This is a genomic window from Flavimobilis sp. BM9, from assembly GCF_058313055.1.
The window spans coordinates 114,578-171,192 of the sequence record NZ_JBZEMO010000006.1 but is presented as its reverse complement, the minus strand read 5'-3'; the positions used below and the strand labels follow the sequence as shown (position 1 = coordinate 171,192).

Genomic DNA, 56,615 nt, shown 5'->3' with positions numbered 1-56,615 from the left:
CGAGCCGGATCCTGATACCTCCTGCATCTTCCGTGATTTGTGCGTTCCCCACAATCCAGGGCCGTATGCTCGACCCATGAGCCGTGCTACCCCCGCGCAGGACCGCGTCGATCCAGCGACGGCTGCCACCCCGGCCGCACCTGAGGTCGAGGACGACGAGCACCTCCGGCGCGTCCGTGCGGGCACAGGTCTCCTCACGAAGGCCGCGCTCAAGCAGCTCGACGCCGAGCTGTCCTGGTACCGCGACCTCCCTGCCGAGGACAAGTCGTGGATCGTCCTCGTCGTGCAGTCCGCGATCGCCTCGTTCGTCGCTTGGTACGAGGAGCCGACGGGCGCACCGAGCGGCGTCTCCGAGATCTTCTCCGCAGCCCCGCCGGAGCTCACGCAGTCGATCTCCCTGCAGCACACGCTCCAGCTCGTCCGCGTGATCGTCGACGTCGTCGAGGCGTACTCGGACGAGCTCGCGGTCCCGGGTGCCGAGCGCGACCTGCGAGAGGCCGTCCTGCGGTACTCGCGCGAGGTCGCGTTCTCCGCCGCCGAGGTGTACGCACGTGCGGCCGAGATGCGCGGCGCGTGGGACGCGCGCCTCGAGGCCCTCGTCGTCGACGCGCTCATGCGGGGCGAGTCCGACGACGCGGTGCGCTCGCGCGTCGCCGCGCTCGGCTGGTCCGGGTCCGCGCACGTCCTGGTCATGGTCGGCACGACGACGGAGCAGCTCGACGAGGTGCGCGCGGCCGAGCTGCGCCGCGCGACGCGTCGCGTCGTCGACGACTCCCTCGTCGGCATCCAGGCGAACCGCATCGTCCTCGTCCTCGGCGGCGGGCCGGACCTCGTCGAGGCTGCACGCTCGCTCGTCCCGCGCTTCGGCCCTGGTCCGGTCGTGCTCGGGCCCGTCGTCGGCGGCATCGGCGAGGCCGGCCGTTCCGCGACGGCGGCGCTCGCCGGGCTCGCGGCCGCGGCCGCATGGCCGCAGGCCCCTCGGCCGGTCCAGGCGGACGACCTGCTTCCCGAGCGCGTCCTCATCGGCGACCTGAGCGCGCGCCGCACGCTCGTCGAGCAGGCCTACACGCCGCTCGCAGGCAGCGCGGGCGCGACGCTCGAGACGCTGTCGGCATACCTCGGCACAGGTCGGTCTCTCGAGGCTGCGGCCCGCAGCCTCTACGTCCACCCGAACACGGTCAGGTACCGCCTGCGCAAGGTCGCGGAGCTGACCGGGTGGGACCCGCTCGACGCGCGCGAGTCCTTCGTCCTGCAGGTCGCGCTCGCCCTGGGCGAGCTCGTCCGGGCGGACGCCACCCACGCATGAGCCGTTGTAGGTTCCTCACAAGTTCGTTTCCCGAGCTTCGTGCGCGTCGTGACGCCCGGGGCCGTCTCGTGGAAGGCAAGGTTGACGGGTGATCGCAGTACTGTGCCCAGGACAGGGCTCCCAGACCCCCGGCATGCTCGCCCCCTGGCTCGAGCTGCCCGGTGTCGGTGACCGTCTCGCCGAGCTCTCGGAGGCGGCGAAGGTCGACCTCCTCGCGCACGGAACGGTGAGCGACGCCGACACCATCCGGGACACGGCCGTCGCACAGCCGCTCATCGTCGCGAGCTCGCTCCTCGCGTTCCGCGAGGTCCTCGCAGACCGCTCCGCAGCCGACGTCGTCGACGTCACCGCGGGGCACTCCGTGGGCGAGCTGACTGCCGCGGCGGTCGCGGGCGTGCTCGACGACGCCGGCGCCGTCGGGCTAGTCGCGCACCGCGCCCGCGCGATGGCCGCCGCGGCCGCTGCGGTCCCGACCGGCATGAGCGCCGTCGTCGGCGGCGACCCGGACGACGTGCTCGCTGCGATCGCGGCCGCGGGCCTCTTCCCCGCCAACGTCAACGGTGGCGGCCAGGTCGTCGCCGCGGGCTGCCCGGACGGTCTCGCCCGCCTCACCGCGAACCCGCCGGCACGCGCTCGGGTCATCCCGCTCCAGGTCGCGGGCGCGTTCCACACGACGTTCATGCAGAGCGCCCTCGACGCGTTCGCGCCCGTCGCGGCCGCCTGGCCCGCACGCGACCCGCAGCTCACGCTGCTGACCAACGCAGACGGCACCGCATACGGCTCGCGCGGAGCGGGAGCGTACGGTCACGGCACGGGGACGGACGTCCTCGAACACCTCGTCGCACAGATCGTCGCGCCCGTGCGGTGGGACCTCTGCCAAGAGACGCTGGGGGCGCTCGGCGCCACCGCCGTGCTCGAGCTCGCACCCGGCGGCGTCCTGACCGGCCTCGCGAAGCGCTCGCTCAAGGGGGTCGAACTGCTCGCGATCAAGACGCCCGACGACCTCGACGCGGCGCGCGACCTCGTCACGCGGCACTCCGCCACCCCTGCCACCACCACCGAGGAGACCACGGCGTGACTCAGCTCAAGCAGGCGACCGGACCGCAGTTCTCGCGCATCCTCGCGATCGGCGGGGTACGCGGCGACGCCGTCGTCACGAACGACGACATCGCCGGCCCGATCGACTCGTCCGACGAGTGGATCCGCCAGCGCACCGGCATCGTCACGCGCCGCCGCGCGACCGGCGACGTCGACGTGCTCGACCTCGCGACCGCCGCCGCCGAGGACGCCCTCGCGCACGCAGGCCTCACCGGCGCCGACATCGACGCCGTGATCCTGTCGACCGTCACCTACTTCGCGCAGACGCCCGCAGGCGCCGCGATCGTCGCCGACCGCATCGGTGCCACCCCGGCCGCCGCCTACGACATCTCGGCCGCGTGCGCCGGATACTCGTACGGGATCGGTCAGGCCGACGCGCTCGTCCGCTCCGGCGCGGCCCGCCACGTGCTCGTGATCGGCGCCGAGAAGATGAGCGACTTCATCGACCCGACCGACCGTTCCATCTCGTTCCTGCTCGGCGACGGCGCAGGCGCAGCGATCGTCGGCCCGTCCGACTTCCCCGGCATCGGACCGACGGTGTGGGGCTCCGACGGCTCGAAGGCCGCGACGATCGGCCAGACGCTGAGCTGGCAGGAGTTCGCCGCCACCGAGGACGCGCCGTGGCCGACGCTCCGCCAGGACGGCCCGTCCGTCTTCAAGTGGGCCGCCTTCCAGATGGCACCGGTCGCGCTGCGCGCGATCGAGGCCGCTGGCCTCACCCCCGCAGACATCGACGTGTTCGTCCCGCACCAGGCCAACATGCGGATCATCGACCAGATGATCAAGCAGCTCGGCCTCCGCGAGGACGTCGTCGTCGGCCGGGACATCGAGGACACGGGCAACACGTCCGCCGCCTCGATCCCGCTCGCGACCGAACGGCTCATCCGGGAGGGCACCGCCAAGACCGGTCACGTGCTGCTCCAGATCGGCTTCGGTGCCGGCCTCGTCTACGCGGCCCAGGTCGTCATCGTCCCCTGACTCTCAGTCCACCCAGCTTCACCCACACCCAACCAAGGAGAACACCCATGGCTCACACCGAGAACGAGGTCCTCGCCGGGCTCGCCGAGATCGTCGCCGAGGAGACGGGTCTGCCGGCAGACACCGTCACCGCCGAGAAGTCCTTCACCGACGACCTCGACATCGACTCCCTGTCGATGATGACGATCGTCACGCACGCCGAGGACAAGTTCGGCGTCACCATCCCCGACGACGAGGTCAAGAACCTCACGACCGTGGGCGACGCCGTCTCGTTCATCACGAACGCACAGGCCTGAGCCTCCCGGTCCCACCGGACACCGTGCCGGTCGGCGCGTGCGCTCGCGCCCGCCGACCGGCGCCGCCGCACCGCGGCCCCTCCCCACCCGACAGGAGTCACCATGACCACCGTTCCCGACGTCGTCGTCACCGGCCTCGGTGCCACCACGCCTCTCGGCGGTGACGTGGCCTCCACGTGGCAGGCCGCCCTCGCTGGCCAGTCCGGCGCTCGGACCTTCGAGAACGACTGGGCCGAGAAGTACGGCATGCCCGTCAACTTCGCTGCGACGATCAAGGTCGCGCCCGAGGAGGTCCTCGCGCGCCCCGAGCTCAAGCGGATGGACCCGTCCACGCAGTACGCGATCATCGCGTCGCGCGAGGCGTGGGCTGACGCTGGCATCACCGACATCGACCACGACCGTCTCGGCACGGTCGTGTCGTCGGGCATCGGTGGCATCTGGACCACGCTCGACGCGTGGGACACGCTCCGCGAGAAGGGCGCACGCCGCGTCCTGCCGATGACCGTGCCCATGCTCATGCCGAACTCGCCGACGGCGTTCGTGTCTCTCGAGCTCGGCGCCCGTGCCGGTGCGCACGCGCTCGTGTCGGCGTGCGCGTCCGGCGCCGAGGCCATCGCGTACGGCGTCGAGATGATCCGCTCGGGTCGTGCTGACGTCGTCGTCGCAGGCGGCACCGAAGCGACGATCCACCCCATGCCCATCTCGGCGTTCGCCGCGTCGCGGACGCTGTCGCTGCGCAACGACGACCCCGCAGGCGCGTCGCGCCCGTACGACGTCGCGCGGGACGGCTTCGTCATCGGCGAGGGCGCGGCCGTCGTCGTGCTCGAGTCCGCGGCTCACGCTGCGGCCCGCGGCGCCCGCGTCTACGGGCGCATCGCCGGACTCGGCCTCACGGCCGACGGCTACCACATCACGTCCCCCGAGCCCTCGGGTGCGGGACAGATCCGCGCGATGCAGGCCGCGCTCGAGGACTCGGGCGTCTCCGCCCAGGACGTCGTGCACGTCAACGCCCACGCGACGTCGACCGTCGTCGGCGACCTGATCGAGGCGCGCTCCGTGCGCGGCGTGCTCGGGGCGGACGCGGACCACGTGGCGCTGTCCGCGACGAAGTCCATGACCGGGCACCTCCTCGGCGGCGCCGGCGCTCTCGAGACGGTCTTCACCGTCCTCGCCCTGCACGAGCGCACCGCTCCCCCGACGATCAACGTCTCGAACCCCGACCCCGAGCTCGTCCTCGACCTGGTGCGCGACACCCCGCGCGACCTGCCGTCTGGCGACGTCGCGGCGATCAACAACTCGTTCGGCTTCGGTGGGCACAACGTCGCGCTGGTCGTGACGTCAGCCTGAGCCAAGCGGTACGACGAAGGGCGCCTCCCGTCGGGGAGGCGCCCTTCGTCGTGCTCTGGGAAGCGGTGCGGAGCCGGGTCAGCCGACGCGGTGGAGCCAACGCACGGGGGCGCCAGCGCCGGCGAACCGGAACGGCTCGAGCTCGTCGTCCCACGACTGCCCGAGCGCGAGGTCGAGCTCCTGCTTCATGCGCTCGGCGTCGCCGGCGTGCGCGAGGGCGGCACGGACACGGTCCTCCGGCACGACGATGTTGCCGTGGACGTCCGTCGCCGCATGGAAGATGCCGAGCTCAGGCGTGTGGCTCCAGCGAGACCCGTCGACGCCGCGGCTCGCTTCCTCGGTGACCTCGTAGCGCAGGTGCGTCCAGCCGCGCAGCGCGGACGCGAGCTTGGCACCGGTACCTGACGGCGCCTGCCACGAGTGCTCGGCGCGGAGCATGCCAGGGGCAGCGGGCTGCTCAGTCCAGTCCATCGACACGCGCGTGCCGAGGACGTTGGACGCCGCCCACTCCATGTGCGGCACCAGCGCGCGGGGCGCCGAGTGCACGAAAAGTACACCGCGGGTGATCGAACCAGCCATGTTGTTCCTCCCAGAGTCGAGGTTCGTCTTCCCCAACGGCCTCTGACCTGCAGGAACGGGTGTTCGCGCGGCGTGCAGCTTCCATCATGCCCCATGACGGCGGCAAAGGCGAGGCCCGGCGCCCGCCGAAGCGGCGCGCCGGGCCTGCCTGCCGTGCGTCAGAGCTGCTCGCGCAGGGCGCGCATCGCCTTCTTCCGCACCGAACGCTCGAGGCGGTCGATGTACAGGTGGCCGTCCAGGTGGTCGACCTCGTGCTGGAGGCACCGGGCCATCAGCTCGGTCCCCTCGACGACGACCGGGTTGCCGTCCAGGTCGATGCCCTCGACCTTGGCGTACCAGGCGCGCTTGGTCGGGTACCAGAGCCCCGGCACGGACAGGCAGCCTTCGTCGCCGTCCTGGTACTCGTCCTCGGAGAGGTCCACGATCACCGGGTTGAGGATGTAGCCGATCTCGTCGTCGATGTTCCACGAGAAGGCCCGCAGGCTGACGCCGATCTGGTTCGCGGCCAGGCCGGCACGCCCCTCGTCGTCGACCGTCTCCACGAGGTCCTCGACCAAGCTGCGCACACGGTCGTCGATCGTCGTGATCGGGTCGCACGGCGTGCGGAGCACAGGGTCGGGAAGGATGCGGATCTCTCTCATGGCCATGAAGGCGATTGTTTCATGGATCGACCTGTGGTTTGCGGAGACGCGAGCCCGCTGCGACCGGACGAACCCCGACCAGGTCAGCCGCGCAGGAGGAGCCGCACGAGCAGCACACCCCCGCCGGCCGTCGCCCAGCTGACGAGGCTGCCGATGAGGAACTCCTCCGCCTTGGTCCCGTGGGCGCGGTCGGCGGAGATCTCCGGGAACCGGACGATCCCCTTGGCTGCGAGCACCGCGGCGATCACCGGAAAGGCGCCGGCAAGGCCCAGCGCGAGGACGAGCAGCCGCTCGAGCGGCCCGATCAGGCGGCCGCCCCGCAGAAGCGGCCCGGCGGCGTCGAGGGACGGCGCCCGCACGACCGCTGCGACGTCACGGCCACGGATGCTCAGCCGCCACCCGCCCTGTCCGCGCTCCGGGCGCGTCTGCGCTGCGCGCCCGGCAACGCCGTCGACGTCCTCTCGACGCGCCCGGGCGAGGGCCGCGCGCGTCACGACGTTGGCGGTCCGGGTCAGCGCGAGCACGACGGCGAGCACGCCGAGCGCGACCTCGACAGAGACGGCACCCGTCCCGGAGCCGAGCGACGTGCGCGCCCAGGCTCGCACGAACGGCCCGGTGAGCTCGCGCGTCGGCGCGAGGGCCCCGACGACGAGCACGACGGCGAGGACGAGCGCCGGCCACAGCCGGCGCGACTCCCCCGGCCCCTGCACGGGCATCGTGAGCGACCACGCTCCCGCGACCGCCGCAGCGCCGAGGGCCACCAGCAGCGGCACGCCGGCACCCAGGACGAGCGCTGCCGCGACGACGAGCACGGCCGCGCCGACCCACCACGCGCCGCGGCGGAGCGCCTGGACGGCCGGGACCTTGCGCACCAGGTCCGCGACGGCGACGAGCACGAGCACGGTCACGGCGATCATCGAGCAACCTCCTGCAGCAGGCGGAGCGACGCCGCGACCGCGGCACCGCCGGAGCGGCGGAGCGACTGCGAGACCGCGGGCTGCGTCACCCCGTGGGCGGCGGCGATCTCCGCCTGGGTCTGCCCGAGAGCGCTCGCCCCGGCGTACGCGCGTTGAGCAGGGGTCATGGCATCGAGCATGCGGTCCCGCAGCACGAGCTGCGAGGTGAGCAGCGCGTCAGCCTCGGGGTCCGGGGTGGACGAGACGTACCAGGTCCGGGTGTAGGGCGCGTCTGCGTCGGCACGTTCGTGGGCCTCGTCGATCGCAGCACGTGCGGCCCACCAGGCGGAGCCGTCCTGGATCGGCACTCCCGTGGCGCCCGGGGCGACGTCGCGGATCTCTCCACGCCCGATCCCCACGCGGACGTCGAGCCCGTCCGGGAGGAGGAGGCGGACCACACCGGCGGTCCACACGGCGTCGGCGAGCCGCGTCGCGACGGCCTGGAACTCGTCCCCGACGGTGGCCCAGAGCGGGACGTCGAGCGGGACGCGCTCCCCGGCTCGTGCGAAGGCCCGCTCGACGTCCTGCTGCGCGGCGGCGCGGTCGGCGAGGTCGCGAGAGCGGACGATGTCGACGATCAGGGCATATCGATCGCTTATCATCATGCCACTATAAGTGAATCGCTTATATCTGGCTAGATATAAGTTCTCACTGGCTCGGGATGTCACGCCTCCGCAACCCGACCAGCCCGGCACCGAACAGGACCGCAGCCACCCCCACGAGCAGCGCCACACCCCCGAGCTCCGGCGCACCACCCGGGAGGCTCGGCACGTGCTCGAAGGGAGACACCTTCAGCGCCCACGTCGGCAGCCCCAGCAGCCCGCCATACACGGACGCGACGAACGCGTACGCATACCAGGCCCACATCGCCGGAAGAAGCCGCGGAACCCACCCGAAGAGACAGGTCACCGCACCGACGAGCACGGCGATCGCCGGCACCTGCGCACACCCCGCCAGCAGGTGCCCGCCCAGCCCGACCGAGCCCGACCCGGTCATGGTCGCGCCGACCCACAGCCCCGTCGCCGAGAGCACGAGGAGCCCGACACCCGCGAGCGCGACGACAGCCAGGCGCGCGAGCATCCACCTGCTGCGGGCCACCGACGTCGCGAGCACGAGCTCGAGGTGTCCGTCCACCTCGTCGGCACGCGCTCCGGAAGCCATCGCGACGCAGCAGCCCGCCACGACGAGCGCGAAGAACTTCACCATGAGCGCGACGAAGGCCTCCGTGGCGCCGTCGGCTCCCCCGAGCGCCCGGGCGAGCGCCGGCATCTGCGCCGTCGCCTCCGCGACCGAGTCCACGAACGTCCCGGACGCAATCGCGAATGCCGCGACGCCGCAGGCCCACGCCGCGATCATCGCCCGCTGCAGTCGCCACGCGAGCCCGAAGGGCCCCGCGAGCCGCCGCGAGGCGCGCGGGCTCCCCGGTCGCGCCCGCAGCAGGCCCGCCCCCAGGTCTCTCCCGCGTCCGAGCGCGCCAGCGACGAGCAGCAGCACGAGCGTCAGAGCGAGCGACAGCAGCAGGGGCCACCACCGGAGATCGACGAACGCACGCACCTGCTGCGCCCAGCCGAGCGGCGACAACCACGACAGCGGGCCTCCGTGCGGGCGCTGGAGATCACCCGCCGCACGCAGGACGAACGCGAGACCCAGCGCCGCGATCGCCAGGCCGGTCGCGGCGCGACCGTGCTCGACCACCTGCGCCGCCACTGCTGCGACCGCGCCGAACACGACACCCGTGGCCGCGCCCGCGAGGCCCACGGCGAACGCGCCGCCCGCCGGCAAGCCGCTGATCACCAGACCCGCTCCGGTACCGAGGGCGATGACGGCGTTCACGGCGACCACGAGGACGAATGCCGCGACGAACGGCGCGTGACGCCCGACAGTGCCGGCGCGGACCAGCTCGGCGCGCCCGGTCTCCTCGTCGGTGCGGGTGTGCCGCACGACCGTCTGGATGCTCATGATCGCGAGCGCGACGAACATCATGAGCGCCAGCTCCCCGGCGACCATCGCACCGTGGGTGTAGTCGGCGGTGCCGTAGCCAGGGCCGGTGAGGATGACCGCTGCGGGGCTGCTCATGAGCGCCGCCCGGGCCTGCCTGTCCGCGACCGTGGGATAGACGCCCTGGAGGGCGACCGACATGGCCGTCCAGAGCCCGCACACCGCGCAGGTCCACACCGCCAGGCGAGCCCGGTCACGGTGCACGGCCAGACGCAGCACGGTACCGACCCCCGCGAGCGCGGGCCCCGCTCGCGGCGCCATCCTGACGGCGGCCGTCGTCGTCATCGGCGTGCCCGCAGGTCGCGGTCGATGCCCTCGTCTGGCTGGAGCTCGTCACCGTAGTGGCGCAGGAACAGCTCCTCGAGCGAGGGAGGCGCCACGGTGAGCGACTGCGGCTCGACCAGCGCGAGCCTCGAGAGCAGCGGTGCGAGCCCCGCGCCGTCGACCTGGAGCGTCGAACGGAAGGAGTCCCGGTGCCGCTCCGTCACGACGTCGTGGACGCCGTCGAGCGCCGCAAGCCCGGCAGGTTCGACGACGGTGACGGCCGTGACGGTCGAACGGGTCAGGTGCCGCAGCTCCGCGAGCGTGCCGGACTCGGCGGTCCGCCCCGCGCGCACGATCGTCACGGTGTCGCATAGCTTCTCGACCTCGGCGAGGATGTGGCTCGACAGCAGGACGGACGCACCACGCTGCGTCGCCTCCCGCACGCAGGTCGCGAACTGCGCCTCCATCAGCGGGTCGAGCCCTGAGGTGGGCTCGTCGAGCACGAACAGCTCCGCATCGACCGCGAGCGCCGCGACGAGAGCAACCTTCTGCCGGTTGCCCTTCGAGTACGTCCGCACCTTGCGCGACGGGTCGAGGTCGAAGCGCTCGAGCATCTCCTCGCGCCGAGGCGCCCGGTCGTACCCCCGGAGCCGGACGAGCAGGTCGATCACCTCGCCACCCGTCAGGCTCGGCCACAGGTTGACGTCCCCCGGGACGTAGGCCACCCGGTGGTGCAGCGCGACCGCGTCCCGCCACGGGTCCGCGCCGAGCACCTCGATGCTCCCGCCGTCCGCGCGGAGCAGACCCATGACGATCCGCAGCGTCGTCGACTTTCCCGCGCCGTTCGGGCCGAGGAACCCCGTCACCGCGCCCTTGCGCACGGTCAGGTCGAGGGCGTCGAGGGCGGTCGTCCGTCCGAAGGACTTGGTCAGGCGGCGGATCGCGACGACGTCGTCGTCTCCGTCGCGAGGTGCACTCTCCATGGGAACCCCGCTCGCCGGTGCGGTCGCGTCGCGACCGCCTCACTGTCGAGGCTAGGGGCCAGACGCCGAGGGTGTCACCCTCTCGCTCCAGGGCCCGGCGGCTCTAGCATCTCCTCATGAGCGCATCGTGCGAGCCGTCGTGACGACGGCGCACGTCGCGGACGCCCGAACCGGCTCGGGCGAGGCTCGTCCCGCTCGCCACGGCGGGCGGATCCGTGGTCTCGACGGGCTGCGCGCGCTCGCCGTCCTCGCGGTCATCGCCTACCACCTGTGGCCTGACGTCGTCGTGGGAGGCTTCCTCGGCGTCGACGTCTTCTTCGTCGTCAGCGGGTTCCTCATCACCACCCTGCTGGTGCGGCAGATGAGCAGCACCGGCCACCTCGACCTTCCCGACTTCTGGAAGCGCCGCGCCCGCCGGCTGCTGCCCGCTCTCGTCACCGTCCTCGTCGTCGCCACCGTCGCCGCGCGGCTCGTCGAGAAGGACCTCCTCGTCGGCGTGCGCCGGCAGTGGCTCGGCGCGCTCACGTTCTCGACGAACTGGCTCGAGATCGGTGCGGGCACGAGCTACTTCGATGCGACCGCCCCCGAGCTGTTCCAACCGTTCTGGTCGCTCGCGATCGAGGAGCAGTTCTACCTGCTGTGGCCCCTCGCCCTCCTCGGACTGGTGCTGCTCGCGGCGCGCCTGCACCACCGTGCGGGGGCGCGCGCCATGGCGCTCCTCGTCGCGGCCGGGGCGGTCGCGAGCGCTGTCGCCATGGCAGCGGCCTACACGCCGGGGGACGATCCGACGCGTGTCTACTACGGCACAGGCACACACCTCTTCGGGCTGCTCGTCGGCGCCTCCGCGGCGATCGCGGTGACCGGGAACCTCCGCATCCCGTCCCAGGGGTCCTGGGCGCGCACGCTCCCGTTCGCGGGGCTCGGCGTGCTCGTGGTCCTCGGCGCCACGATGGCGGCCGACGCCGCGTGGGCCTACCGCGGCGGCATCGCCGTCGGCTCCCTCGCGGCCCTGGCGCTCGTCCTCGCGTGCGCGCACGAACGCCCTCCCAGCCTCCTGCGTGCGCTCGAGCTGCGGCCCGTCGGATGGGTCGGTGAGCGCTCGTACGGCCTGTACCTGTGGCACTGGCCCGTCATCCTCGTCGTGCGCGAGGCCTTCGGTGACGCTCCCGGCAGCGCGCTGTGGTGGCGCGTCCCGCTCGTCGCTCTCGTCGTCACGTTCGCGCTCGCCGCCGCGAGCCACCGGTTCATCGAGACGCCCGTGCGGCGTGACGGCTTCCGCGCCGTGGCGCGGCACGTGCTCGCCGCCGTGCGCGGTCCACGTCCGCTCGCTCGCGTCGCGGCGGTCGTCGTCGCGACGCTCATCCTCGCTGCGGTGGTCTCGGTCGCGACCGCACCGCGGGTCTCGTCGACGCAGGCCGCGATCGAGGCCGCGCTGCAGGAGATCGCCGACCGCGAGGCCGCGCCCGCGGACGACCCGACCGACGCACCGTCGGCCGGCCCCACGCAGGAGCCCTCGGCCGATCCCTCTCACGAGCCGACACAGGGAACGGGCAGCACGCCCACGAAGAAGCCCAGCACGAAGATCGACGGCGCCGACGTCATCGCGTTCGGCGACTCCGTCCTCTCAGCCGCCGCGCCGACCCTCTACGACGAGTTCCCCCAGATCTCGATCGACGCCAAGCCGATCCGCCAGTGGGCCGACGCCCCGGCGCGCGTCCGCGCGGCCAAGAAGAAAGGACGGCTGCGCCCGGTGGTGCTGCTCAACTTCGGGACCAACGGCGGCCTCGAGGACGACACCGCGCTCGCGGCGCTCGACGAGACGCTCGACCTCATCGGGCCAGACCGGCAGGTGATCATCTACACGATCGTCGGCGTCAGCTACTGGGTGGACGACGCGAACGCCGCGCTCGTCGAGCGGGTCGCGGGCCGTCCCAACGTCCACGTCGTCGACTGGCACGAGCACGTCACCGAGCACCCGGGGCTGTTGCACGCCGACCGCACGCACCCGAACATGACAGGTGTCGTGGCCTACGCCGACCTGTTGCGCAAGCAGCTCAAGGCCCTCGTGGCGTAGCTCCGGACGCCGCGCCGCGCGCACTGCAGAGCGACCGGGACGCGGTCGAGCGACCGGCCCCGTGCGCGCGGCCGACGTGGAACGACGAAGGCCCGGAATCCTGAGGATTCCGGGCCTTCTGACGCTCCCGCGACTGGACTCGAACCAGTGACCGTCCGATTAACAGTCGGATGCTCTGCCAACTGAGCTACGCGGGATCGCGCTTGTTCGCCGTGACGAACGAGAAGAACTCTACCAGGATCGGAAGGGTGCTTCGAACCACTCAGAGGGGCAGGCCGACCGCCTCGCGGACCCTCGTCTCGGCGGCTGTGACCAGGGCGGCCGTCGCCGGGTCGTCGAGCCGGACGTAGCCGTCGCCGAGCACCTCGGAGAAGAGACCGTCGGTCTCGTCACGCCGCACCACGACGCGCACGGCCCCGCCCTGAGGCAGCTTGATGGTCTCCGCGTGGACGACCGACGACTGCACGCGCTCCCGGAACGTCCGGGCGAACGCCTGAGGCTTGTCGTCCGTCAGGGTGATGACCGTGTCCGGTGCACCGTCGACCCAGGTGATCGTCAGCTGCGCGCTCTGCGCGTCGAGCGCCCCGTGATCGACGTCGCACCACCGGCGCACGACGACGTCCTCACCGAAGGCGAGCACGAGCCGGTGCGGCGTCGCGACGGCCCAGCCCTCGCCCGGCTCCCCCGCGCCGCGCGCGACCTGCGCGCCGGCGAGTGCACGCTCGTGCGCGTGCTGACGTGCCAGCCTGTCGTGCTCGGCACGGTGGCCGCGGCTCAGAAGTCCCATGGCCCCACGCTAGCGCGCCGCGCCGTGCGGGACGGACCTGCCCCACCCGGTAGATTGTCCCGCGGACCCGCAGGGTCCTAGGGGCGTTAGCTCAGTCGGTCAGAGCAGCGGACTCATAATCCGTCGGTCCTGGGTTCAAGCCCCAGACGCCCCACGTGATGCTCACTGTCGTCGACCCGGCGCACACGGATGCGCTCGTCGCCTTCCTCCGCGAGATGGACCTGACGCTCAGCGGCCTCGACGCCCCGGACGTACGGCTGTGGGTCGAGCACGAGGGCGACGACGTCGTCGGTGCTACCGGTTACGAGCTCTCGCTCGACGGGCGTCACGCGCTGATCCGCAGCGTCGCCGTCCGACCAGACCGGCGCACGGCCGGGCGTGGGAGCCGCCTCGCCCGCTTCGCCCTCGAGCAGGCCGCCGCGGAGGGCGCGACGACCGCGTGGCTGTTCAGCCGCCGTTCGGGGCCGTTCTGGCAGTCGCTCGGCTTCGAGCCGGCCGACCGCGACCGGCTCGCGGAACTCCTCGCAGACACGTGCCAGGTACGTCTCTTCCGCCAGACCGGACAGCTCGACCGCGAGGTCGCCTGGTCGCGCCCCCTGCCCTAGGAGGTCAGTCGCCCTGGTCGAGCGAGCGCAGCTCGCGGCGCTGCGCCTCGATGCCGAGCAGCTCCGCGAAGATCGCCTGGTACCCGTCGGGGTCGGCCTGCGCGTCCGTACGCTGGAGCGCTGAGCGCAGGTCGGCGATGCGCCGCGTGTACTGCATCTCGACGAGCGACCGGACGACGCCGCGCACGTAGTCCTCGACAGCCGATTCCCGGTCCTCCGGGAGCGGTGCGACCGCGAGCTCGTTGACGATCCCGGCCACCGGAGCGGAGGCCTCCTCGAGGACGCGGGCGACCCAGTGGGCCGGATCCTTCGTCGTCTGCACACCGCCGGCAGCACGGATCGCCTCGTGCACCGCGCGCCAGGCAGGTACGGAGAACGCGTCGGCGCCGAGCTCGTCGAACTCGGGCGGGACGGAGCCTGGGTGCTGCAGCACCGCCTCGAGGACCTCGCGCTCAAGACGGGCGACGGGGTCGGTGCGGTCGGGACGCGAGAAGGCGCCCGGGGCGCGCTCGGCCGGGTAGGCCTCACGCGACGGTGCGGCGTGGCGGCCCGGCTCGCCGTCGGGCCGTGCCTGCCTCTCCCCCGGGCCCTGCGCGACGCGCTGGCCCGCCTGCTGCGCCGAGCCGACGGCACGACGCACGGTCTCGCCGTCCATGCCGAGCCATCCGGCGAGCATCCGGGTGTACTCCGGCTTGAGCGCGGAGTCGCGGATGCTCGCGACGGCGGGCGCCGCGGCGCGCAGCGCGCCGACACGGCCCTCAGCGGTACTGAGGTCGAACGTCGCGAGCGTCGTGCGGATGACGAACTCGAACAGCGGCTGCCGCGCGTCGACGAGGGCACGCACCGCCTCGGGGCCGCGTGCGAGCCGCAGCTCGCACGGGTCCATGCCGCTCTTCTCGACCGCGACGAACGTCTGCGCGTAGAAACGCTGGTCCTCCGCGAACGCGCGCATCGCGGCCTTCTGCCCGGCGGCGTCGCCGTCGAACGTGAAGATGATCTCGCCGCCCGTCGAGCCACCACCCGCCAGCTGGACGCCCGACCCGGCCGACGTGTCGCCGACGAGGCGGCGCACGACCCGCACGTGGTCGCTGCCGAACGCCGTGCCGCACGTCGCGACGGCGGTGCCGACGCCAGACAGGTGCGCCGCCATGACGTCCGTGTACCCCTCGACGACGACGACCCGCTTCGTCTTCGCGATCTCGCGCTTTGCGAGGTCGAGGCCGTACAGCACCTGCGACTTCTTGTAGACGGCAGTCTCGGGGGTGTTGAGGTACTTGGGGCCCTGGTCGTCGTCGAACAGGCGCCGCGCGCCGAACCCGATGACTTCGCCCGTCACGTCGCGGATCGGCCAGATGAGACGCCCGCGGAACCTGTCGTAGACGCCGCGGTTGCCCTGGGACACGAGGCCCGCTGCGAGCAGCTCAGCTTCCGAGAAGCCCTTGGCACGCAGGTGCGTGAGCAGCGCGCTCCAGCCCTGCGGTGCGTAGCCGACGCCGAACGTCTCGGCCGCGGCGCGGTCGAAGCTGCGCTGCGCGAGGAACTCGCGCGCGACCGTCGCGCCCGGCGAGAAGAGCTGCTCCGCGTAGAACTGCGCGGCGGTACGGTTCGCCTCGATGATGCGCTGGCGCTTACCCGGCTCCTCCGAGCGGCGCGGCCCGCCGCCCTCCTCGTAGCGCAGCTGGATGCCGACGCGCTGCGCGAGGTGCTCGACCGCCTCCGTGAACCCGAGACCGTCGATCTTCTGGACGAACGAGATGACGTCGCCGCCCTCGTTGCACCCGAAGCAGTGCCAGCGGCCCACCTGCGGCCGCACGTGGAAGGAGGGGGTGCGCTCGTCGTGGAAGGGGCAGAGACCCTTCATCGAGCCGACGCCCGCCGTCTTGAGCGTGACGTACGAGCCCACGATCTCGTCGATGCGTGCCCGCTCGCGGACCGCGTCCACGTCCTCGCGCTTGATGAGACCTGCCACGCCCCGAGTCTAGGGCGTCGGGGCGGCCGTCAGAGCCGCCGCGCAGGCTGTCAGAAGGCCGGGCCCACGAGCCGCGCGTACCACTTGCTCGCACTCACGTCCGTGAGCGAGGAGACCTGGTCGACGACGACGCGCAGCCGGGCCGCGTCGTCGTCCGCCGCGCGCCAGTCGGCGGCGAACGACGGCTCGAGAGCCGTCGGTGCACGCTCGAGCAGCACCTCGACGAGCGAGGTGAGGAGCTGCCGCTGCGCCTGGTAGAGCGGCTCCGACTCGCGCGGCGCCATGACGTACGCGACCGCGACGCCCTTGAGCACGAGGATCTCCGCGACCGTGTCGTCGGGCACGACGAGGCTCGCCCCGTACCGGGTGAGCGGCCCGTCGCCGTACTCCGCGCGCGTCGCGCGGTGAGCGGCCTTGCAGAACCGGCCGATGAGCTGGCTCGTCGCGTTCTTGAGCTGGGCGAGCGAGCGGCGCGACCCGTCGAAGTCATGCAGCCACAGGTCCGCGGCGTCGAGGCGGGAGATCGCAGCGTCGAGCTCGTCCTCGGTGAACCTGGTGCCGTACCAGGTGGTGAGCGCGTCGATGACGCGCGACCGCTCGTCGTCGTCGCGCGTGAGCGACAGGTCGACCTTGCCGCCGACGATCGCGTCCTCGACGTCGTGCACCGAGTACGAGATGTCGTCGGCCAGGTCCATGACCTGCGCCTCGAGGCACTTCGTGCCCTCGGGCGCGCCCTCGCGCAGCCACTCGAACACGGGCAGGTCGTCGGGGTAGACGCCGAACTTGTGGCTCAGCCGGCCCTGCGGCCCCTCCCAGAGGCGCCACGGATACTTCACCGACGCGTCGAGGCTCGCACGCGTGAGGTTGAGGCCGACCGCCTCGCCGTCGTCCGTGAAGACCTTCGGCTCGAGGCGTGTGAGCAGCCGGAGCGTCTGGGCGTTGCCCTCGAAACCGCCGATGTCCTTCGCGACGGCGGCGAGCGCACGCTCGCCGTTGTGCCCGAACGGGGGGTGGCCGAGGTCGTGCGCGAGGCATGCGGTGTCGACGACGTCGGGGTCGCAGCCGAGCTGTTTCCCGAGCTCGCGGCCGACCTGCGCGACCTCGAGGGTGTGCGTCAGCCGGGTGCGGATGAAGTCGTCGCTCGACGGCCCGAGCACCTGCGTCTTGGCGCCGAGGCGACGGAGCGCAGCAGAGTGCACGAGACGAGCGCGGTCACGCTCGAACGGGGTGCGCGCCTTGCTCTTGGGCGGCTCGGGCACCCAGCGCTCCATGTCGGCAGGCGCGTAACCAGGCTGCGGGGCGGGATCTGACACGGCGTAAGCCTAGTCCAGCCGCCCGCGCAGCCCGTGGCTGCTCATCGCAGCCTCCACACCCCGACCGCCGGCCCGTCGCCCGGGACGACGACGCACGTCGCGCCGTCGCGCTCCGTGACCGTGAGGTCCGCGCTGCCGTAGAGCGTCGCGGCCGTGCCTGCGGGCACGGCGAGGCGCAGCTCGGCACCTGCCCACGGGGCGCGCGCGACGACGACGAGGAGCGCCTCGTCGGTCGTCTCGCGGACATAGCCCACGGCGTCGTCCTCCGTGAGGACCCAGCGCAGCGAACCTTCGCGCAGCGCACGGTGCTCGGCGCGCAGGCGCGCCAAGGTGCGGTAGCGCTCATGGATGACGTCGTCCCGACGGTCTGGGCTGTCCCACGGCATCGGGACGCGCGAGTGCTCGCCTGTCGTGCCCGTGAGCCCGAGCTCGTCGCCCGCGAACATCGCGGGGACGCCGAGGTACGTGAACAGGAGACCGGCGGCGACCTCCTGCATCTCGCGAGAGCCGACGACCGTGCGGATGCGCGGGGTGTCGTGCGAGCCGAGCATGTTCCACTGGTTCAGCAGGACCTGCCACGGGACGGCGGCGTCGAAGTCGCGCATCTCGGCGACCATCTGAGCACCGGTGCGGCGCGGCATCGCGAGCCCTTCGACACCCATGTACCGGATGCCGTTGTCCGGCGCGGCGAGCCACGTCCACACCGGGTTCGAGAACGCCGTGTAGTTCATGTTGCCGTGCCACGTCTCGCCGGACAGGTCGCCCCGCGCGTCGTGGAAGTGCTCGCTGATGAGCGCGGCGTCGGGGTTCACCTCGGCGAGCGTCGCGCGCAGGCGACGGCCGACGTCCTCGTTGTGGTCCTCGTCGGCGTACCGACCGGTCATGTTGGCGACGTCGACGCGCCACCCGTCGAGCGACCAGGGTGCTTCGAGCCATCTGCCGATGACCGAGCGAGGTCCGTCGATCAGGCGCGGGCCGAGCTCCGGCGACGCGAAGTTGAGCTTCGGCAGGTTGCTGTGCCCGAGCCAGCTCGCGTAGCCGGGTCCCCCGTCGATCCAGTAGTAGAAGTCGCGCTCGGCGCAGCTCTCGTCGGTGCGGGCGCGGTGGAACCACTCGTGTCCCTCGCCCGTGTGGTTCGTCGTAATGTCGCCCATGATCCGCATGCCGCGGGAGTGCAGGGCCTCGCTGAGGCGCGCGAGCGCGTCGTCGCCGCCGAGCAGCGGGTCGACGTGGTCGAACGTCGACGCGTCGTACCGGTGCGCTGAGCGTCCCGGGAAGATGGGCGTGAGGTAGACCGTCGTCACGCCGAGGCCGGCGATGTGGTCGAGGTGCTCGATCACGCCGTCGAGGTCACCGCCGTAGAGCTGCTTGCCGGTGCGGGCGCCGTGCGCGGCAGGCTCGTCGTCCCACGTGGCGGGCTCGGCCCAGTCCGGCAGCGGGCGCGCGTCTGCGGCGGCGGACCGCGCGAAGCGGTCCGGGAACACCTGGTAGACGACGGCGTGGTGGAGCCACGCGGGCGCGGGAGCGGCGGTCGTGATGCGGAAGTCGTTCTCGTCCGTCACGCCACGGTCGCGGACCCCGCGGGCGTTGAGCCAGTGCACGTCGCCCGGCAGCACGAGAGCGAACCGGTAGCTCGTGACCGGGTTGTGCAGCGGGAGCTGCGCCTCGTACCAGTGGTCATGCTCGTCGCTGTGGGCGAGAGCGGTGCGCACCGTGCGGGGCTCGGCATCCTGGACGAAGCGCAGGAGCACGGCGGTCTCGCCGTAACCGCGCGGCACGCGCACGCGGACCGTGAGGATGGACCCGAGCTGGTAGGGGCCTTGCTGGACATAGATCTCGGAGCCGTCGTGGTGCGGGAGCGCCATGAGCGCCCCCGCACCACGGGTGGTGCGGTCGATCATCCCTTGACGGACCCCGCAGTGAGGCCGGAGACGATGTACTTCTGCAGGAAGAGGAACAGGATCACGACCGGGATAGCGGCGATGATCGCGCCTGCGGCGAACAGCGACCACGGCACGGCGCGCGGGTTGGACGCCCACTGGTAGAGGCCGACGGCGATCGTGAACTTGTCGTTCGCCTGCATGACGACCTTGGCGATGATGAAGTCGCCGTACGTCGCGACGAAGGACAGCAGCCCCACGACGGTGAGGATCGGCAGCACGAGCCGCAGGATGATCTGCCAGAAGATCTGCGCGTGCGTGCACCCGTCGAGCTTCGCCGCCTCGTCGAGCTCACGCGGGATCGTGTTGAAGAACCCGTACATGAGGAACGTGTTGCTCCCGAGCGAGCCGCCCAGGTAGATCGCGATGAGTCCGAGGACCTGGTTGAGGCCGATCAGCGGGAACACGTCGCCGAGCGAGAGCAGCAGCAGGAAGATCGCGACGAACGCGAGCATCTGCGGGAACATCTGGATGATCAGGAGAGACGTGAGCGCGCCGTGGCGCCCACGGAAGCGGAACCGGGAGAACGCGTAGGCGGCGGACGCCCCCATGAGGAGCGTGCCCAGCGCGGTGATCGTGCAGATGACGATCGAGTTCAGCGCCCACGACGGGAAGTCGGTCTCGGCGAAGAGCTTCGTGAAGTTGGCCAGGTCGATGTTCTGGAAGAGCTTGCTCGAGCCGCTGATGGAGCCGCCCGGGTTGAGCGACGTCGACAGCGCGAAGACGAGCGGGAACACCGCGTAGATGATCAGCGCGACCGCGACGACGTGCCGCCAGCCGATCTGCCGCCACCAGAGCTGTCCCTTGGGGCGCGTGTCGCGGTACTGGACGGGGGTGCCGGGAGCCGAGGTCTGGAAAGCCATGTCAGTTGATCTCCTCGAGCGAGCGGGTCTTGCGGAACCCGATGTAGGACACGATCCCCACGATCAGGAAGATGATGATGGACATGGCGCTCGCGAGCCCGTAGTCCTTCGCACCGCCACCTTCGATCGCGATCTTGTACACGGTCGAGATGAGGATGTCCGTCGATCCGAGGCCGTACTCGTTGCCGACGTAGACCGGGCCGCCCTTGGTGAGCATGTAGATCAACGAGAAGTTGTTGAAGTTGAACGCGAAGCTCGCGATCAGCAGCGGCGTGACCGAGACGAGCAGCAGCGGGAGCGTCAGGCTGCGGAACACTCGCGCGGGGCCGGCGCCGTCGATGCGAGCCGCCTCGTTGATGTCGCTCGGGATGGACTGCAGGGCGCCGGTCGTGATCAGGAACATGTACGGGAACCCGAGCCACAGGTTGACGCCGATGATCGCGATCTTGGCGAGCCACGGGTCACCGAGCCAGTCGATGGAAGCGCCGCCGAGGAGCGTCTGGTTGATGAAGCCGTACGAGCGGTTGAGCATCCCGGCCCAGATGAGCGCGGAGAGGAAGCCCGGGAACGCGTACGGGAGGATCAGGAGCGACCGGTAGATCTTGCGGCCGCGGACACGCTCGTCGTTGAACGTGATCGCGATGAAAAGCCCGAGCGCGAAGGTCGTCGCTACCGAGAGGAAGGCGAACGCGAAGGTCCAGGTGGCCGCCTTGAGGAACGGTCCCGAGAGGCGCTCCTCGGTGAACATGCGCGTGAAGTTGTCGAACCCGACCGAGACACGCCATCCGGGCGTCAGGGTCGTCCCGTCGGCGGCGGTGAACGACCCGTCGTCCTCGGCGAAGTAGACGACGCCCGTCTCGACGTGCGTCATCGTGTCCTCGGCGGCGTCGTACGCGAGGGCAGGCTGGTTGCGGAAGCCGTTGGCGCCGAAGTCGGTGCTGAGGCTGCCGCTCGTGGGGTCGGAGCTCCACGGGACGGTGATCACGCTGACGTCTTCGTCGAGGGTGAGCAGCCCGGCGAAGTCGACCGTCTCGAAGCCGGGGACGGACGCGATGCGCTGCGTCTTCTCTCCAGCCTGGACGACCTCGGCGTCGGGGTTCTCCTCGAGGGGGGTGTCCGCGCTGCCGATGAGGGCCTTGCCCTCGTCGACGATGCCGAAGTAGATCTCGCCGTCACGCTGGAGGACCGTGAGCGGGTAGGTGGGCGAGTCGGGGACACGCACCTGGTTGTACTGCTGCAGGCGCTCGATCGCCTGATCCTTGGTGAGCATGTGCCCGGTGCCGTAGTTCGTGAAGGCGACGTAGCCCGTGTAGCCCATGACGAAGACCTGGTACACGAGCAGGAACAGGAGCCCGGGGAGCAGGTACTTGAGCGGCACCATGCGGCGCGAGAAGTAGACCCAGTTGACGGCAGCGAGGCCGACGACGAGGGACACGACGATCGGCCAGTGCCCGATCGTGGTTGCTGTGATGATCCCGTAGACGCCGAGGGCGTCGACGAGCATCACGAGCAGGAGCTTCACGAGGAAGCCCTTGCCGATGTCACGGGCGTGGGACGTGGTGCCCCGACGCGGTGTCAGGTCGGGCGCTGACGCGACCGTGGACCCTGTCTCGGACAGGGCGCTTCGCTCACTCATTTGGGGTGCCTCCGTCGGGTGTCGCCTCACCGCGCCCACCGTTGTGTCACTTCAGTCTGCTCATGATGTGGAGCCCTCGCCACAGAGGCGAGGGCTCCACATCAGTGCGTGGTGGCTGCGCGGTTGCCGGCCTCGTCAGCGCGGGCCGCGCAGGTCATCACTTCTTGAAGAGGTCGTTGATCTGGGTGCCCAGCTCGGCCCAGGCGTCGGCCGGGTTGGCGGCCTTGCCGGAGATGATCGCGACCTGGGTCTTGCCCCAGTTGCCCCAGATGGAGTCCATCTCCTTGAGACCCGGAGCGGCGACCGCGTCCTGGCCCGCGAGGGCGAAGCCCTTCAGGAGCTCGTTGTCGACGGCGGCGGCAGCCTCGGAGGCGACGGGGATACGGCCACCCTCCTTGTAGAGCTTCGTCTGGACGTCACCGCGAGCGATGTAGGAGACGAACGCGTTGGCCGCGACCTTGTTGGTGGACTCGGCGCTGACGTAGATGCCCTGGTAGCCGGCGAACGGACGCGCCGTCTCGCCACCTGCGGACGGGATCGGCAGGACGGAGACGTCCATGCCGGTCTCGGAGAAGCGGCCCTCGCCACCCACGACGTTCCACGGGCCCGTGATGATGTACGGGGTCTCGCCGTTCTTGAACGCGTCGGTCGCAACCTGGCCGTCGATGTCCGCGGACAGCCAGCCCTTCTTGCCCTGCTCGGCGAGCCACTTGGCCCAGGCGTCGCCGCCCGTGCCCGTGATGCCGGCCTCGCCGATGTAGCTGCCGTCGGCGTCGGTCGCGAGGATCGAGATGCCGAAGGACGTCATCAGCGGGTTCAGGTGGTACGCGTCGCCGTCCTTGCCCTGCTGGACGACGAGCGGGTACTTGGCCTTCGTCTCGTCGTTCTGCGCGATGAGCTCGTCGATCGTCGCGGGGGTCTCCTTGACGAGCTCGTTGTTACGGATGAGCGCGATGTTCTCGACCGCGTAGGGAACGCCGTAGAGCTGTCCCTCGGACGAGAAGGCGCTGAGCGAACCGGCCGAGAGGCCGGACGCGTCCTCGAGCTGGATGGGTGCTGCGGCGCCGTTCGCGACGAGCTCGCCGACCCAGTCGTGAGCGCCGACGATCAGGTCGGGGCCCTTGCCGGTCGGGGCCTGCGCCAGGAAGTCGGTCTTCATGTCGGCGTTGGCCTTCTGGACCAGGTTGACCTTGACGCCGAACTCGGCCTCGAAGTCGGACGCGACGCCGGGGAAGTCCTTGATGCGCTCCTCGTCGACCCAGAAGGTCAGCTCACCGGAGAACTTGGGGGCCTCCGACGTCGTCGTGGCCTCCGGCGCCTTGGTGGTGGTCGTCTCGGTGCCGCTGTTCCCGCCGCACGCGGTGAGCGTCAGGCCGAGCCCGACGACCGCGGCCACGAAGGGGATGCTCCGTCGCATCGCATGTCTCCCAAAATGTTGATCCATGCCCACCACGACATCCGTAGCGAGCGCTGATACGACCGACGGTAGTTCGCGACGTCGACCGGATGCAAGCCGTTACGGTAACTTTCACGCAACATTGCAGAGGGGCTAGACTCGAGCGTCGCCCGGGTGGGACAAACGGCTCAACAGGCGGCGCGAACGCTCGCGCGTCAGCGACGACACGTATCTGTCGCGGGCGTCGGATCATGGCAAGGAGGCCTGTTGTCCCGTACATTGCAACCCGTGCGCACCCGTCTATCCGATCTCGCCGTGCAGGCTGGCGTCAGCACCGCGACCGTGTCCCGGGTGCTGAACGGCAAGGCGGGCGTGTCCGGCGAGACACGTCAGGCGGTGCTCGCTGCCCTCGACCTGCTTGGTTACGAGCGACCGGAGAAGCTCAAGAGCCACTCCGCAGGCCTCATCGGCCTCGTCGTGCCCGAGCTCACGAACCCGGTCTTCCCGGCGTTCGCCCAGGTCATCGAGTCGCGCCTATCCGAGCACGGATACACGCCCCTGCTGTGCACCCAGTCCCCCGGCGGCACGACCGAGGACGAGTACATCGAGATGCTGCTCGACCACGGGGTCGCCGGCATCATCTTCGTCTCCGGGCTCCACGCCGACGTCACGGCGTCGCACGAGCGGTACCACCGCCTGCGCGACCGCGGGGTGCACCTCGTGATGATCAACGGCTGGGCCGAGGGGATCGACGCGCCGTTCATCTCGAACGACGACTACAACTCGATGGAGCTGTCGGTCCGCCACCTCGTGTCGCTCGGTCACCGCAAGATCGGCCTCGCGATCGGTCAGGACCGGTACGTCACGGTGCGCCGCAAGGTCGAGGGTTTCACCACGTCGATCGCCCGCCACCTCGGCGAGCACGACGTCGCACCGCACGTCGCGACGTCGCTGTTCTCGGTCGAGGGCGGCCAGGCGGCCGCGGGCGAGCTCATCGACAGCGGTCACACAGGGATCATCTGCGGTTCGGACCTCATGGCTCTGGGTGCCACCAGGGCCGCGCGGAGCCGCGGGCTCAAGATCCCTCGCGACGTCTCGATCGTCGGGTACGACGACTCGCCGCTGATCGCGTTCACGGACCCGCCGCTCACGACGATCCGTCAGCCCGTCACCGCGATGGGTACGGCCGCTGTGACATCCCTGATGTCGCAGATCGCGGGCGACCCGATCCCCCGTTCGGAGATCCTGTTCCACCCGGAGCTCGTCGTGCGCGAGTCCACCGGCGTGGCTCCGACCGCCGACTGACGCTCACGCGCAAGGCCCCGGTGGCTTCCACCGGGGCCTTGCGCGTACTGTTTATCAAATCGATTCGATAGCCTTTGCGGCGCTCACCACGACGACGAAACGAGGCCCCCGTGACGTTCACCCCCGTCACCGCGACCACGATCCACCCCGCACACCCCACGCCCGCCGAGTGGTGGCGCGACGCCGTGATCTACCAGGTGTACCCGCGCTCCTTCGCGGACGCCGACGGTGACGGCATGGGCGACCTCGCGGGCATCACCTCGCGCCTCGACCACCTTGCCGAGCTCGGCGTCGACGCGCTGTGGCTCTCGCCCTTCTACCGGTCACCACAGGCCGACGGCGGGTACGACGTCGCCGACTACCGCGACGTGGACCCGCTCTTCGGGACCCTCGCAGACTTCGACGCGCTCCTCGAGCGCGCCCATGCGCTCGGCCTCCGCGTCGTCATCGACCTCGTCCCCAACCACACCTCGGACCAGCACGTGTGGTTCCAGGCTGCGCTCTCCGCAGGCCCCGGCAGCCCCGAGCGTGCCCGCTACATGTTCCGCGACGGCAAGGCGAACGGCGAGGAACCGCCGAACAACTGGGGCTCCGTCTTCGGCGGGCCCGCCTGGACGCGCGTCGACAAGCACCCCGACGCCGCCCGCCTCGGAGCAACCGACACGCAGTGGTACCTGCACATGTTCGACTCCTCCCAGCCCGACCTCGAGTGGACCAACCCTGAGGTGCGCGCAGAGATGGTCGACATCTTGCGGTTCTGGCTCGACAAGGGCGTCGACGGGTTCCGCGTCGATGTCGCGCACGGCATGGTCAAGCGAGAGGGCCTGCCGGACTGGGACGGCAACACGTCCATGGTCGACGGCTCGACGGGCGAGGCCGCGAACGTCACCGCGCTCACCCCGATGTTCGACCAGCCCGGCGTCCACGAGATCTACCGCGAGTGGAACACGGTCCTCGCCGAGTACGACGGCGACCGCGCACTCTGCGCCGAAGCCTGGGTCGAGCCGCTCTCGGCCCTCGCTCGCTACGTCCGTCCCGACGAGATGCAGCAGGCGTTCAACTTCGCCTACCTGACGACCCCGTGGGACGCCGCGGCGCTCCGCGACGTCGTGACGACGTCGCTCGGCGCCTACGACGAGGTCAGCGCGCCGACGACCTGGGTCCTGTCGAACCATGACGTCGTGCGGCACGCGTCGCGGCTCGCGATCCCCGGCGGCGGACGACCCAACGGCATCCGCGCGCACGAACCGCAGCCGGACGCGGTCGTGGGCCTGCGGCGCGCCCGCGCGGCCACCCTCCAGATGCTCGCGCTGCCCGGCTCCGCGTACCTGTACCAGGGCGAGGAGCTCGGCCTGCCCGAGCACACGACGCTCGACGACTCCCTGCGCCAGGACCCCGCATGGTTCCGCACCGGGCACACCGAGGCGGGCCGCGACGGCTGCCGCGTCCCGATGCCGTGGGCGGGCGACGCGCCGGGGCTCGGCTTCGGCCCGAGCGCCGCGACCTGGCTCCCCCAGCCCGACAGCTACCGCGAGCTCGCTGCTGACCGTCAGCGCGGGGTCGACGGCTCGACCTACGAGCTGTATCGCGCGGCGCTCGCCGAGCGCCGTCGGCTCGGGCTCGGGGCGGGTGACCTCGCGTGGGTCGACGCGTTCGCGGACGACCCGGCGGTCGTCGCCTTCCGCAACGGCGACCTGCTCGTCATGACGAACCTGGGCGGCACGCCCGTCGAGGTGCCCGTCGGGTACAAGGTCCTCGTCGCGAGCGGCCCCGTGGACGACGGCGTGCCCACCGACACGACGGTGTGGGCGCTTCCCGAGAGCGCCTGAGCGCGGCGCCGCGCGTCCGCCGCACACCGGCGGGCGCGCGCACCGCCACCTAGGATCGACGCGTGACCGAAGCCACCCTCGTCGCCGTCTGCCGCGCGCCGCGCCCCGTCCACGTGCCCTCCCTCGGGAGGGAGACCTCGATCGACAAGACCGCGACGGCAGAACCTGTCGCCGTCGGCCTGCTGGGCCTCGAGGGCGACACCCAGGCGGACAAGAAGCACCACGGCGGGCCGGACAAGGCCCTGTACGCGTACGCCGAGCACGAGGCCGAGGAGTGGGCGCGGCGTCTCGGCCGGCCGGTCCCCCCGGGCCTCTTCGGCGAGAACCTCCGGGTCGCGGGCGTCGAGACGTCGGCCGCGATCATCGGTGAGACGTGGCGCATCGGCGACGACGTCGTCGTCGAGGCGACCATGCCCCGCACACCGTGCGCGACCTTCGCCGACCGGATGCGCGAGCCGCGCTGGGTGCGCCGCTTCGGTGAGGCCGGGCTCGTCGGGACGTACCTCCGGGTCCTCCAGCCCGGGACGGTGCGCGCGGGCGACCCGATCGAGCTGGTCTCGCGCCCCGGGCACGGGGTGACCGTCGCGTCGTGGTTCACCGACCCGACGCAGGACTCGGCACGGGCGCTGCTCGACGCCCACGAGTCAGGCGCCGTCCGCCTCGCCGACCACATGGTCGACAAGGTGACGAGGTTTGCCGTCCGCTGACGACTCGCCGAGCCTCGGCGCCCGGGAGCCTAGCCGCCCGAGACGGAGAGCTCGGCCTCGGCCAGCCTGGCCCGGAAGTCGTCGTCGAGCTCACGCGAGTCGAGCCACCCCTCAGGGAGGTGCGGCCTCTTCGGCGTCCCCTGCCGTCCGCGCGTGCCCTCGGCAGCCTCGCCGGGGTACGGCTGGTCCAGGTCGAGCGCGTCGAGCAGCGCGCGCAGCTCCGCGAGCGTCGAGACCATCGCGAGGCCGCGCCGGCTGTCGCCGCCCACCGGGTAGCCCTTGAGGTACCAGGCCATGTGCTTGCGCAGGTCGCGCATGCCCTTGTCCTCGTCACCGAACTCCTCGACCATGAGCTCGCCGTGCCGGTAGATCGTGTCGGCGACCATGCGCAGGCCCGGGCGCACGCGCTCGTCGCGCCCGTCGAACGCCGCGGCAAGATCGGCGAACAGCCACGGCCGCCCCTGGCAGCCGCGCCCGACGACGACACCGTCGCAGCCCGTCTGCTCGACCATCGCGACCGCGTCCTCAGCGCTCCAGATGTCCCCGTTGCCGAGGACCGGGATCGAGGTGACCGTGCGCTTGAGCTCCGCGATCGCGGACCAGTCGGCGTGGCCCGAGTAGTACTCGGCGGCCGTGCGCGCGTGCAGCGCGACCGCAGCGACCCCGAGGCCTTCCGCGATCAGGCCTGCCTCGAGGTAGGTGTGGTGCTCGGCATCGATGCCCTTGCGCATCTTGACGGTCACGGGCACGCCGTAGGGAGCCGCCGCCTCGACGGCGGCCTCGACGATGCGCGTGAACAGCTCCCGCTTCCACGGCAGCGCGGCGCCACCGCCCTTGCGCGTCACCTTGGGCACAGGGCAACCGAAGTTCAGGTCGACGTGGTCTGCGCGCCCCTCCCCCGCGATGATCTTCACCGCAGCGCCCACGGTCGCCGGGTCGACGCCGTACACCTGCGCCGAGCGCACCTTCTCGTCCTCGTCGAACGTGACGATCCGCAAGGACTCCTCGTTGCGCGCGACGAGCGCCCGTGACGTCACCATCTCCGCGACGTAGAGGCCCGCACCGTGCTCGCGGCACAGTCGACGGAACGCGCCGTTCGTGACGCCGGCCATCGGCGCGAGGACGACGGGGGTGTCGATCGAGTGCGGGCCGATCTGCAGCGGCGGGAGGAGCCGCTCGCCGGGGCGGCGTGCGGTCGTCGGGTCGAGGGCGGTGGTGCTCATGGGCTCCATCATCCCATCGCCGGCCGGCTACCTCTCAGCCGGCGGGAACCACGGGATAGCCGCCTCCGTGGCGGACGGTCGCACCAGCCTGGTGCAGGACGGCGACCATCGTGAGCACGACGGGCAGCCCGACCGTGATGAGGCCGACGGACAAGAGCGAGACGAAGAGGTCGAGCGAGCCAGCACCCTGGCCCGAGAAGATCGTCACGACGACCGTCGCGAGGACGACCGGCACGACGATCGCAGCGCTGACGACCGCGCCGGTACGCAGTGCGGAGGGCCGCCGCGCGCACCACAGTGCACCGGCGCCGAGGACCGCAGCCGCAGCACTGACCATGAGCAGCGCGGGCACGGACAGGACCGGTCCGAGCAGGTCCAGCCGTGCCGGTTCGGGGGCCACGGGCTCCACGACGGTGACCGCGGGAGACGGTCGGAACGCCCACTGCACGGCCGCCCAGCCGAGCGCTGCGAGCACGAGAGCCGCGTAGATCGCCACGACCGACACGGGTGCGACGAGCGGCAGGGGCAGGCGTCGGCGTAGCGGACGGGGCGCGGGCCTCGCGCCGACGGGCGATCCGAGGACGGGGACGTGTACCCCAGGAACCAGCATTCCCGCGTCTTGCCCCTGCGCGTTGGTCATGACGTCACCGTAACCGACGTGCGCACGGGCCAGACGGCGCGGCGGGCACGTCGTCCGGGACGTCCGTCATACGGTCTTGTCACGTGTGGCCAGCCGCGCGACGGCCGCCGTTGCCAGGACCGAGCCGGGCAGGCAGAACGCCACGATCGCGCCGCCGAGCACGAGCGCGGCGATCCCCGCCGTGAACACGATGACGACGAGCGAGAAGCCACCGCCCATCACCGGCAGGACCACGAGCCACGCCAGGCTCGAGACGGCGCCCAGACGCCACGGCGACAGCGGTACACCACGTCGCAGGGATCGCTTGAGCATCGTGTGCACGAGCGTCCCGAACACGAGCGCGGCGAGCGCGATGACGAGCACGAGCAACCAAAGCTTCGGGACCGCGATCAGGTCGAACAGCCCAGGCTCGACGGGACGTGCGTCGTCCGGCAGATAGACGACCTCTCTCGGCCTGAGCACGAACGCGAGCGGCAGGCCCGTCGTGACGAGGCCGGCGAGCGCAGCCGCGGGGCCGACCCACCAGGGCAGCGCCGGGCTCTGCGCCGTCCCGGGCAGCGGCGTCGCGTCCACGGCGCGCGGGAGCGACGGTTCCGGGTTCATGCGCGCAGCGTAACGTCCCGTGTTGCTCCGAGAACAACGCCGGAGGCCGGCTGCGTCGCCTGCCGGCCTCCGGTGCGTCGTCCTGCTGGGGTGCTGTCAGGCGCCGATCAGGCGCGCTGCGAGGTAGCCCTCGACCTGGTCGAGCGCGACGCGCTCCTGCTCCATCGAGTCACGGTGCCGGATCGTCACGGCGTGGTCCTCGAGGGTGTCGAAGTCGACGGTGATGCAGAACGGCGTGCCGATCTCGTCCTGGCGACGGTAGCGACGGCCGATCGCGCCGGCGTCGTCGAAGTCGATGTTCCAGGTCTTGCGCAGCTGTGCGGCGAGGTCGCGTGCCTTGGGCGAGAGCTGCTCGTTGCGGGACAGCGGCAGGACCGCGGCCTTGACGGGCGCGAGTCGGGGGTCGAGGCGCAGGACCGTGCGGACGTCGACGCCGCCCTTCGCGTTCGGCGCCTCGTCCTCGGCGTACGCCTCGACGAGGAAGGCCATGAGCGAGCGCGTGAGACCTGCCGCAGGCTCGATCACGTACGGGTAGTAGCGCTCGTTCTTGGCCTGGTCGAAGTAGGACAGGTCCTTGCCTGAGATCTCCGAGTGGGTCTTGAGGTCGAAGTCGGTGCGGTTCGCGATGCCCTCGAGCTCGCCCCACTCGCTGCCCGTGAAGCCGAAGCGGTACTCGATGTCGACCGTCCGCTTGGAGTAGTGGGAGAGCTTCTCCTTGGGGTGCTCGTACAGGCGCAGGTTCTCCGGCGCGATGCCGAGGTCCGTGTACCAGGCCATGCGCGTGTCGATCCAGGTCTGGTGCCACTCCTCGTCCGTGCCGGGCTCGACGAAGAACTCCATCTCCATCTGCTCGAACTCACGTGTGCGGAAGATGAAGTTCCCGGGCGTGATCTCGTTGCGGAAGGACTTGCCGATCTGGCCGATGCCGAACGGGGGCTTCTTGCGGGAGGCGCCCTGGACGTTGGCGAAGTTCACGAAGATGCCCTGGGCGGTCTCGGGGCGCAGGTAGTGCAGCCCTTCCTCGTTGTCGACGGGGCCGAGGTAGGTCTTGAGGAGGCCCGAGAAGTTCTGCGGCTCGGTCCATGCACCCTTGGTGCCGCACGCGGAGCAGACGATGTCGGCGAGGCCGTTCTCGGGGACGCGCCCCTTCTTCTCCTCGAACTCCTCGAGCAGGTGGTCGGCACGGTAGCGCTTGTGGCAGCTCGTGCACTCGACGAGGGGGTCGGTGAAGACGGCGACGTGGCCGGAGGCCTCCCAGACCTTCTTGGGGAGGATGACCGCGGAGTCGATCCCGACGACGTCGTCGCGACCGCGGACCATCGACTGCCACCACTGGCGCTTGATGTTCTCCTTGAGCTCGGCGCCGAGGGGCCCGTAGTCCCAGGCGGAGCGGGAGCCGCCGTAGATCTCACCAGACTGGAAGACGAAGCCCCTGCGCTTGGCGAGGGAGACGACTGCGTCGAGACGCTTGGACGGTGCGGCCACTGAAATCACTCCGTTGACATGGTCGACGCCCGCGCATGGCTTGCGGGGCGGTTGCAAGGTTCCAGGCTACCCGGCCTGCGAGCCCTCATTTTGACAATGGTTCTCATTACCGTTGAGAATGTGGGACGTGACCTTCCGCCCCCGCACCCTCGTGACCGCCGCAGCCGCCCTCGCCTTCGCGCTCGGCACCGCAGGCTGCTCGTCCAACTCGAACGACCCGGACGCCGCCCTCGACGTCCTCACGTCGTTCTACCCGCTCCAGTTCGTCGCCGAGCAGGTCGGAGGTCCCGCCGTCAGCGTCTCCAACCTCACCCCGCCCGGCGGCGAGCCGCACAGCCTCGAGCTCTCGCCCGCGACGCTGCGCACGGTCGGCCAGGCCGACGTCGTCGTCTACCAGTCCGGCTTCCAGGCCGCCGTCGACCAGGCCGTCGCCGACGGCGCGCCGAAGGCCGTGCTCGACGCCGCCCGCTTCGCCGAGCTCGACGCCGACGCGGAGCACGACGACGAGGGCGAGAGCGAGTCGCACGACGGCCACGACCACGGCAGCCTCGACCCGCACTTCTGGCTCGACCCGACCCTCCTCGCCGGGCTCGCCACCGAGGTGGGCGAGACCTTCGCCGCCGCAGACCCGGACGACGCCGCGGGCTACCGTGAGCGCGCCGCCGAGCTCGTCGCGACCCTGACCGCCCTCGACGAGTCGTTCACGACCGGCCTCGCGAGCTGCGACAGCCGCACCTTCGTCACGACGCACGAGGCGTTCGGCTACCTCGCCCACCGGTACGACCTCGAGCAGGTCGGCATCTCGGGCCTCGACCCCGAGACGGAGCCCTCTCCCGCCCGCCTGCGGGAAGTGTCGAAGGTGATCTCCGAGGCTGGTGTGAGCACCGTGTTCTCCGAGTCTGCGGCGACCGCCAAGGTGGCGGAGGTCCTCGCCGACGACCTCGGCATCTCGACCGCCGTCCTCGACCCGCTCGAGTCCCGCACCGACGCCCAGCTCGCCGCCGACGACGACTACCTCGTCGCGATGACCGCGAACCTCACCGCTCTCAAGGAGGCGCTCGGCTGTGCCTGACCAGAATGAGCCGGCCAGCCCGGCGCTCGACGTCCGCGGCCTCGGCGTGCGGCTCGAAGGCTCCCAGATCCTGCACGGCATCGACCTGCGCGTCGAGCGCGGCGAGGTCGTCGCCGTGCTCGGCACCAACGGTTCGGGCAAGTCGACGCTCGTCCGCTCCCTCGTGCGCGCCGTCCCCGTGACGGAGGGCACCGTCAAGATCCTCGGCGCGCCGCTCGGCCCTTCCGCACCCTGGGACCGCGTGGGCTACGTCCCGCAGCGGGTCGGCGCGTCCGCCGGCGTGCCCGCGACGGTCGCCGAGATCGTCGCGTCGGGCCTCCTGACCTCCCGCTCGCTGCGCAAGCCCCGCGACTGGCGCGCCCGCGTCGACGCCGCGCTCACCGAGGTCCGGCTCGCCCACCGCCGGGACCAGGCCGTCACCGAGCTCTCCGGCGGCCAGCAGCAGCGCGTGCTCATCGCTCGCGCCCTCGTCCGCGACCCCGAGCTGCTCATCCTCGACGAGCCCGTCGCCGGCGTCGACCACCCCTCCCAGGAAGCGCTCGCCGCCACGCTGCGCCGCCTCGTCGCTAGCGGTCGCACGATCGTCGTCGTGCTGCACGAGCTCGGCGAGCTCGCCGACCTCATCTCCCGCGCCGTCGTGCTGCGCCACGGCCGCATCGTGCACGACGGCGCACCGCCGCGCGCCGCGCACGGCCACGACGCCGCCGACCACGACCACGTGCACGTCCACGGCGACCCAGAGCCCCGCTCCCTGCCACCCGTCCTGCCCGAGCACCTCTTCAGCGAAGGAGCGTGACATGGAGATCGTCGAGATGCTCCAGACGCCGCTCATGCAGCGCGCGCTCCTCGCCGCCCTGCTCGTGGGCGTCGTGGCCCCCGTCATGGGCACGTACCTCGTCCAGCGCAAGCTCTCGCTCCTCGGCGACGGCATCGGTCACGTCGCCCTCACGGGTGTCGCGCTCGGGTGGCTCGTCGGCGCCGGGCTGGGCCTCACGCAGGACGCCCTCGCGATCCCCGGTGCGGTCCTCACGGCGATCATCGGGGCCATCGGCATCGAGGTCGTGCGGGAACGGGGGCGCACGAGCGGCGACGTCGCGCTCGCCCTCCTGTTCTACGGCGGCATCGCGGGCGGTGTGCTCATCATCGAGCTCGCCGGCGGGCAGAGCTCGAACCTCATGACCTACCTGTTCGGTTCGATCTCCGTCGTCACGACGACGGACCTCGTCCTGACCGCGGTCCTCGCCCTCGTCGTCCTCGGTCTCGGGCTGGGCCTGCGCACCGCGCTCTTCGCCGTCTCGCAGGACGAGGAGTTCGCGCGCGCGTCCGGCCTGCCCGTCCGGTTCCTCAACATCGCGATCGCCGTGATGTCTGCGCTCACCGTGACTGTCGCGATGCGCGTCGTCGGGCTGCTCCTCGTCTCCGCGCTCATGATCGTGCCCGTCGCGATCGCGCAGCTCGTCACGAAGTCCTTCGTCTGGACGATGCGGCTCGCGATCATGACCGGCGTCGTCATCTGCGTCGTCGGGCTCTCCCTGACCTACTGGGTCAACGTGTCGCCGGGTGCGATGATCGTCGTGCTCGCGATCGCCGTGTACGCGGTTGTCGCGGTGGCGAGCCCCCTGCTCGCGCGGCGACGAGGGCACCACGACCCCCACCCGGACGTCACGTCCGACGTCATCCTGGAGGCACCGTGAGACGTATGACGCGGCAGCGCGCCGCCATCTGGGACACGCTCGGCCAGACCGACGAGTTCCGCTCCGCCCAGCAGCTGCACGACGCGCTCGGCGAGCGCGGCGAGAGCATCGGCCTCGCGACCGTCTACCGGGCGCTGCAGGCGCTCGCCGAGAGCGAGGACGTCGACGTCCTGCGGACAGCCGACGGCGAGAACCTGTTCCGCCGGTGCGCCCGGCGCGAGCACCATCACCACCTCGTGTGCCGCTCGTGCGGGCGCACCGTCGAGATCGACGGGCCGACCGTCGAGGCCTGGGCCGCGCTCGTGGGCGACTCCCACGGTTTCCGGGACATCGAGCACACGATCGAGCTGTTCGGGACCTGCGAGACCTGCGCCCAGGCATGACGCTCCCCGCCGCCGTCACGGCCGGGCTCCTGCCCGACGCCCACACGAGCCCCTTCTGGGTGCTGTTCGTGACATTCGGCGGCATCGCATTCATCCGCAACCAGGCGTTCTACTGGATCGCGCGCAGCATCACGACGCGCGCGCTCACCCAGACGGCCGACCGACCGACGCGCTTCCCACGCTTCCGCGGCTGGATCGAGGGCGGCGGCACGGACCGCGGCGTCGCCGCGATCCACCGGTGGGGCGTCGCGATCGTGCCGGCGAGCTATCTGCTCCCCGGCACCAAGACGGTCGTCAACACGGCCGCAGGCGTCACCCGGATGCCGTTCGCCCGCTACCTCCCGGCGATGATCCTCGGCTGCGCGGCGCACGGTGTCATCTACGCGACGATCGGCTGGGCTGCCTGGACGTCGCTCGTCGCCGCGTTCGCCGGCTCACCCTGGGGGCTCGCCGCGCTCCTCGCCCTCACGGCGATCGTCGTCGCGCACGTCGTCCGACGCCGTGCACGACGACGCGCGGCTCAGGCCGGCTCGACGGGCGCGTCGACCGCCGCACCGTAGCGACGGTCCCGCCGCGCGTACTCCTCGACCGCGCGCCACAGCGTGCGACGGTCGAAGTCCGGCCAGGGCTCCGGGAAGAACACGAGCTCGGCATAAGCCGATTGCCACAGCATGAAGTTCGACGTCCGCTGCTCGCCCGAGCTCCGGAGGAACAGGTCGACGTCGGGCAGGTCAGGCTCGTCGAGGAACCGCTGCACGGTGCGCTCCGTGATCCGCTCCGGGTCGAGACGCCCCGCTGCGACCTCGCGGCCGATCGCCTTCGCCGCGTCCGCGATCTCGGCGCGCCCGCCGTAGTTGACACACATCGTCAGCGTGCACACGTCGTTGCCCAGGGTGCGACGCTCAGCCTCTTCGAGCTCCTTGATGACCGAGCGCCACAGCCGGGGGCGACGGCCCGACCACCGCACCCGGACGCCCCACTCGTCGAGCGTGTCCCGTTGACGGCGCAGGACGTCGCGCGAGAAGCCCATGAGGAAGCGCACCTCCTCGGGGGACCGCTTCCAGTTCTCGGTCGAGAAGGCGTACGCCGACACGTGCTTGACCCCGATGTCGATCGCACCCGCGACGACGTCGAGGAGCGCAGCCTCGCCGGCGGCGTGGCCAGCCGTGCGCGGAAGACCGCGCGCGTTGGCCCACCGGCCGTTGCCGTCCATGACGACGGCGACGTGCTGCGGCACGAGCTCGGGCGGTACCGACGGCGCGACCTCACCCGAGGGGTGCGGTGGCGGCGGCACCGGCTGGCGCGTGCCGGCGGGGCGGGCAGACGAGGACCTGGCCATCTAGCGGGCCTCCACGGGTCGGTGGGCGGGAGCTGTGGGTGCCGAGCGGTCGCGGTCGTCGCGGTCGACCATGCGCAGGGAGCGCAGCGTCCGCTCGAGGTGGAACTGGCTGTACGCGGCGACCAGACCGCTCGCCTCGCGACGGTGCCGTTCCTCGGCGAGCACGGCGTTCGCCCAGTCGCCCGCGAGCAGCGCAGCGAGGAGCGCGAACGTCTCGGGAGCCGGCGCGGTCGACCCGGGCGGGCGGCACCGGCTGCACACGGCCCCGCCGGAGGCGACCGAGAACGCGTGGTGAGGTCCAGGCGTGCCGCACAGCGCACACTCGGTGAAGCTCGGCGCCCAGCCGCCGACGGCGAGGGCGCGCAAGAGGTACGAGTCGAGGACCAGACCCGGGTCCTGGCGTCGCTCCGCGAGCGAGCGCACGGCCCCGACGAGCAGCCAGAACTGCTGGAGGGACGGCTCCCGCTCGTCGGCGACGAGCCTGTCCGCAGTCTCGAGCATGACGGTGCCAGCCGTGTACAGCGCATAGTCCTCGCACACGGGACGTGCGAAAGCGCCGAGCGTGTCGGCCTGCGTCACGACGTCGAGCGACCGGCCGACATGGAGCTGGAGGTCGACGTACATGAAAGGTTCGAGGCGTGCGCCGAAGCGTGACGACGTCCTGCGCACGCCCTTGCCCACAGCGCGCACCTTCCCGTGCTCACGCGTCAGGAGCGTGACGATGCGGTCCGCCTCGCCCAGCTTCTGGGCGCGCAGGACGATCGCTTCGTCTCGGTACAGGGGCACCTGACCATTGTCCGCCATCCCTCTGCCACGAGCCGTCAGGAGCTCGTGCGCGCCGCGCACCTTCGCAGGTCCTCCCCGCGCACGACACCGGCCGGCCCCCTGTTGCGGGGACCGGCCGGCATCGACAGGCTGCGTCAGGCGCGACCCTTGCGGTTGATCGCGGAGATGATCGCCTTGAGCGACGCCGTCGTGATCGACGGGTCGATTCCGACACCCCAGAGGACCTCGCCGTCGACCTCGCACTCGACATAGGCCGCGGCGGTCGCGTCGCCGCCCTCGGACAGCGCGTGCTCCGCATAGTCGAGGACCTTGACGTTGACGTCCACCTTGCTGAGCGCGTCGACGAAGGCGGCGATGGGGCCGTTGCCCGCGCCCTCGAGCGTGACCGCGCGGCCACGGTCGACGAGGTCGGCCTCGATCGTGTCGGTCCCACCCTCGACGCTCGCGGCGCGCGTACCGCGCAGCGAGAAGCGTCCCCACGGCTCGAGCGGGCCGCCGGGCTCGGCCGGGAGGTACTCGTCGGCGAAGATCTGCCAGATGTCGTCGCCGCTGACCTCACGGCCCTCGCCGTCGGTCACACCCTGGACGACGCGCGAGAACTCGATCTGCAGACGACGCGGCAGGTCGAGGTGGCGCTCCGACTTGAGCAGGTAGGCGATGCCTCCCTTGCCGGACTGCGAGTTGACGCGGATGACCGCCTCGTAGGAGCGGCCGACATCCTTGGGGTCGATCGGCAGGTAGGGCACGGCCCAGACGAGGTCGTCGATCGTCCGCCCTTCGGCTGCGGCGCGCTGCTCGAGCGCCTCGAGGCCCTTCTTGATCGCGTCCTGGTGCGAGCCCGAGAACGCGGTGAACACGAGGTCGCCCGCATACGGGTGGCGCTCGTGGACGTCGATCTGGTTGCAGTACTCGACAGTACGGCGGATCTCGTCGATGTCGGAGAAGTCGACCTCGGGGTCGATGCCCTGCGAGAACAGGTTCATGCCGAGGGTGACCAGGTCGACGTTCCCGGTGCGCTCGCCGTTGCCGAAGAGGCAGCCCTCGATGCGATCGGCACCGGCCTGGTAGCCGAGCTCGGCGGCGGCGACGGCGGTGCCGCGGTCGTTGTGCGGGTGCAGCGAGAGGATGACGTTCTCCCGCTGCGCGAGGTTGCGGTTCATCCACTCGATCGAGTCGGCATACACGTTGGGCGTGGCCATCTCGACGGTCGCCGGGAGGTTGATGATGACCTTGCGCTCGGGCGTCGGTTCGAAGACCTCGATGACGGCGTTGCAGATGCGCGCGGCGAACTCGAGCTTGGTCCCGGTGTAGGACTCGGGCGAGTACTCGTAGAAGACGGTCGTACCGGGGACCGTGTCCTCGTACTTCTTGCAGAGCTTGGCGCCGTCGACCGCGACGTCGATGATCCCTTCCTCGTCGAGGCGGAACACGACCTCCCGCTGGAGGATCGACGTCGAGTTGTACAGGTGCACGATCGCCTGCTTGGCGCCCGCGATCGCCTCGTAGGTGCGGGCGATGAGGTGCTCACGCGCTTGCGTGAGGACCTGGATGACGACGTCGTCCGGGATCAGGTCTTCCTCGATGAGCATCCGCACGAAGTCGTAGTCCGTCTGGGACGCAGACGGGAACCCGACCTCGATCTCCTTGTAGCCCATGTCGACGAGCAGCTGGAACATCTTGAGCTTGCGCTCGGGGTTCATCGGCTCGATGAGCGCCTGGTTGCCGTCGCGGAGGTCGACGGCGCACCAGCGGGGTGCCTGGGTGATCGCGCGGTCCGGCCAGGTGCGGTCAGGGACGTGCACCGCGATCTGCTGCTGGAATGGGACGTACTTCTGGGTCGGCATCCCGGAGGGGTTCTGCGGGCCTCCGGGGAAGATCTGCTTCGTCATCTCTGAGTGTCCTTCGTACTGGTGCTGCTCGATGCGTCTGAGACGTCCGGTCGGCACCACGACCACCGCGACGAGGTTCCGACCGTTTCAGGCCTCGTCGCGGCAGGGAAGGAGCAGCAGGCGCTGCGCAGCCGAGCACATGTGTGTCACTGTACCCCTCTGCGCAGCGCCTGCTTCGTCTCGTTCACGAGACGAAGAGCTGTCGATCGTCGAGACGCGCCCTACTGGCCTTCGCCGCCGAAGGCGTCAGCGATCTCTTCCTCGCTGAGGTTCTCGCCGAACAGGTCGGCGATCTCCTCGTCAGTGAGGGGGGCCTCGCTCGTGCCGTCTGCGCTGTCACCCAGGACGTCGTCGCCCTGCGGGAGGTCGCTCAGCCCAGAGCCGTCGGTCAAGCCCTCGAGGCCGGTACCGTCCTCGTAGCCGTAGCTCGTCCCCGGCAGACCGCCGAGCGAGCCGAGCATCGCGAAGCCGGGCTGCTCCTGGATGTAGGCCATGAGAGCGGTGGTCTGCTCCTCGATCCATGCCTGGTCGTCGAGCTTGCCCTCCTTCTGGAGCTTCATCATCGCGTTGCCCATCGCCGTCGACGAGTCGACGAGCGACGAGATGGGGCTCAGGAACCACGAGCCCCCCTCGGACAGTGCGACCAGGCTGGCGTCCTGCATGCCCATCTCCTTGATGAGCGGCGCCTTGTCGACGCAGATCTCGCCCGAGCCCATCCCAGACACGTCGAGCGTCACGCAGGTCGGGTCAAGGGTGACGTTCGCGGTCTGGCCCTGGTCGCTGTAGGAGATCTTGAACCCGTCGAACACGACCTTGGCGACAGCGCCGTCCTTGGACCGCTCCGCGAAGCCGTTCTCGATCGTGAGACCCGCGAGGTCGGTGCCGTCGTGCTTCGGGAGGTACAGGGCGGCGAGGCGGCGCTCTGCGAGCGGGAGAGCGACCGCGAGGTCCTGCGGGTCGCCGCTCTTCACGTAGGTGAGCGTCGCGTCCACGAGTCCCGAGGCCGCAGCCGTGGGCGAGTCGAAGCCCTTGACGGCCGAGGCCGCCGGGAGGGTGCCACGCGTCCCGCCTGCGCTCTCGAGCGCGTACTCGGCGAGAGTGAGGTACGGGCTGACGTACCAGGAGCCCTCCTCCTCGACCGCGACGACGTACGCCTTCTGGCCGTCGAGGTCGGCGATGTCACCCTTCGCGGGCATCGACTCGTCGAGGTCCGCCTTGATGTCCGCCTTCGTCTCCTCCTTGTCGGGGAGCTCGAGCGGGAAGGAGCCCGACATGCTGCTGCCGAGCGCACTCGACGAGACCTCGTAGACGAGATCCGCGACCTCGGTCGCGATCTTGTCCGTGTCGCCGTCGAGCGAGAATGAGCCGGCGTCGAGGTAGACCTTGGCGACACCCTCCGCGATCGACTCGGAGCGCACCTCGAGCCCGGTCACGTCGAGCGTGACCGCGTCGAGGACCGCCTGGTAGCTGTCCAGCGCCGACTGGTACTCGTCGTTGCCCTCGGCGTTCTCGACGAACGAGTCGTACTGCGCCTTGATGTGGCTGACCTCGGCAGGTGACAACGAGCCGTACATCGCGAGGATGTCCTTGTCGGTCGCGCTCTCGACCAGCTTGGTGACGGCTGCCTCCGGCGAGTCCGAGCCACCGATCTTGTCGAAGATCAGCGTCTTGGCCGCCCAGGCGCCGCCGCCGAGCACGAGGACACCGGCAGCGACGGCGCCGCCGACGACGAGACCACGGCGTGACCGTCGCTCGGGCGCACCCGAGTCATAGCTGACGACGCCTGGCCCGCCCGCGCCGGTGTAGCCGGCAGCCTGGCCCTGCCACGCCGCCGCTCCCGGCTGAGGCTGAGGTGCCGACCATCCCTGCACGGCAGGTTGTGCCTGAGCGCTCCAGGCCTGCTCGGCGCCAGGCTGCTGCTGCGGGGCCCAGCCCGGGGTGCCCGCGGCCGGTGCTCCGGCCGCAGCGGCCGCGGGGGCCGACGTGCGCGCGGCGATCGCAGCGTCGACCTGGGGGTCGCCGAACGCACCGAGCCACGTGAGCAGCTCCGGGTAGGCCGACGGGTTCGCGGCGATCGTCGCGCGAAGGTCCGGACGCTCGTAGGCGATGCGGGCAAGCGTCTCGCCCGGAGTCCGCGGGTCCGCGGCCTGCTGCTGGATCTGGTCGGTCATGCTGTGTTCTCCCCTGTCATGCGGACACGCTCGTCCGGCTCACCGTCTCGTCAGCCGTGCCCATGCTCCCACAGGGGGCGCCCGGAAGGCGCCCCCTGTGGGAGGTTTCTGAGTCAGTTCACCCGAGCGGCGAGAGCCGCGTCGACCTCAGGGTCGCCCAGCTGCCCGAGCCACTCGAGGAGTGCCGGGTAGGTGGTCGGGTTCGACGCGACCGCAGCCCTCAGGGTCGGGGCGTCCTGGACGATCTGGGCGAGCGTCGCTGCAGGAGTCGACGGGTCGGCCGCCTGGGCCCACGTGAACCCGCCCTCCTCCCGACCGGCCTGGTCGATCGGGTCGCTCAGCGCGACCTTCTCGGTCGGAGAGACGATCTCGTGCGCCTCAGGAGCGCCGATGTCCGTCGACGTCGCGGCGGGGAGGACTGTCGTCGTCTCCTGTGCCGAGGGCACCTCGGCGGGCACCGCAGGCGCCGGCGACTCGACGGGCACCATGCCGTAGCCGCTCGAGTCGGGCGCGAGGGCCGGGGCGGTCGGGGACGGCTGCGCGGGGGCGGGTGCGCCCTGAGGCGCTGGCGGGTAGCCGACCTCGTGCCCGCTCACGGCGGACGGGTACGACGCCTGGGCAGGAGCCGGGCGAGCCGCCTGCGGTCGCTCGGGGCGCGGCGTCCAGCGGTACGCGGCCGAGCCGTCCCCCGGCCGGGGCGTCCGCGGGTTCGCCGCGAGGTACTCACGGACCGGGTCCGGGACCGTCAGTGCGAGGATCACCGCGGCCGGCAGGACGAGCGCGATGGCGAGCCTGATGACCAGGAACGGCAGGAAGACGCGCAGCGGACCGCCGGTCATGCCGAGCAGCACGCACCCGGTGACGAGCGAGGCACCCATCAGCACGAGGACCGTGCCTCGCGAGTCCGCGGGGCTCTTGCGCCCCACGGTCGACAGCGCACCGAGGGCGAGGCCGGCGATCAGCAGGAGGACGACCGCCGCCGGGACGAGATCGGCGACACGGCTCCCGGTGATCCAGATCTGCAGCACGCTCGCCACCGCGAGGACGACCGCGAGGAGCGCCTGCAGCAGGAGCGTCACGCGGACGGACTCGAACCAGGCGACCGCGACGTTCTGCGTCGCCCTGCGACGCACTGCGGGGCTGGCCGCCAGGACGGCGACCGCGGGAAGGAGGAACAGCCCGAACCCGTTCGGCAAGAAGAGGACGTCCCGCAGCGGGTGGAGGGTCTCGACGAGCGACCGGACCTGGTCGCCGTCCGTCACGAACAGGACCAGCACGTGCGCGACGGCGAGAGCGACGAGCGCGCGCGACCAGGCGATCGTCCGACCGAGGGCGGCGGCAAGGACAGGAGCGAGCAGCGCCAGGGCGACCAGCGTCGTCGCCACCAGGGCGATGACGACGCTCGTACGGTTGCCCGACGACGTGCGCGACGAGATCTCGACGACGTACAGGACGATCCATGCGAGCAGGCCGATCCCCGAGACGGCGGCGACGAGCGCGGCGACGCGCGACCACGTCGACGTCGCGGCGCGGTCCTGCTCGACGGGGCCGAGCTCGCTCGCTCGCGGGGTCGCTGCGAGGAGCGCACCCGCGAGCCCGAGGGCGGCAGCTGCGCCGACCCCTTCGAGGCGCGACCGCACAGCGGCGTCGAGAACGACCTGCGCCACGACCGCAAGGATGTACGGAAGGTTGAGCAGGACGCGCGCGCGACGCGTCGTGTGCACCGTCCACGACGCCGGCAGCGCCCCGAAGCGCGCGAGGTACGGCAGCGCGAGCGACACGACCGACAGAAGCGTCGGTGCGAGCACCCACGCGACGCCCGCCGCGCTCTCGCCCGCACCGTTCCAGACGAGCTGGAGCGACACGAGGAGCAGCAGGGCGCTCACGATGTCACGCACATAGTCGGAGTCGGGGACGCCCGCGAACGGCTTCGCCGGGGCCTGGGCCTCCGTCAGGTCGATCACGTCCGTGGCTGCCGCGGGCGGCGGATAGCCGTGCTGGTCCGGTGTCGGAGTGTCGTGCTGCTCGCTCATGAGGCTTCTTTCTCTCGAACCTGGAGCCCGCCGCCTGCGTACGACGACGACTGGCCGCCCCGAATCTAGCGAGGATCAGCCGCCCTCGCGCGGTGAGACGCCCGGCGGGTGAACCGTGGACGCCGTCGCGCCGTTGTGGTCAGAAGCCGAGACGGCCGAGCTGCTTCGGGTCGCGCTGCCAGTCCTTCGCGACCTTGACGTGCAGATCGAGGTAGACCCTGCTGCCCAGCAGCCGCTCGATCCCCTGGCGTGCCCGGGTGCCGACGTCACGCAGGCGCGCGCCACCCTTGCCGATGATGATCGCCTTCTGTGAGTCCCGCTCGACGAACAGGTTGACGCGCACGTCGACGAGCGGATCGTCCTTGCGGCCGCCCTCCCTCGGAATGATCTCGTCGACCACGACAGCGAGCGAGTGCGGGAGCTCGTCGCGCACCCCTTCGAGCGCCGCCTCGCGCACGAGCTCGGCGACCATGACGGCCTCGGGCTCGTCGGTCAGCTCGCCGTCCGGGTAGAGCATCGGCCCGACGGGCAGCCGCGACACCAGGACGTCCGCGAGCTCGTCGACCTGGTAACCACCGACGGCAGAGACAGGGACGATGTCCGCCCAGTCACCGAGCGCCGCGACCGACAGGAGCTGGTCCGCGAGCTCCTGCCGGGACACCTTGTCCGCCTTCGTGACCGCGGCGACGACCGGCGTGGGCCGCCGGCCGCGCATCAGGGCCGCGAGCTCGCTCGCGATGAACCTGTCGCCCGGGCCCACCTTCTGGTCCGCCGGCAGGCAGAAGACGATCACGTCGACCTCGGTCAACGTGTCCCGCACGAGCGTGTTGAGCCGCTCGCCGAGCAACGTGCGCGGACGGTGCAGCCCAGGAGTGTCGACGAGCACGAGCTGGGCGTCGTCGCGGTGCACGATGCCACGGATCGTGTGCCGCGTCGTCTGCGGACGACCCGACGTGATCGCGACCTTCTCGCCGACGAGCGCGTTCGTCAGGGTGGACTTGCCCGCGTTCGGGCGCCCCACGAGGCAGGCGAAGCCGGAGCGGAACTCCCCGGCGTCGTTCGAGGGCTTGCGGCTCATGAGTCACTCCTGCGGTCGTTGCGGTCGGCACGGTCGTGCCGCGACGCGCGCTGCTCGCGCTGGTCGCTGTCGCTGTGGTCGTTCTCGGGCGGCGCCACCCGGTGGGCAAGGATGGTCGAGACGCGCTTGCGTCTGCCCTCGACACGTTCCGCGACGAGGTGCACGCCCGAGACCTCCGCGTGCGAGCCGAGGAGCGGAACCCGGCCCAAGGCCTTGGCGAGGAGCCCTGCGACCGTGTCGACGTCGTCGTCCTCGAGCTCGAGGCCGAGAAGCTCGCCCAGCTCCCAGAGGTTCGTGCGGGCGGGCACGCGGTACTCCCCCGGGCCGGTCTCGACGATCTCCGCCGCATCCGGGTCGTGCTCGTCGGTCACCTCGCCGACGATCTCCTCGATCGCGTCCTCCATCGTCACGAGGCCTGCGGTGCCGCCGTACTCGTCGACAACGAGCGCCATGTGCGAGCGCGACTCCTGCAGATCGCGCAGCAGGTCGTCGACAGGCTTCGACTCGGGCACGAAGTGCGCAGGACGCATGACGTCCTCGACGGTCGTCGTCGCCTCAGCCGCGTCCACCACACCCGAGACGGGGTCTCCGTGCAGACGGTCGACGACGTCCTTGAAGTAGACGACGCCGCGGACGTCGTCCTCGGAGTCTCCGACGACGGGGACACGGGAGAAGCCCGAACGCTGGAAGAGGCGCAGGACGCTGGGCAGCAGCGTCGTCGTCGGGGTCGTGACCATGTCGGTGCGCGGCACCATGACCTCGCGCGTGAGCGTGCTGCCGAGACCGAAGACGGAGCGGATCAGCTCGCGCTCCTCCTCCTCGATCACCTCGGACTCGTTGACGCGGTCGACCATCTCCTGGAGCTCGTGCTCGCCGACGTCCTCCGACGACGAGAGCGACGTCCCGGCCGTCCAGCCGGCCAGTCGCAGGGCAGCCAGCAGCAGAGGTCCGAGCGCGACGAGCACGCTCGCAGGGTGCCGTCGGCCGAAGGAGCGCGGGCTCAGCCGCACGAGGACGAGCGCGACGAGCGACGAGATGACGACAGCAAGGCCGAGCACGTGCCACCAGACGTCGAGCGCATGCTCGAGGCTCAGGGTGATGCACGCCGTCGCCATCATCTCGGCGACGATGCGCCAGAACGCCGCAGCGGACGCCGTCCGACGCGGATCGACGACGAGGGCAGCAGCCCTGCGGCCCGCCTTCGTGCCGTTCTCCGCGACCTCGGCCATCGACGACCGGGTGACGCGCTGGACCGCGACCTCGCCCGAGCTCAGGAGTGCGGCCAGCACGATCCCGAGCGTCGCGCCGACGAGCAGCGCGGGGACCGGGACCTCGCTCATCGACTCGCGAGGAACGTCAGCAGCAGCTTGCGCTGGAGGGCGAACATCTCCTTCTCCTCCTCCGGCTCCGCGTGGTCGTACCCGAGGAGGTGCAAGATCCCGTGCGTCGTCAGCAGCAGCATCTCCTCGATCGTCGAGTGGCCGGCCACCTTCGCCTGCTGCGCGGCAACCTCGGGGCACAGCACGACGTCGCCGAGCAGACCTGCAGGGGTCACGTCGCCCTCACGGCCGGGCCGCAGCTCGTCCATCGGGAACGACAGGACGTCGGTCGGCCCAGGCTCGTCCATCCACTGCACGTGCAGCTCGGTCATGACGTCTGTGCCGACCATGAGGATCGACAGCTCCGTCTGCGGGTGCAGGTGCATCGCGTCGAGGACGTAGCGGGCGAGCGCGGCGAACTCCGCCTCGTCGACCTCGAAGCCCGACTCGTTGTTGACCTCGATCGTCATGCGTGCCTCTCCTGGCTCTCCGGGCGGGTGCGTTCTGGTCGGCCGGACGGCCGAATGGTGGGCTGCGCGGCCTGCTTCTCGACGTCCCACCGGGCATACGCCTCGATGATCTCGCCGACGAGTCGGTGGCGGACGACGTCCTCGCTCGTGAGGTGGCAGAACTCGACGTCGTCGACACCGCTCAGGACGTCCTCGACGACCCGCAGCCCGGAGCGGACGCCGCCCGGGAGGTCCACCTGCGTGACGTCGCCCGTGACGACCATCGTCGAGCCGAAGCCGAGGCGGGTGAGGAACATCTTCATCTGGTCGGGCGTCGTGTTCTGCGCCTCGTCGAGGATGATGAACGCGTCGTTCAGGGTGCGCCCACGCATGTACGCGAGCGGTGCGACCTCGATCGTGCCGGACTCCATGAGTCGCGGGATCGACTCCGGGTCGATCATGTCGTGCAGCGCGTCGTACAGCGGACGCAGGTAGGGGTCGATCTTGTCGGTGAGCGTGCCGGGCAGGAACCCTAGCCGCTCCCCCGCCTCGACCGCGGGCCGCGTCAGAACGAGGCGGCTGACCTTCTTCGCCTGGAGCGCCTGGACGGCGGTCGCCATGGCGAGGTACGTCTTGCCGGTCCCGGCCGGTCCGATGCCGAACGTGATGGTCGACGACGCGATCGCGTCGACGTAGCGCTTCTGCCCGAGCGTCTTGGGGCGGATCGTCCGGCCGCGGTTCGACACGATGTCGTGGCTGAGCACCTCGGCGGGACGCGGCGCACCCTGCGAGGCGAGCATCGCGACCGATCGCGTCACCACGTCGGGGCTGAGCGGCGTGCCGGCCTCCGCGAGCTCGAGGAGCTCGTCGACGAGACGGACGGCGAGCGCGACGTCACCGGCCGGGCCGCTCACCGTGATCTGGTTGCCACGCGCGTGCACGTCGACACGCTCGAAGCCCTCCTCGATCGCTCTGAGCACGCCGTCCTGCGGGCCGAGGAGAGCGACCATGTCGACCTGCGGCGGGACGACGATCCGGTGCTCGAGGCGTGCACCGGCACGCGTCCGGGGGTGAGCGGGAGCTGCGTCGTCGTCGGGGCGTCCCGGTCCTGCTGTTGCTGTGGTCTCTGGCATGGGCCGGCCTGAGCCGTCGTCCTCCGCGCTGGTGCGTCCTGGTCACGAGCAGTCTACCGACGCCGTGCCGTGTCGACCGCCCCGCAGGGACGACCTCCTGGCAGAGTGGGTGCACGGCCATGTCCGCACACGCTCTGGAGGCACCATGTCCCGCTCGACCGTCCGCTCCGCGCTCGTCGTCGCGCTGCTCGTCGGGTCTCTCGCCGCGTGCGCAGACGAGTCGACGCCTGCCGCGACGGACCCGACGTCGACGGCAGCCACGACGACCCCGGCTCCGACGACGGCACCCGCTCCCACGACGACGTCGCCCGAGGGCGAGCCGACCCCCGGGAAGTCCGCGACGAACGGGACGACGGTCCTCACCTCCCCGGTCGACGGTGCCGTCGTCACCGGACCGACCGTCACCATCACGGGCGAGGCGACCGCGTTCGAGGGCAACCTCAGCTGGGTCGTCTATGCGGAGGGCGGTTCGCTCGAGGAGCCTTCACAGGAAGGCAGCACCATGACGGGCGCGAACGGCGAGGTCGGGCCCTTCGAGACCACCGTCGATCTCGAGCCCGGCACCTGGACGGTCGCCGTCTTCGAGTCGTCGGCGATGGACGGTCAGCCGCTCAACCTCGTCTCGGCGACGATCACGGTCAAGTGACGCGCTGAGCCGCTGGCTCCAGCGGTCGCTCAGCGACCGCCCCAGAACCCCAGCCGGTCCGCGAGGAGCGCGAGCGCCACGGGCCCTGCGGTCGAGGTGCGCAGGACGTGCGGACCCAGCAGGACGGGCTGTGCGCCCGCCTCGGTGAGCTCTGCAAGCTCCTCGGCGGCGATCCCGCCTTCTGGCCCGACGACGACGAGCACCTGAGCCTCGACTCCCGGTTCCGGGACGTTCGCGGCGGAGATCGGCGTCGTCGCCTCCTCGTGCAGGACGAGAACAGCGCCCCCACCCGACACGACCTCGGCGGTGCGCACGGCGAGGCGCGACGTCGTCAGCGCCTCCTCCACCTCAGGGACCCGCGCGCGGCGCGCCTGCTTCGTGGCGGTGCGGACGGTCGCGACCCAGCGGGCTCGCGAGCGCGCGGCACGGTCGCCGCGCCACACGACGATCGACCGTGACGCCTGCCACGGGATCACGCTGTCGACGCCGACCTCGGTCGCAGCCTCGATCGCGAGCTCGTCGCGGTCCCCCTTGGCGAGGGCCTGGACGAGCACGAGGTGCGGGGCCGGGTCGCGGTCGCGGCACACCTCGTCGACCTCGAGGGTCACCTGAGAGTCGTGGACATCGCGGATCGTGCAGCGCAGGCGGAGGCCCTCGCCGTCGACCACGTCGATCTGCTCGCCGGCACGGCGCCGTTGGACGACACCCGCGTGCCGTCCCTCCGGTCCGTCGAGCACGTACACCGACCCGGCGGGGTACTGCTCGAGGCGGGCGGACTCAGCCAGGAATACCGGAGCGCTCATCTGCGCACCCTCTCACGTCGAGTGCGGTCAGCGGCCTGCGATCTTCTCACGCAGGCGGGCGAAGACACCCGGGTGCGCTGCGGACACCTTTGCCTCGGGCTTCTCCTCTCCGCGCAGCGCGGCGAGACGGCGCAGGAGCTCGGCCTGCTCCTCGTCGAGCGAGGTGGGGACGACGACGTCGACGTGGACTTCGAGGTCGCCGCGACCGCCGACGTGCAGGTGACCGACGCCGAGGTTGCGCAAGGTGACGGTGTCACCGGGCTGCGTGCCGGGCGGGCACACGACCTCCTGGAGCCCGTCGAGGGTCTCGAGCTCGATCGTCGTGCCGAGCGCGGCTGCCGTCATCGGGATCTCGAGCGTGCAGTGCAGGTCGTCGCCGCGGCGGATGAAGCGCTCGTGCTTCTTCTCGCGGATCTCGACGTAGATGTCGCCGGCAGGGCCACCGGCGGGGCCCGCCTCGCCCTGGCCGGTCATCTTGATCCGGGTACCCGTGTCTACTCCGGCGGGGACCTCGACGACGAGCGTGCGGCGGCTGCGCACGCGGCCTTCGCCCGCGCAGTCCGGGCACGGCTCGGGGACGGTCGTGCCGTGGCCCTGGCAGGCTGAGCACGGCGCGGTCGTCATGACCTGGCCGAGGAAGGAACGCGCGACCCGCTGGACCGAGCCTCGGCCGCCGCACACCTCACAGGTGCGGACGGACGTCCCCGGTCGGCAGCACGAGCCGCCGCACGTGCTGCAGACGACAGCCGTGTCGACGGGCAGCTCGCGGCGCGTGCCGAACGTCGCCTCTGCGAGGTCGATGTCGAGGCGGACGAGAGCGTCCTGGCCGCGGCGCGAGCGCGGCACCGGCCCACGCTGCGCCTGGCCGCCCCCGAAGAACGTCTCGAAGATGTCCTGAAAGCCGAACGCGCCACCCTGGCCGCCGCCGGGCGAGGACGGGTCGGTACCCATGTCGTACGACTGGCGCTTGTCCGGGCTGCCCAGAACCTCGTACGCGCGAGTCACGTCCTTGAACCGGTCCTCGGCGTCCGCCCCGGCGACGTCCGGGTGGAGCTCGCGCGCGAGCTTGCGGTAGGCCTTCTTGATCTGGTCCTGGGTCGCGTCACGCGGGACGCCGAGGATCTCGTAGTAGTCCGTCACGAAGCTGCTTCCTGGTGGTGGGTCGAGGGTGGCGCGTTCCCGCAGCGCGGGCGCGTCCGGTCAGGTGGCGAGGATGCGCGTGAGATACCGGGCGACAGCGCGCACGGAGGCGATCGTCCCCGGGTAGTCCATCCGGGTCGGACCGATCGAGCCGAGGAGCGCGACCGAGTCACCCTCAGTACCGTAACCGGTGCTGACGACGGAGGTGACGGAGAGCCCGGCATGCTGCGTCTCATGACCGATGCGCACGGCCACGCCGCGCGAGTCCTCGGACATCTCGGTGAGCAGGCCGAGCAGGACGACCTCCTCCTCGAGCGCCTCGAGGACGGGCCGCAGCGAGCTCTCGAGCCCGGCGTCGCTGCGCGCAAGGTTAGATGCTCCGGAGAGGACGATGCGCTCCTCCGTCTCCTCCGCGAGGGTGTCGGCAAGGAGGTCGAAGATCTCCTGGACGAGCGGGCGCTGCGTCTCGTCGAACTGCTCGAGCAGGCCGGGCAACGCCTCCCGGATCTCCGGGAGCCGCCGTCCGAGGACGGCCGCATTGAGGCGGCCGCGGACGATCGCGATCAGCGCCTCGTCGACGTCCTCGCTCAGGGACAGGGTGCGCTGCTCGACGCGGCCCGTGTCCGTGATGATGACGACCAGCAGGCGGCTGCCCGGGACCGGGACGAGCTCGAGGTGGCGCAGCCCCGACCGCCGGAGAGACGGGTACTGCACGACTGCGACCTGCTGCGTGAGGTGCGCGAGGAGTCGCGAGGCCCGGAAGATCACGTCGTCGAGGTCGACGGCTTGGTCGAGGAACACGGAGATCGCGCGGCGCTCGGGCCGCGAGAGGGGCTTGACCTCCGCAAGCTGGTCGACGAAGAGCCGGTAGCCGCGGTCGGTCGGGACGCGACCTGCCGACGTGTGAGGCTGCGCGATCAGGCCTTCTTCCTCGAGCGCCGCCATGTCGTTGCGGATCGTCGCCGGAGACACGCCGAGGCTGTGCCGCTCGGCGAGAAGCTTCGAGCCCACGGGCTCGCGCGTCGTCACATAGTCCTCGACGATCGCACGCAGCACGTCGAGCCTGCGCTCTGAGCTCATCTTGCGCCGCCTCCTCCGTCGCGCCGGACCGATCCCGGGGAGCCAGCTGTTCGCACTCCCGGCCTTCGAGTGCCAATCTTAACGGGCCGCGCGATGTGGGGACGGCGGTCTGCGTCACGCTGTGCGCGAAGTCGCACCGAGGGTCGGTTCAGTCCTCCAACGGGCCGGCGACGAGACGCGTGCGGTACTCGCGCAGCTCAAGGGGATCGTCGACGCTGGTCGTCGTCGCCATGCCGCTCACCGGCAGCCACGCCTGCGAACCCGCCAGGCGGTAGCGTCCGCTCCACGTCGTCGTCAGCGTGATCTGCACCGTCTCCAGACGTGTGTAGACGTGGCTCACCGACTTGTCGGGGTAGGGCCCTCCTGTCTTGGTCGTGACCAGAGGCCGAGAGCCGTCCCCGAAGTCCCACGAGAACTGGACCGGCGTCATCTCGAGCTCGACCGCCTGCCCGAGGATCGTCAGGTCGAACACCTGCGGCACCGCGTCCGTCCACACGATCGTGTCCGTCTGTACGTACGTCGCGGCGGTGCCCGGGCTTCGCCCCAGCGGGGAGCCCTTCAGCTCCAGCCGCTTGATCTCCCGCTCGACCTCCGCGCCGACGTCACCCTCGCCCGGGTCCCCGTCGCCCTCGCACCCCGCATCCCGGTAGAGAGTCCACGGACCCCACGCCCCGGTCGACGTGTCCCAGACGCTACGCAGGTACGGCACCCGGAACCGCTCGTCCTCCCCGCACCCAGCACTCTCACCGATCGCCGCCGAGCACCAGAACGCCACACCAGGGTTCGCCGTCAGCTCAGCGATCGAGCACTCCCCCGGATCCATCGCTCGCGTGCGCGCGACAGGCGGGCGCTTCCCAGTGGTGCGGTGATCATCTCCCACACGCCTCTCGCCTCTGATGTTCACGCCAGCGCCGTCAGTACCGCCATGAATTCCCACCGGATCCTCGATCGACCCACCCAACACTGCTACGGGGATCATGAGACTTGCGTGCACGCGGAATATGAGGCGAGCCATAGCCCTAGCTCGCACTGTCAACTTCCAACACCTTGCCGAGTTCCCACGTCTCCTCGAGATCGACCGAGATCAGGAGGTCGAGCTTCTGGCCGTCGACGTCCTCGACCTTGCCACCGGGCGACAGGCGGACTACTCCCGGAGCGACCTCGAACCAAACTTGAAAGTCGACGTGAAAGGTCGTGGCTGTCTCCTCGTCGTACTTGGCGTCGGCAAACTCCACCACGAAGCCAGCGGCTTCTCCCCCGTCAGCTTTGAACTTCTCAATGCGGTCCATCAGCTTCATGCAGTAGCCGCAGGCGTTGCCGCTGACATCCTTGAGGCCTTCGATGTCGCCCGTCGCATACGCGTACGGGTAGAGGTCGTAGAAGTACCTGATCGCTGACAGCGCCCCCTCAGGGGTGGGGTCATCGAGCGTGTCGGGTGCGACGGGCTTCGGCGGCGGCGGAGCGATCGTGGGACCCGGGACGGGTGTCCCTGACGGCGCGGGCGGAGACGCCGAAGGCGCTGGCGTCGGGGCGGACGAGACACCGCCAGCGGTGGCCGTACCGGCAGGCGGCTGAACCTCGACCTGCCCCGTGCACCCCACCAGCAACAACACCGCGGCAACCCACGCTGCCCTCGCCGGAACCCCGACCTTCACTCCCCGCACCCCCTGAGACATGACCGACAAACTAGGGCACCCACGCTCGCGGCGCGACCGATACGACAGACCTGTGGACTGACGCCGCGATCAGCATCACGCACGCTCACCCGACGATCTCCGGCCGCCAGCTAGGGTGGCCAGGTGCACGATCGCTATGGCTCTGACGTCCTGTCCGGCGGCTCGGACCACCACCCCCGGCGCCCCGTCTCCCGTCCCGTGCCCGCCGAGCGCGGGACCGTCGTCGAGGAGGTCATGACCGGCTGGGTCGGTGCCGTCGTCCGCGTCGAGAAGTCCGGCGGTCAGCACGTCGTCGAGCTTGAGGACCGCGCCGGCCGGACACGCACGTTCCCGCTCGGCCCAGGGTTCTGGATCGACGGCGAACCTGTCGTCCTCACCGCGCCCGTCGGCCGTGCTCCCGCCGCCCCGACGCGCACCGCGTCCGGGTCGACGGTCGTGCGCGACGCACGCGCCCGCGTGGCACGCGGCTCACGCATCTGGGTCGAGGGCAAGCACGACGCCGAGCTCGTCGAGCGCGTCTGGGGTGACGACCTGCGCGTCGAGGGTGTCGTCGTCGAGCTGCTCGACGGCGTCGACAACCTCGCCGACGCGCTGCGCGAGTTCCGACCGACCCGAGAGCGTCGCGTCGGCGTCCTCGTCGACCACCTGCTGCCTGGGACGAAAGAGCGGCGCCTCGCCGACGAGGCGCTGCGCCTCGTTCCGAACGGCACCGTCAAGGTGCTGGGCCACCCGTTCGTCGACGTGTGGCAGGCCGTGCGACCAGCGCGCATCGGTCTCGAGAACTGGCCGGTCATCGAGCGGGGCACCGAGTGGAAGACCGGGATCCTGCGCGAGCTCGGCTGGCCCCACGCTAATCAGGCGGACGTCGCGCAAGGATGGAAGCGGATCCTCGGAACCGTGCGCTCGTACGCGGACCTCGAGCCCGCACTCCTCGGGCGCGTCGAGGAGCTCATCGACTTCGTCACCGACCCTGCCTGACCTACCGCGCAGACACGCAGGAGGCCCGGCACACCCTTCGGTGTGCCGGGCCCCTTGCTGAGCGCGTCAGGCGGGCTGCTGACCCACCACGCGGCGGTAGCAGTACGCGGTCGCGATCATCGCGACCGGCATCGACACGATGAGGCCGACCCCGCAGAGCGCGCTGCCGACAGAGTTGGCGACGTAGACGAGCAGCATGAGGAGCGCCACCTGACCGGCGTTCTTCAGTGCGACGTCGATGCTGGCCTTGATCGCGTCGACGGCACCGAGCCCCTTGTCGATCGCAAAATGGAGCGCGAAGATCCCGAAGAACCCGACGGCGAGCGGGCCGACGACGACGATCATGGACACCGCGGTGGCAACGCCGACCAGGAGTGCTGTCAGCAGAGCCTTCGAGAAGTTCGGGATCGAGAAGAAGTCACCGACCGTGATCGAGCGACCCGTCGTCGCGACGAGCCCGACGTTCGTCGCAGCCGCCTGGAAGAACATGCCGAGCAGCAGCGAGACGCCGAGGAAGAGAACCATGCTGCCGAAGCCGACCGCGAGGAAGCCCCCGTCCGAGTCGAGCGACGACGCCGCGGCGGCGCCACCGATGATGATGGCGTAGAAGATCCCGATCAGGATGCCGATACCGACCGCCCACGCGAGTGCGCCCAGGAGGATCGGGCCGATGTTCTTCGTGAACTTGTCCCAGCCGTATGAGAAGGCCGCGCCGACATCGATCGGGCTCTGCCCGGGCGCGCCCTGGTAGGGCTGCTGACCGTAGGGCTGACCCGCGGGCGGCTGCTGGCCGTAGGGCTGCTGGCCGTAAGGCTGACCCGCGGGCGGCTGCTGGCCGTACGGCTGCTGGCCGTAAGGCTGACCCGCGGGCGGCTGCTGGCCGTAGGGCTGCTGACCCGGAGCGGGCTGCCCCGGCGGCGGCGTCGGCGCGCCGTACGGCGGCTGACCGTCCGGACCGGGCACCTCGCCCGGGTACGGCGGGACGTTGCTGTCAGACATTGTTCGCTCCTCAGATCGGGGCCGGACACACCGGCGGGCGCCGGGACTCCGCGCGATACCGCACGTCATCGCCCCACAGCGTAGTGACGAAAGGCCCAAATACCCAGGGGACATGCACCCTCTGCGGACCTTCACCCGGGCGAAGGAGCAGGACGGGCGGCGGCACCGGGTGCCGCCGCCCGCTGGCGCGGTCGGCCTCAGCCGAGCGGACGCCCCAGGATCCGCTGGAACCCGTACCCGCTGTACAGCGACGCGAGCGGGACCGCCACGAGCAGCCCGACGCAGCACGTGATGAAGCCGCCGAGGATCAGGAGGAACCCGCCGGCGAAGGTCGCGAGGGCTGCGCCCGGACGCTGGATGAAGAGCTGGACGCTCTCCTGGAGAGGGCTGATGCCCCTGGCACCGGGCTCGGCGGCGAACGCGCCGACGAAGATCGTCAGTGCGCTGAGGGCGATGCCCGCGAGCGGCCCGATGAACGGCGCGCGGTCGACCAGGATCGTCGCCGCCGCGATGACGAGCGCAGAGATGATGGTCGCGTTCCCGTTGACGGTCGTGAAGAACGAGCTGAACGTCACCTGCTCACCGCGGACCTGACGCACGGCGTGCTGCGTCAGCTTGATCGTCAGGATCGCGACGACAAGCTGCGCGGCCAGGTCCCGCAGGAGGGCGGTCGCGGCCCACGACGGGCTCGGGAAGAGGTTGGCCGCACTGAACGACTCCCCGTTCACGTTGGCGTTCCAGTCCACCGGACCGCCGAGGAACGTCGAAGTCGCCAGGCTCACGACGGCGCAGATGGCCATCAGGCCCAGCCACATCCCCGCTCGCGCCCCGAACGCGCGCCACGCGACGGTGAAGCCCTCGCCGAACGAGAAGGGGCCGTGCGCAGGGACGCCGAGGGTGCCGCCGCCCGCGTTCGGGAACTGGCCGTACGGCTGCTGACCGAAGGGCGACTGCTGGCCATAGGGGGGCTGCTGACCGTAGGGCTGACCGTACGGCGGCTGCGCGCCGGGCTGCTGGCCGAATGGAGGCTGCTGGCCGTAGGGCTGACCGTACGGCGGCTGCGCGCCGGGGTCCTGCGGCTGACCGCCCGAGCCGGGCACTCCGTCGGTGCCGTCCGGGTTAGGGGGGAAGTTCTCGCTCATCGTGTCTCCGCTGGTCGGTGCATGACGTCCGTCGGACCGTAGCAGCGTGAGAGCCCCGCCGCGCGACGCGACGCACTCCGTCCAGCCGTCAGTCGGTGAGGTCTCGCACGACGGCGTCCGCGAGGAGGCGGCCCTGTCGGGTCAGGAGCGCCCGCCCCCGGACCGCGGCACGACCGTCCAGTAGACCCCCGGCGACATGACCGGCCACAGCCCGCCGACCTGCGCCGGACAGGACCGACAGGTCGAGGCCCTCCGCGAGGCGGACGCCCAGCATGACCCGCTCGAGCGCAGCGGTCGACGCATCGATCGCCTCGCGCCCCGCCGCGGGGCTCTCCCCCCGCTCGAGCGACGCGGCGTACCGCCGCGGGTGCTTGACGTTCCACCAGCGCATCCCGTCGACGGACGTGCCGTCGTCGGCGGCGAGCGGTCCGCCCACGTACGAGTGCGCGCCCGGGCCGACGCCCCACCAGTCGTCGCCGCGCCAGTACGCGAGGTTGTGGCGGCAGGCCGCGACAGAACCGTCGGCGCGGGTGCGCGCCCAGTTCGAGACCTCGTACCAGTGCAGGCCTGCGGCACTGAGCAGGTCGTCGGCGAGCTCGTACTTCGCGGCCTGGTCGTCCTCGTCGGGCAGCGTCAGCTCGCCGCGACGCACCTGCACCGCCATCTTCGTGCCCTGCTCGACGACGAGAGCGTAGGCCGAGACGTGGTCGACGCCCGTCGCGAGCGCCGTCTCGACGCTCGTGCGCCAGTCGTCGAGCGACTCCCCCGGCGTCCCGTAGATGAGGTCGAGCGACACGTCGAGCCCGGCCGCGCGCGCCCACGCGACGACGTCGGGGATGCGGGCCGGGTCGTGCGTCCGCTCGAGCGTCGAGAGCACGTGCGGCACCGCCGACTGCATCCCGAACGAGACTCGCGTGAAGCCTGCCGCCGCGAGCGTCGCGAGGTACTCCGGGGTCACCGAGTCGGGGTTCGCCTCGGTCGTGACCTCGGCGCCCTCCTCGAGACCCCACGCGTCACGGATGCCGTCGAGCATCCGTGCGAGGTCGCTCGCCGCGAGGATCGTCGGGGTGCCACCGCCGAAGAACACCGTCGAGACAGGACGACGCGGGAAGCCTGCGCGCTCGAGCACACCGCGCCCGAGCGCGATCTCACGCAATGCCGTGTCGGCGTACGACTCCTGGCTCGCACCACCGCCGAGCTCGGTCGCCGTGTACGTGTTGAAGTCGCAGTAGCCGCAACGGACGGTGCAGAACGGCACGTGCACGTACACGCCGAACCTGCGGTCCGACGTCGTGCCGCCTGCCCAGCGGGGCAGGGCGCCGTCGAGCGGCGCCGGCTCCCCCTCCGGCAGGGCGGGCGTCACTTCTTGCCCTTGTCCTTCGGGTCAGCAGCGTCGGACGAGAGCGCGGCGATGAACGCCTCCTGGGGGACGTCCACGCGACCGATCGTCTTCATGCGCTTCTTGCCCTCCTTCTGCTTCTCGAGCAGCTTGCGCTTGCGGGAGATGTCACCGCCGTAGCACTTCGCCAGCACGTCCTTGCGGATCGCCCGGATCGTCTCGCGGGCGATGACGCGCGCGCCGACGGCCGCCTGGATCGGCACCTCGAACTGCTGCCTCGGGATGAGGTCCTTGAGCTTGCCCGTCATCATGACGCCGTAGGCGTAGGCCTTCTCCTTGTGCACGATCGCGCTGAACGCGTCGACCTGCTCGCCCTGCAGCAGGATGTCGACCTTCACCAGGTCGGCGGCCTGCTCACCGATCACGTCGTAGTCGAGCGACGCGTAGCCGCGGGTCTTCGACTTGAGCTGGTCGAAGAAGTCGAACACGATCTCTGCGAGCGGCAGGAAGTAGCGCAGCTCGACACGGTCCGCCGAGAGGTAGTCCATGCCCTGGAGGTCGCCGCGCTTCGTCTGGCAGAGCTCCATGATCGCGCCGATGAACTCGCTCGGCGCCAGGATCGTCGCCTTGACGACCGGCTCACGG

General features: G+C 71.0%; 52 protein-coding genes and 2 tRNA genes (1 of these 54 cut by a window edge). 18 read left to right on the top strand and 36 right to left on the bottom strand.

The genetic code is table 11. The features are described from left to right. Positions 1-76: 76 nt before the first annotated feature. The 5 genes from AC4F3Q_RS11995 to AC4F3Q_RS11975 all read left to right on the top strand — a co-directional run bounded on the left by AC4F3Q_RS11995 (position 77) and on the right by AC4F3Q_RS11975 (position 5,025). Entirely contained in the window at positions 77-1,306 is a 1,230-nt protein-coding gene (locus AC4F3Q_RS11995; protein WP_491040161.1) for a PucR family transcriptional regulator, read from the top strand. Between the two features lie 88 nt (positions 1,307-1,394). After that, positions 1,395-2,384, top strand: coding sequence for an ACP S-malonyltransferase (locus tag AC4F3Q_RS11990; RefSeq protein WP_491040160.1), 990 nt, complete (start codon positions 1,395-1,397; stop codon positions 2,382-2,384). Next, positions 2,381-3,382, top strand: a complete 1,002-nt coding sequence (locus AC4F3Q_RS11985) for a beta-ketoacyl-ACP synthase III (protein WP_491040159.1) — start codon at positions 2,381-2,383, stop codon at positions 3,380-3,382. The genes AC4F3Q_RS11990 and AC4F3Q_RS11985 overlap by 4 nt, the downstream gene beginning before the upstream one ends. A gap of 47 nt (positions 3,383-3,429) precedes the next feature. Beyond that, a complete protein-coding gene (locus AC4F3Q_RS11980; RefSeq protein ID WP_098456704.1) occupies positions 3,430-3,678 on the top strand; it encodes an acyl carrier protein in 249 nt (82 codons plus the stop codon). Between the two features lie 102 nt (positions 3,679-3,780). Then, complete coding sequence (locus tag AC4F3Q_RS11975) at positions 3,781-5,025, top strand: beta-ketoacyl-[acyl-carrier-protein] synthase family protein (protein WP_491040158.1); 1,245 nt, start codon at positions 3,781-3,783, stop codon at positions 5,023-5,025. Positions 5,026-5,103: 78 nt separating this feature from the next. Here AC4F3Q_RS11975 and AC4F3Q_RS11970 read toward each other — a convergent pair whose 3' ends face one another. The 6 genes from AC4F3Q_RS11970 to AC4F3Q_RS11945 form a co-directional block, all read right to left on the bottom strand. After that, positions 5,104-5,604 carry a DUF3145 domain-containing protein gene (locus tag AC4F3Q_RS11970; RefSeq protein ID WP_168447181.1) on the bottom strand — a complete coding sequence of 167 codons (501 nt, stop codon included), beginning with the start codon at positions 5,602-5,604 and terminating at the stop codon, positions 5,104-5,106. Positions 5,605-5,762: 158 nt separating this feature from the next. Beyond that, complete coding sequence (gene def, locus AC4F3Q_RS11965) at positions 5,763-6,251, bottom strand: peptide deformylase (RefSeq protein WP_098456701.1); 489 nt, start codon at positions 6,249-6,251, stop codon at positions 5,763-5,765. 77 nt (positions 6,252-6,328) lie between these two features. Continuing rightward, a complete protein-coding gene (locus AC4F3Q_RS11960) occupies positions 6,329-7,162 on the bottom strand; it encodes a hypothetical protein (RefSeq protein WP_491040157.1) in 834 nt (277 codons plus the stop codon). Next, positions 7,159-7,803 carry a SatD family protein gene (locus tag AC4F3Q_RS11955; protein WP_491040156.1) on the bottom strand — a complete coding sequence of 215 codons (645 nt, stop codon included), beginning with the start codon at positions 7,801-7,803 and terminating at the stop codon, positions 7,159-7,161. Before AC4F3Q_RS11955 ends, AC4F3Q_RS11960 begins: the two co-directional genes overlap by 4 nt. Before the next feature lie 46 nt (positions 7,804-7,849). Further along, positions 7,850-9,484 (bottom strand): ABC transporter permease, encoded by a 1,635-nt coding sequence (locus AC4F3Q_RS11950; RefSeq protein WP_491040155.1) that lies wholly within the window; start codon positions 9,482-9,484, stop codon positions 7,850-7,852. Further along, positions 9,481-10,446 (bottom strand): ABC transporter ATP-binding protein, encoded by a 966-nt coding sequence (locus AC4F3Q_RS11945; RefSeq protein WP_491040154.1) that lies wholly within the window; start codon positions 10,444-10,446, stop codon positions 9,481-9,483. The genes AC4F3Q_RS11950 and AC4F3Q_RS11945 overlap by 4 nt, the downstream gene beginning before the upstream one ends. Before the next feature lie 127 nt (positions 10,447-10,573). Between AC4F3Q_RS11945 and AC4F3Q_RS11940 the strand changes: the two genes are divergently transcribed. Beyond that, positions 10,574-12,520: an acyltransferase family protein gene (locus AC4F3Q_RS11940; protein WP_491040153.1), complete on the top strand. Its 1,947-nt coding sequence runs from the start codon at positions 10,574-10,576 to the stop codon at positions 12,518-12,520. A gap of 124 nt (positions 12,521-12,644) precedes the next feature. On the opposite strand, the gene AC4F3Q_RS11935 is transcribed toward AC4F3Q_RS11940, so the two are convergent. Continuing rightward, positions 12,645-12,717, bottom strand: a tRNA-Asn gene (locus AC4F3Q_RS11935). Between the two features lie 65 nt (positions 12,718-12,782). Continuing rightward, positions 12,783-13,307, bottom strand: a complete 525-nt coding sequence (locus tag AC4F3Q_RS11930) for a hypothetical protein (protein WP_491040152.1) — start codon at positions 13,305-13,307, stop codon at positions 12,783-12,785. Positions 13,308-13,387: 80 nt separating this feature from the next. On the opposite strand from AC4F3Q_RS11930, the gene AC4F3Q_RS11925 reads away from it, so the two are divergent. Beyond that, positions 13,388-13,461: transfer RNA gene (locus tag AC4F3Q_RS11925), tRNA-Ile, on the top strand. A 4-nt stretch (positions 13,462-13,465) separates the two neighbouring features. After that, entirely contained in the window at positions 13,466-13,912 is a 447-nt protein-coding gene (locus tag AC4F3Q_RS11920) for a GNAT family N-acetyltransferase (RefSeq protein ID WP_491040248.1), read from the top strand. Between the two features lie 4 nt (positions 13,913-13,916). Here the strand turns inward: AC4F3Q_RS11920 and dnaG are convergent, their stop codons facing one another. From dnaG to AC4F3Q_RS11890, 6 genes are all read right to left on the bottom strand, one after another. After that, positions 13,917-15,881 (bottom strand): DNA primase, encoded by a 1,965-nt coding sequence (gene dnaG / locus AC4F3Q_RS11915; RefSeq protein ID WP_491040151.1) that lies wholly within the window; start codon positions 15,879-15,881, stop codon positions 13,917-13,919. Between the two features lie 50 nt (positions 15,882-15,931). Continuing rightward, a complete protein-coding gene (locus tag AC4F3Q_RS11910; protein WP_491040247.1) occupies positions 15,932-17,152 on the bottom strand; it encodes a deoxyguanosinetriphosphate triphosphohydrolase in 1,221 nt (406 codons plus the stop codon). 83 nt (positions 17,153-17,235) lie between these two features. Then, the gene (locus AC4F3Q_RS11905) at positions 17,236-19,095 is read right to left on the bottom strand and encodes a glycoside hydrolase family 13 protein (protein WP_491040150.1); all 1,860 of its coding nucleotides are present in this window, start codon (positions 19,093-19,095) and stop codon (positions 17,236-17,238) included. Then, positions 19,092-19,997 (bottom strand): sugar ABC transporter permease, encoded by a 906-nt coding sequence (locus AC4F3Q_RS11900; RefSeq protein ID WP_491040149.1) that lies wholly within the window; start codon positions 19,995-19,997, stop codon positions 19,092-19,094. Before AC4F3Q_RS11900 ends, AC4F3Q_RS11905 begins: the two co-directional genes overlap by 4 nt. A 1-nt stretch (position 19,998) precedes the next feature. Further along, complete coding sequence (locus AC4F3Q_RS11895) at positions 19,999-21,633, bottom strand: ABC transporter permease subunit (RefSeq protein WP_491040148.1); 1,635 nt, start codon at positions 21,631-21,633, stop codon at positions 19,999-20,001. 157 nt (positions 21,634-21,790) lie between these two features. After that, positions 21,791-23,050, bottom strand: coding sequence for a sugar ABC transporter substrate-binding protein (locus AC4F3Q_RS11890; RefSeq protein ID WP_491040147.1), 1,260 nt, complete (start codon positions 23,048-23,050; stop codon positions 21,791-21,793). Positions 23,051-23,317: 267 nt separating this feature from the next. Between AC4F3Q_RS11890 and AC4F3Q_RS11885 the strand changes: the two genes are divergently transcribed. The 3 genes from AC4F3Q_RS11885 (at position 23,318) to AC4F3Q_RS11875 (ending at position 26,870) form a co-directional block, all read left to right on the top strand. Further along, positions 23,318-24,334, top strand: coding sequence for a LacI family DNA-binding transcriptional regulator (locus tag AC4F3Q_RS11885; RefSeq protein ID WP_491040146.1), 1,017 nt, complete (start codon positions 23,318-23,320; stop codon positions 24,332-24,334). Between the two features lie 110 nt (positions 24,335-24,444). Beyond that, the gene (locus AC4F3Q_RS11880) at positions 24,445-26,163 is read left to right on the top strand and encodes a glycoside hydrolase family 13 protein (protein ID WP_491040145.1); all 1,719 of its coding nucleotides are present in this window, start codon (positions 24,445-24,447) and stop codon (positions 26,161-26,163) included. 62 nt (positions 26,164-26,225) lie between these two features. Then, on the top strand, positions 26,226-26,870 hold the full coding sequence (locus tag AC4F3Q_RS11875; RefSeq protein ID WP_491040144.1) for an MOSC domain-containing protein: 645 nt from the start codon (positions 26,226-26,228) through the stop codon (positions 26,868-26,870). Positions 26,871-26,899: 29 nt separating this feature from the next. Here AC4F3Q_RS11875 and dusB read toward each other — a convergent pair whose 3' ends face one another. From dusB to AC4F3Q_RS11855, 4 genes are all read right to left on the bottom strand, one after another. After that, complete coding sequence (gene dusB / locus AC4F3Q_RS11870) at positions 26,900-28,093, bottom strand: tRNA dihydrouridine synthase DusB (RefSeq protein ID WP_491040143.1); 1,194 nt, start codon at positions 28,091-28,093, stop codon at positions 26,900-26,902. Between the two features lie 34 nt (positions 28,094-28,127). Beyond that, on the bottom strand, positions 28,128-28,733 hold the full coding sequence (locus AC4F3Q_RS11865; protein ID WP_491040142.1) for a hypothetical protein: 606 nt from the start codon (positions 28,731-28,733) through the stop codon (positions 28,128-28,130). A 66-nt stretch (positions 28,734-28,799) separates the two neighbouring features. Then, a complete protein-coding gene (locus AC4F3Q_RS11860) occupies positions 28,800-29,336 on the bottom strand; it encodes a hypothetical protein (RefSeq protein ID WP_491040141.1) in 537 nt (178 codons plus the stop codon). A 96-nt stretch (positions 29,337-29,432) separates the two neighbouring features. Further along, positions 29,433-30,821 carry a glycine--tRNA ligase gene (locus tag AC4F3Q_RS11855; RefSeq protein ID WP_168447167.1) on the bottom strand — a complete coding sequence of 463 codons (1,389 nt, stop codon included), beginning with the start codon at positions 30,819-30,821 and terminating at the stop codon, positions 29,433-29,435. Positions 30,822-30,939: 118 nt separating this feature from the next. Between AC4F3Q_RS11855 and AC4F3Q_RS11850 the strand changes: the two genes are divergently transcribed. Genes AC4F3Q_RS11850 through AC4F3Q_RS11830 form a run of 5 tightly spaced genes read left to right on the top strand, consistent with a single transcriptional unit; the run spans position 30,940 to position 34,530 of the window. Next, entirely contained in the window at positions 30,940-31,893 is a 954-nt protein-coding gene (locus AC4F3Q_RS11850; RefSeq protein ID WP_491040140.1) for a metal ABC transporter substrate-binding protein, read from the top strand. Beyond that, positions 31,886-32,689: a metal ABC transporter ATP-binding protein gene (locus AC4F3Q_RS11845; protein WP_491040139.1), complete on the top strand. Its 804-nt coding sequence runs from the start codon at positions 31,886-31,888 to the stop codon at positions 32,687-32,689. Before AC4F3Q_RS11850 ends, AC4F3Q_RS11845 begins: the two co-directional genes overlap by 8 nt. A 1-nt stretch (position 32,690) precedes the next feature. Then, positions 32,691-33,587, top strand: coding sequence for a metal ABC transporter permease (locus AC4F3Q_RS11840; RefSeq protein ID WP_491040138.1), 897 nt, complete (start codon positions 32,691-32,693; stop codon positions 33,585-33,587). Between the two features lie 5 nt (positions 33,588-33,592). Beyond that, entirely contained in the window at positions 33,593-33,970 is a 378-nt protein-coding gene (locus tag AC4F3Q_RS11835; protein ID WP_491040137.1) for a Fur family transcriptional regulator, read from the top strand. Beyond that, a complete protein-coding gene (locus AC4F3Q_RS11830; protein ID WP_286189392.1) occupies positions 33,967-34,530 on the top strand; it encodes a DedA family protein in 564 nt (187 codons plus the stop codon). The genes AC4F3Q_RS11835 and AC4F3Q_RS11830 overlap by 4 nt, the downstream gene beginning before the upstream one ends. On the opposite strand, the gene AC4F3Q_RS11825 is transcribed toward AC4F3Q_RS11830, so the two are convergent. The 9 genes from AC4F3Q_RS11825 to AC4F3Q_RS11785 all read right to left on the bottom strand — a co-directional run bounded on the left by AC4F3Q_RS11825 (position 34,491) and on the right by AC4F3Q_RS11785 (position 46,167). Continuing rightward, positions 34,491-35,309, bottom strand: a complete 819-nt coding sequence (locus AC4F3Q_RS11825; protein ID WP_168447162.1) for an isoprenyl transferase — start codon at positions 35,307-35,309, stop codon at positions 34,491-34,493. The two genes, AC4F3Q_RS11830 and AC4F3Q_RS11825, sit on opposite strands and share 40 nt — an antisense overlap. Further along, positions 35,310-36,095 carry a DNA repair protein RecO gene (recO, locus tag AC4F3Q_RS11820; RefSeq protein ID WP_491040136.1) on the bottom strand — a complete coding sequence of 262 codons (786 nt, stop codon included), beginning with the start codon at positions 36,093-36,095 and terminating at the stop codon, positions 35,310-35,312. Between the two features lie 134 nt (positions 36,096-36,229). Beyond that, positions 36,230-37,984, bottom strand: a complete 1,755-nt coding sequence (leuA, locus tag AC4F3Q_RS11815; protein WP_491040135.1) for a 2-isopropylmalate synthase — start codon at positions 37,982-37,984, stop codon at positions 36,230-36,232. A gap of 221 nt (positions 37,985-38,205) precedes the next feature. Continuing rightward, positions 38,206-40,155, bottom strand: coding sequence for a variant leucine-rich repeat-containing protein (locus tag AC4F3Q_RS11810; protein WP_491040134.1), 1,950 nt, complete (start codon positions 40,153-40,155; stop codon positions 38,206-38,208). A gap of 113 nt (positions 40,156-40,268) precedes the next feature. Next, complete coding sequence (locus tag AC4F3Q_RS11805) at positions 40,269-42,188, bottom strand: DUF7937 domain-containing protein (RefSeq protein ID WP_491040133.1); 1,920 nt, start codon at positions 42,186-42,188, stop codon at positions 40,269-40,271. A gap of 139 nt (positions 42,189-42,327) precedes the next feature. Then, complete coding sequence (era, locus tag AC4F3Q_RS11800; RefSeq protein ID WP_491040132.1) at positions 42,328-43,266, bottom strand: GTPase Era; 939 nt, start codon at positions 43,264-43,266, stop codon at positions 42,328-42,330. Next, positions 43,263-44,606 (bottom strand): hemolysin family protein, encoded by a 1,344-nt coding sequence (locus AC4F3Q_RS11795; RefSeq protein WP_491040131.1) that lies wholly within the window; start codon positions 44,604-44,606, stop codon positions 43,263-43,265. The genes era and AC4F3Q_RS11795 overlap by 4 nt, the downstream gene beginning before the upstream one ends. Further along, positions 44,603-45,055 carry an rRNA maturation RNase YbeY gene (gene ybeY / locus AC4F3Q_RS11790; protein ID WP_491040130.1) on the bottom strand — a complete coding sequence of 151 codons (453 nt, stop codon included), beginning with the start codon at positions 45,053-45,055 and terminating at the stop codon, positions 44,603-44,605. Before ybeY ends, AC4F3Q_RS11795 begins: the two co-directional genes overlap by 4 nt. Next, a complete protein-coding gene (locus tag AC4F3Q_RS11785) occupies positions 45,052-46,167 on the bottom strand; it encodes a PhoH family protein (protein WP_491040129.1) in 1,116 nt (371 codons plus the stop codon). Before AC4F3Q_RS11785 ends, ybeY begins: the two co-directional genes overlap by 4 nt. 145 nt (positions 46,168-46,312) lie before the next feature. On the opposite strand from AC4F3Q_RS11785, the gene AC4F3Q_RS11780 reads away from it, so the two are divergent. Then, entirely contained in the window at positions 46,313-46,813 is a 501-nt protein-coding gene (locus AC4F3Q_RS11780) for a Gmad2 immunoglobulin-like domain-containing protein (RefSeq protein ID WP_491040128.1), read from the top strand. Between the two features lie 29 nt (positions 46,814-46,842). Here the strand turns inward: AC4F3Q_RS11780 and AC4F3Q_RS11775 are convergent, their stop codons facing one another. The 5 genes from AC4F3Q_RS11775 to AC4F3Q_RS11755 form a co-directional block, all read right to left on the bottom strand. Further along, positions 46,843-47,616, bottom strand: a complete 774-nt coding sequence (locus AC4F3Q_RS11775; RefSeq protein ID WP_491040127.1) for a 16S rRNA (uracil(1498)-N(3))-methyltransferase — start codon at positions 47,614-47,616, stop codon at positions 46,843-46,845. Positions 47,617-47,643: 27 nt separating this feature from the next. Next, on the bottom strand, positions 47,644-48,756 hold the full coding sequence (gene dnaJ / locus AC4F3Q_RS11770; protein ID WP_168447151.1) for a molecular chaperone DnaJ: 1,113 nt from the start codon (positions 48,754-48,756) through the stop codon (positions 47,644-47,646). 60 nt (positions 48,757-48,816) lie between these two features. Continuing rightward, the gene (hrcA, locus tag AC4F3Q_RS11765; protein ID WP_168447150.1) at positions 48,817-49,836 is read right to left on the bottom strand and encodes a heat-inducible transcriptional repressor HrcA; all 1,020 of its coding nucleotides are present in this window, start codon (positions 49,834-49,836) and stop codon (positions 48,817-48,819) included. A gap of 148 nt (positions 49,837-49,984) precedes the next feature. Then, positions 49,985-50,659, bottom strand: a complete 675-nt coding sequence (locus tag AC4F3Q_RS11760; protein ID WP_491040126.1) for a hypothetical protein — start codon at positions 50,657-50,659, stop codon at positions 49,985-49,987. A 196-nt stretch (positions 50,660-50,855) separates the two neighbouring features. Beyond that, positions 50,856-51,512, bottom strand: coding sequence for a DUF6318 family protein (locus AC4F3Q_RS11755; RefSeq protein WP_491040125.1), 657 nt, complete (start codon positions 51,510-51,512; stop codon positions 50,856-50,858). 123 nt (positions 51,513-51,635) lie between these two features. On the opposite strand from AC4F3Q_RS11755, the gene AC4F3Q_RS11750 reads away from it, so the two are divergent. Then, positions 51,636-52,490 carry a DUF3097 domain-containing protein gene (locus AC4F3Q_RS11750; protein WP_491040124.1) on the top strand — a complete coding sequence of 285 codons (855 nt, stop codon included), beginning with the start codon at positions 51,636-51,638 and terminating at the stop codon, positions 52,488-52,490. A 66-nt stretch (positions 52,491-52,556) separates the two neighbouring features. Here the strand turns inward: AC4F3Q_RS11750 and AC4F3Q_RS11745 are convergent, their stop codons facing one another. The 4 genes from AC4F3Q_RS11745 to lepA form a co-directional block, all read right to left on the bottom strand. Next, a complete protein-coding gene (locus AC4F3Q_RS11745; RefSeq protein WP_491040123.1) occupies positions 52,557-53,489 on the bottom strand; it encodes a DUF2189 domain-containing protein in 933 nt (310 codons plus the stop codon). Positions 53,490-53,686: 197 nt separating this feature from the next. Next, positions 53,687-54,631: an FxsA family protein gene (locus tag AC4F3Q_RS11740; RefSeq protein ID WP_491040122.1), complete on the bottom strand. Its 945-nt coding sequence runs from the start codon at positions 54,629-54,631 to the stop codon at positions 53,687-53,689. 88 nt (positions 54,632-54,719) lie between these two features. After that, a complete protein-coding gene (hemW, locus tag AC4F3Q_RS11735) occupies positions 54,720-55,994 on the bottom strand; it encodes a radical SAM family heme chaperone HemW (protein ID WP_491040121.1) in 1,275 nt (424 codons plus the stop codon). Continuing rightward, on the bottom strand, positions 55,991-56,615 hold the final stretch of the coding sequence (lepA, locus tag AC4F3Q_RS11730) for a translation elongation factor 4 (protein WP_168447145.1). 1,271 nt of this gene lie beyond the right edge of the window; 625 of the gene's 1,896 nt are visible here — the last part of the coding sequence; its start codon lies beyond the right edge, outside the window; its stop codon occupies positions 55,991-55,993. The genes hemW and lepA overlap by 4 nt, the downstream gene beginning before the upstream one ends.

Excerpts from the sequence above, each read along its gene's own strand:
- ybeY (WP_491040130.1), bottom strand. The coding sequence starts at position 45,055 with ATGACGATCGAGGTCAACAACGAGTCGGGCTTCGAGGTCGACGAGGCG.
- AC4F3Q_RS11945 (WP_491040154.1), bottom strand. The coding sequence starts at position 10,446 with ATGGAGAGTGCACCTCGCGACGGAGACGACGACGTCGTCGCGATCCGC.
- AC4F3Q_RS11860 (WP_491040141.1), bottom strand. The coding sequence starts at position 29,336 with ATGAACCCGGAACCGTCGCTCCCGCGCGCCGTGGACGCGACGCCGCTG.
- era (WP_491040132.1), bottom strand. The coding sequence starts at position 43,266 with ATGAGCCGCAAGCCCTCGAACGACGCCGGGGAGTTCCGCTCCGGCTTC.
- AC4F3Q_RS11795 (WP_491040131.1), bottom strand. The coding sequence starts at position 44,606 with ATGAGCGAGGTCCCGGTCCCCGCGCTGCTCGTCGGCGCGACGCTCGGG.
- AC4F3Q_RS11975 (WP_491040158.1), top strand. The coding sequence starts at position 3,781 with ATGACCACCGTTCCCGACGTCGTCGTCACCGGCCTCGGTGCCACCACG.
- AC4F3Q_RS11960 (WP_491040157.1), bottom strand. The coding sequence starts at position 7,162 with ATGATCGCCGTGACCGTGCTCGTGCTCGTCGCCGTCGCGGACCTGGTG.
- AC4F3Q_RS11835 (WP_491040137.1), top strand. The coding sequence starts at position 33,593 with ATGACGCGGCAGCGCGCCGCCATCTGGGACACGCTCGGCCAGACCGAC.
- AC4F3Q_RS11955 (WP_491040156.1), bottom strand. The coding sequence starts at position 7,803 with ATGATAAGCGATCGATATGCCCTGATCGTCGACATCGTCCGCTCTCGC.
- AC4F3Q_RS11785 (WP_491040129.1), bottom strand. The coding sequence starts at position 46,167 with ATGCCAGAGACCACAGCAACAGCAGGACCGGGACGCCCCGACGACGAC.
- AC4F3Q_RS11905 (WP_491040150.1), bottom strand. The coding sequence starts at position 19,095 with ATGATCGACCGCACCACCCGTGGTGCGGGGGCGCTCATGGCGCTCCCG.
- AC4F3Q_RS11810 (WP_491040134.1), bottom strand. The coding sequence starts at position 40,155 with ATGACCGACCAGATCCAGCAGCAGGCCGCGGACCCGCGGACTCCGGGC.
- AC4F3Q_RS11890 (WP_491040147.1), bottom strand. The coding sequence starts at position 23,050 with ATGCGACGGAGCATCCCCTTCGTGGCCGCGGTCGTCGGGCTCGGCCTG.
- AC4F3Q_RS11760 (WP_491040126.1), bottom strand. The coding sequence starts at position 50,659 with ATGGATCCGGGGGAGTGCTCGATCGCTGAGCTGACGGCGAACCCTGGT.
- AC4F3Q_RS11950 (WP_491040155.1), bottom strand. The coding sequence starts at position 9,484 with ATGACGACGACGGCCGCCGTCAGGATGGCGCCGCGAGCGGGGCCCGCG.
- AC4F3Q_RS11740 (WP_491040122.1), bottom strand. The coding sequence starts at position 54,631 with ATGAGCGAGAACTTCCCCCCTAACCCGGACGGCACCGACGGAGTGCCC.
- AC4F3Q_RS11930 (WP_491040152.1), bottom strand. The coding sequence starts at position 13,307 with ATGGGACTTCTGAGCCGCGGCCACCGTGCCGAGCACGACAGGCTGGCA.
- AC4F3Q_RS11865 (WP_491040142.1), bottom strand. The coding sequence starts at position 28,733 with ATGACCAACGCGCAGGGGCAAGACGCGGGAATGCTGGTTCCTGGGGTA.
- AC4F3Q_RS11970 (WP_168447181.1), bottom strand. The coding sequence starts at position 5,604 with ATGGCTGGTTCGATCACCCGCGGTGTACTTTTCGTGCACTCGGCGCCC.
- hrcA (WP_168447150.1), bottom strand. The coding sequence starts at position 49,836 with ATGAGCTCAGAGCGCAGGCTCGACGTGCTGCGTGCGATCGTCGAGGAC.
- AC4F3Q_RS11805 (WP_491040133.1), bottom strand. The coding sequence starts at position 42,188 with ATGAGCGAGCAGCACGACACTCCGACACCGGACCAGCACGGCTATCCG.
- AC4F3Q_RS11830 (WP_286189392.1), top strand. The coding sequence starts at position 33,967 with ATGACGCTCCCCGCCGCCGTCACGGCCGGGCTCCTGCCCGACGCCCAC.
- AC4F3Q_RS11780 (WP_491040128.1), top strand. The coding sequence starts at position 46,313 with ATGTCCCGCTCGACCGTCCGCTCCGCGCTCGTCGTCGCGCTGCTCGTC.
- leuA (WP_491040135.1), bottom strand. The coding sequence starts at position 37,984 with ATGACGAAGCAGATCTTCCCCGGAGGCCCGCAGAACCCCTCCGGGATG.
- def (WP_098456701.1), bottom strand. The coding sequence starts at position 6,251 with ATGGCCATGAGAGAGATCCGCATCCTTCCCGACCCTGTGCTCCGCACG.
- dusB (WP_491040143.1), bottom strand. The coding sequence starts at position 28,093 with ATGAGCACCACCGCCCTCGACCCGACGACCGCACGCCGCCCCGGCGAG.
- AC4F3Q_RS11840 (WP_491040138.1), top strand. The coding sequence starts at position 32,691 with ATGGAGATCGTCGAGATGCTCCAGACGCCGCTCATGCAGCGCGCGCTC.
- AC4F3Q_RS11825 (WP_168447162.1), bottom strand. The coding sequence starts at position 35,309 with ATGGCCAGGTCCTCGTCTGCCCGCCCCGCCGGCACGCGCCAGCCGGTG.
- AC4F3Q_RS11745 (WP_491040123.1), bottom strand. The coding sequence starts at position 53,489 with ATGTCTGACAGCAACGTCCCGCCGTACCCGGGCGAGGTGCCCGGTCCG.
- AC4F3Q_RS11900 (WP_491040149.1), bottom strand. The coding sequence starts at position 19,997 with ATGGCTTTCCAGACCTCGGCTCCCGGCACCCCCGTCCAGTACCGCGAC.
- AC4F3Q_RS11895 (WP_491040148.1), bottom strand. The coding sequence starts at position 21,633 with ATGAGTGAGCGAAGCGCCCTGTCCGAGACAGGGTCCACGGTCGCGTCA.
- AC4F3Q_RS11910 (WP_491040247.1), bottom strand. The coding sequence starts at position 17,152 with ATGGAGCGCTGGGTGCCCGAGCCGCCCAAGAGCAAGGCGCGCACCCCG.
- AC4F3Q_RS11980 (WP_098456704.1), top strand. The coding sequence starts at position 3,430 with ATGGCTCACACCGAGAACGAGGTCCTCGCCGGGCTCGCCGAGATCGTC.
- AC4F3Q_RS11755 (WP_491040125.1), bottom strand. The coding sequence starts at position 51,512 with ATGTCTCAGGGGGTGCGGGGAGTGAAGGTCGGGGTTCCGGCGAGGGCA.
- AC4F3Q_RS11775 (WP_491040127.1), bottom strand. The coding sequence starts at position 47,616 with ATGAGCGCTCCGGTATTCCTGGCTGAGTCCGCCCGCCTCGAGCAGTAC.
- AC4F3Q_RS11850 (WP_491040140.1), top strand. The coding sequence starts at position 30,940 with ATGTGGGACGTGACCTTCCGCCCCCGCACCCTCGTGACCGCCGCAGCC.
- AC4F3Q_RS11920 (WP_491040248.1), top strand. The coding sequence starts at position 13,466 with ATGCTCACTGTCGTCGACCCGGCGCACACGGATGCGCTCGTCGCCTTC.
- AC4F3Q_RS11995 (WP_491040161.1), top strand. The coding sequence starts at position 77 with ATGAGCCGTGCTACCCCCGCGCAGGACCGCGTCGATCCAGCGACGGCT.